This is a genomic window from Caballeronia udeis (genome assembly GCF_001544555.2).
Taxonomy (GTDB): domain Bacteria; phylum Pseudomonadota; class Gammaproteobacteria; order Burkholderiales; family Burkholderiaceae; genus Caballeronia; species Caballeronia udeis.
This window is the reverse complement of record NZ_FCOK02000058.1, coordinates 1-57671: the sequence shown is the minus strand read 5'-3', so window position 1 is coordinate 57671 and position 57671 is coordinate 1. Positions and strand designations below refer to the sequence as shown.

The 57671-nt window shown below is 58.9% G+C and carries 48 protein-coding genes and 5 pseudogenes; 28 read left to right on the top strand and 25 right to left on the bottom strand.

Going from position 1 to position 57671, the window contains the following annotated elements:
- Positions 1-92: 92 nt before the first annotated feature.
- The 3 genes from AWB69_RS31545 to AWB69_RS31535 form a co-directional block, all read right to left on the bottom strand.
- The gene (locus tag AWB69_RS31545) at positions 93-1379 is read right to left on the bottom strand and encodes a sensor histidine kinase (protein WP_062090746.1); all 1287 of its coding nucleotides are present in this window, start codon (positions 1377-1379) and stop codon (positions 93-95) included.
- A 339-nt stretch (positions 1380-1718) separates the two neighbouring features.
- The gene (locus tag AWB69_RS31540) at positions 1719-2054 is read right to left on the bottom strand and encodes a hypothetical protein (RefSeq protein WP_062090745.1); all 336 of its coding nucleotides are present in this window, start codon (positions 2052-2054) and stop codon (positions 1719-1721) included.
- A gap of 72 nt (positions 2055-2126) precedes the next feature.
- The gene (locus AWB69_RS31535) at positions 2127-2321 is read right to left on the bottom strand and encodes a hypothetical protein (protein WP_062090744.1); all 195 of its coding nucleotides are present in this window, start codon (positions 2319-2321) and stop codon (positions 2127-2129) included.
- Between the two features lie 692 nt (positions 2322-3013).
- On the opposite strand from AWB69_RS31535, the gene AWB69_RS49725 reads away from it, so the two are divergent.
- A complete protein-coding gene (locus AWB69_RS49725) occupies positions 3014-3256 on the top strand; it encodes a hypothetical protein (RefSeq protein ID WP_231937298.1) in 243 nt (80 codons plus the stop codon).
- 696 nt (positions 3257-3952) lie between these two features.
- Here the strand turns inward: AWB69_RS49725 and AWB69_RS31525 are convergent.
- The gene (locus AWB69_RS31525; RefSeq protein ID WP_062090742.1) at positions 3953-4216 is read right to left on the bottom strand and encodes a hypothetical protein; all 264 of its coding nucleotides are present in this window, start codon (positions 4214-4216) and stop codon (positions 3953-3955) included.
- A gap of 766 nt (positions 4217-4982) precedes the next feature.
- Here AWB69_RS31525 and AWB69_RS31520 point away from each other — a divergent pair.
- From AWB69_RS31520 to AWB69_RS31510, 3 genes are all read left to right on the top strand, one after another.
- The gene (locus AWB69_RS31520) at positions 4983-6146 is read left to right on the top strand and encodes a cyclic nucleotide-binding domain-containing protein (protein WP_062090741.1); all 1164 of its coding nucleotides are present in this window, start codon (positions 4983-4985) and stop codon (positions 6144-6146) included.
- Between the two features lie 363 nt (positions 6147-6509).
- Entirely contained in the window at positions 6510-8996 is a 2487-nt protein-coding gene (locus AWB69_RS31515) for a putative bifunctional diguanylate cyclase/phosphodiesterase (RefSeq protein WP_062090740.1), read from the top strand.
- 210 nt (positions 8997-9206) lie between these two features.
- A complete protein-coding gene (locus AWB69_RS31510) occupies positions 9207-10016 on the top strand; it encodes a TenA family transcriptional regulator (protein WP_062090739.1) in 810 nt (269 codons plus the stop codon).
- A 380-nt stretch (positions 10017-10396) separates the two neighbouring features.
- On the opposite strand, the gene AWB69_RS31500 is transcribed toward AWB69_RS31510, so the two are convergent.
- Positions 10397-11986, bottom strand: a complete 1590-nt coding sequence (locus AWB69_RS31500) for an alpha-amylase family glycosyl hydrolase (protein WP_062090737.1) — start codon at positions 11984-11986, stop codon at positions 10397-10399.
- Between the two features lie 50 nt (positions 11987-12036).
- Here AWB69_RS31500 and AWB69_RS31495 point away from each other — a divergent pair, with 50 nt between their 5' ends.
- Positions 12037-13701 carry an alpha-amylase family protein gene (locus tag AWB69_RS31495; RefSeq protein ID WP_062090736.1) on the top strand — a complete coding sequence of 555 codons (1665 nt, stop codon included), beginning with the start codon at positions 12037-12039 and terminating at the stop codon, positions 13699-13701.
- 361 nt (positions 13702-14062) lie between these two features.
- Positions 14063-14197: pseudogene (locus AWB69_RS49720) on the top strand (sensor histidine kinase); the annotation flags it as partial.
- Between the two features lie 200 nt (positions 14198-14397).
- Here AWB69_RS49720 and AWB69_RS50905 read toward each other — a convergent pair.
- A complete protein-coding gene (locus AWB69_RS50905; RefSeq protein WP_075644025.1) occupies positions 14398-14472 on the bottom strand; it encodes a DUF2934 domain-containing protein in 75 nt (24 codons plus the stop codon).
- A gap of 944 nt (positions 14473-15416) precedes the next feature.
- On the opposite strand from AWB69_RS50905, the gene AWB69_RS31490 reads away from it, so the two are divergent.
- Positions 15417-15890 carry a PRC-barrel domain-containing protein gene (locus AWB69_RS31490; protein WP_062090735.1) on the top strand — a complete coding sequence of 158 codons (474 nt, stop codon included), beginning with the start codon at positions 15417-15419 and terminating at the stop codon, positions 15888-15890.
- Positions 15891-16619: 729 nt separating this feature from the next.
- On the opposite strand, the pseudogene AWB69_RS31480 reads toward AWB69_RS31490, so the two are convergent.
- Positions 16620-17346 (bottom strand): annotated as a pseudogene (locus AWB69_RS31480) (DNA topoisomerase IB); the annotation flags it as partial.
- A gap of 162 nt (positions 17347-17508) precedes the next feature.
- On the opposite strand from AWB69_RS31480, the pseudogene AWB69_RS48855 reads away from it, so the two are divergent.
- From AWB69_RS48855 to AWB69_RS31455, 5 genes and pseudogenes are all read left to right on the top strand, one after another.
- A pseudogene (locus AWB69_RS48855) lies at positions 17509-17849 on the top strand (chemotaxis protein).
- Between the two features lie 140 nt (positions 17850-17989).
- Complete coding sequence (locus tag AWB69_RS31470) at positions 17990-18541, top strand: type 1 glutamine amidotransferase domain-containing protein (protein ID WP_062090733.1); 552 nt, start codon at positions 17990-17992, stop codon at positions 18539-18541.
- A 421-nt stretch (positions 18542-18962) separates the two neighbouring features.
- Positions 18963-19961 carry a Clp protease/crotonase-like domain-containing protein gene (locus AWB69_RS31465; RefSeq protein WP_197500364.1) on the top strand — a complete coding sequence of 333 codons (999 nt, stop codon included), beginning with the start codon at positions 18963-18965 and terminating at the stop codon, positions 19959-19961.
- Between the two features lie 369 nt (positions 19962-20330).
- Positions 20331-20924, top strand: coding sequence for a ParB-like protein (locus tag AWB69_RS31460; RefSeq protein ID WP_062090732.1), 594 nt, complete (start codon positions 20331-20333; stop codon positions 20922-20924).
- A 52-nt stretch (positions 20925-20976) separates the two neighbouring features.
- Complete coding sequence (locus tag AWB69_RS31455) at positions 20977-21483, top strand: DUF421 domain-containing protein (protein WP_062090731.1); 507 nt, start codon at positions 20977-20979, stop codon at positions 21481-21483.
- Positions 21484-21584: 101 nt separating this feature from the next.
- On the opposite strand, the gene AWB69_RS46165 is transcribed toward AWB69_RS31455, so the two are convergent.
- The 3 genes from AWB69_RS46165 to AWB69_RS31440 all read right to left on the bottom strand — a co-directional run bounded on the left by AWB69_RS46165 (position 21585) and on the right by AWB69_RS31440 (position 23592).
- Positions 21585-21992, bottom strand: coding sequence for a hypothetical protein (locus AWB69_RS46165; protein WP_075644021.1), 408 nt, complete (start codon positions 21990-21992; stop codon positions 21585-21587).
- Positions 21993-22246: 254 nt separating this feature from the next.
- Positions 22247-22693 carry an RcnB family protein gene (locus AWB69_RS46160; protein WP_075644020.1) on the bottom strand — a complete coding sequence of 149 codons (447 nt, stop codon included), beginning with the start codon at positions 22691-22693 and terminating at the stop codon, positions 22247-22249.
- A 410-nt stretch (positions 22694-23103) separates the two neighbouring features.
- Complete coding sequence (locus AWB69_RS31440) at positions 23104-23592, bottom strand: hypothetical protein (protein WP_062090728.1); 489 nt, start codon at positions 23590-23592, stop codon at positions 23104-23106.
- 572 nt (positions 23593-24164) lie between these two features.
- Here AWB69_RS31440 and AWB69_RS31435 point away from each other — a divergent pair.
- A complete protein-coding gene (locus AWB69_RS31435) occupies positions 24165-26336 on the top strand; it encodes an ice-binding family protein (RefSeq protein WP_331712701.1) in 2172 nt (723 codons plus the stop codon).
- Between the two features lie 141 nt (positions 26337-26477).
- Entirely contained in the window at positions 26478-27590 is a 1113-nt protein-coding gene (locus tag AWB69_RS31430) for an OmpA family protein (protein WP_231937296.1), read from the top strand.
- 309 nt (positions 27591-27899) lie between these two features.
- On the opposite strand, the gene AWB69_RS31425 is transcribed toward AWB69_RS31430, so the two are convergent.
- The 3 genes from AWB69_RS31425 to AWB69_RS31415 all read right to left on the bottom strand — a co-directional run bounded on the left by AWB69_RS31425 (position 27900) and on the right by AWB69_RS31415 (position 29619).
- Complete coding sequence (locus AWB69_RS31425; protein ID WP_062090726.1) at positions 27900-28463, bottom strand: Hsp20/alpha crystallin family protein; 564 nt, start codon at positions 28461-28463, stop codon at positions 27900-27902.
- 284 nt (positions 28464-28747) lie between these two features.
- Positions 28748-29155, bottom strand: coding sequence for an Hsp20/alpha crystallin family protein (locus tag AWB69_RS31420; protein WP_062090725.1), 408 nt, complete (start codon positions 29153-29155; stop codon positions 28748-28750).
- Between the two features lie 23 nt (positions 29156-29178).
- On the bottom strand, positions 29179-29619 hold the full coding sequence (locus AWB69_RS31415) for an Hsp20/alpha crystallin family protein (RefSeq protein ID WP_062090724.1): 441 nt from the start codon (positions 29617-29619) through the stop codon (positions 29179-29181).
- A 247-nt stretch (positions 29620-29866) separates the two neighbouring features.
- Here AWB69_RS31415 and AWB69_RS31410 point away from each other — a divergent pair, with 247 nt between their 5' ends.
- Positions 29867-30250, top strand: a complete 384-nt coding sequence (locus AWB69_RS31410) for a hypothetical protein (RefSeq protein ID WP_062090723.1) — start codon at positions 29867-29869, stop codon at positions 30248-30250.
- A gap of 224 nt (positions 30251-30474) precedes the next feature.
- On the opposite strand, the pseudogene AWB69_RS31405 reads toward AWB69_RS31410, so the two are convergent.
- A pseudogene (locus AWB69_RS31405) lies at positions 30475-31210 on the bottom strand (IS6 family transposase).
- A 190-nt stretch (positions 31211-31400) separates the two neighbouring features.
- Here AWB69_RS31405 and AWB69_RS31400 point away from each other — a divergent pair.
- From AWB69_RS31400 to AWB69_RS31370, 7 genes are all read left to right on the top strand, one after another.
- Entirely contained in the window at positions 31401-32174 is a 774-nt protein-coding gene (locus tag AWB69_RS31400) for a GntR family transcriptional regulator (RefSeq protein ID WP_062090722.1), read from the top strand.
- A gap of 127 nt (positions 32175-32301) precedes the next feature.
- Positions 32302-33912, top strand: coding sequence for a gamma-glutamyltransferase family protein (locus AWB69_RS31395; RefSeq protein WP_062090721.1), 1611 nt, complete (start codon positions 32302-32304; stop codon positions 33910-33912).
- Between the two features lie 114 nt (positions 33913-34026).
- The gene (gene oxlT / locus AWB69_RS31390) at positions 34027-35310 is read left to right on the top strand and encodes an oxalate/formate MFS antiporter (protein WP_062090720.1); all 1284 of its coding nucleotides are present in this window, start codon (positions 34027-34029) and stop codon (positions 35308-35310) included.
- Positions 35311-35335: 25 nt separating this feature from the next.
- Positions 35336-36112, top strand: coding sequence for an ABC transporter ATP-binding protein (locus AWB69_RS31385; protein ID WP_062090719.1), 777 nt, complete (start codon positions 35336-35338; stop codon positions 36110-36112).
- Positions 36109-36951 carry an ABC transporter permease gene (locus AWB69_RS31380; protein WP_062090718.1) on the top strand — a complete coding sequence of 281 codons (843 nt, stop codon included), beginning with the start codon at positions 36109-36111 and terminating at the stop codon, positions 36949-36951. The genes AWB69_RS31385 and AWB69_RS31380 overlap by 4 nt, the downstream gene beginning before the upstream one ends.
- A gap of 33 nt (positions 36952-36984) precedes the next feature.
- Entirely contained in the window at positions 36985-37977 is a 993-nt protein-coding gene (locus tag AWB69_RS31375; RefSeq protein WP_179841419.1) for an ABC transporter substrate-binding protein, read from the top strand.
- Between the two features lie 5 nt (positions 37978-37982).
- Positions 37983-39308 carry an amidase gene (locus tag AWB69_RS31370; protein WP_062090716.1) on the top strand — a complete coding sequence of 442 codons (1326 nt, stop codon included), beginning with the start codon at positions 37983-37985 and terminating at the stop codon, positions 39306-39308.
- A 79-nt stretch (positions 39309-39387) separates the two neighbouring features.
- On the opposite strand, the gene AWB69_RS31365 is transcribed toward AWB69_RS31370, so the two are convergent.
- From AWB69_RS31365 to AWB69_RS31355, 3 genes are all read right to left on the bottom strand, one after another.
- Positions 39388-40443 (bottom strand): aldo/keto reductase, encoded by a 1056-nt coding sequence (locus AWB69_RS31365; protein ID WP_062090715.1) that lies wholly within the window; start codon positions 40441-40443, stop codon positions 39388-39390.
- 226 nt (positions 40444-40669) lie between these two features.
- Positions 40670-42034: an MFS transporter gene (locus AWB69_RS31360; RefSeq protein ID WP_063977952.1), complete on the bottom strand. Its 1365-nt coding sequence runs from the start codon at positions 42032-42034 to the stop codon at positions 40670-40672.
- A gap of 128 nt (positions 42035-42162) precedes the next feature.
- Complete coding sequence (locus AWB69_RS31355) at positions 42163-43719, bottom strand: M81 family metallopeptidase (protein WP_062090713.1); 1557 nt, start codon at positions 43717-43719, stop codon at positions 42163-42165.
- Between the two features lie 229 nt (positions 43720-43948).
- Here AWB69_RS31355 and AWB69_RS31350 point away from each other — a divergent pair, with 229 nt between their 5' ends.
- Positions 43949-44929: a LysR substrate-binding domain-containing protein gene (locus tag AWB69_RS31350; protein ID WP_063977950.1), complete on the top strand. Its 981-nt coding sequence runs from the start codon at positions 43949-43951 to the stop codon at positions 44927-44929.
- A gap of 476 nt (positions 44930-45405) precedes the next feature.
- Here the strand turns inward: AWB69_RS31350 and AWB69_RS31345 are convergent, their stop codons facing one another.
- On the bottom strand, positions 45406-46656 hold the full coding sequence (locus AWB69_RS31345; protein WP_062090712.1) for a methylaspartate ammonia-lyase: 1251 nt from the start codon (positions 46654-46656) through the stop codon (positions 45406-45408).
- Here AWB69_RS31345 and AWB69_RS50900 point away from each other — a divergent pair.
- Complete coding sequence (locus AWB69_RS50900; RefSeq protein WP_082913663.1) at positions 46643-46924, top strand: amidase family protein; 282 nt, start codon at positions 46643-46645, stop codon at positions 46922-46924. The genes AWB69_RS31345 and AWB69_RS50900 overlap by 14 nt on opposite strands.
- A 57-nt stretch (positions 46925-46981) precedes the next feature.
- Here the strand turns inward: AWB69_RS50900 and AWB69_RS31335 are convergent, their stop codons facing one another.
- From AWB69_RS31335 to AWB69_RS31310, 6 genes are all read right to left on the bottom strand, one after another.
- The gene (locus AWB69_RS31335; RefSeq protein ID WP_062090710.1) at positions 46982-47944 is read right to left on the bottom strand and encodes an isoaspartyl peptidase/L-asparaginase family protein; all 963 of its coding nucleotides are present in this window, start codon (positions 47942-47944) and stop codon (positions 46982-46984) included.
- 42 nt (positions 47945-47986) lie between these two features.
- On the bottom strand, positions 47987-48985 hold the full coding sequence (locus AWB69_RS31330; RefSeq protein ID WP_062090709.1) for an ABC transporter ATP-binding protein: 999 nt from the start codon (positions 48983-48985) through the stop codon (positions 47987-47989).
- 1 nt (position 48986) lies between these two features.
- Entirely contained in the window at positions 48987-50000 is a 1014-nt protein-coding gene (locus tag AWB69_RS31325) for an ABC transporter ATP-binding protein (protein ID WP_062090708.1), read from the bottom strand.
- Between the two features lie 10 nt (positions 50001-50010).
- Positions 50011-50787, bottom strand: a complete 777-nt coding sequence (locus AWB69_RS31320; RefSeq protein ID WP_197500362.1) for an ABC transporter permease — start codon at positions 50785-50787, stop codon at positions 50011-50013.
- Between the two features lie 71 nt (positions 50788-50858).
- Entirely contained in the window at positions 50859-51797 is a 939-nt protein-coding gene (locus AWB69_RS31315; RefSeq protein ID WP_062090754.1) for an ABC transporter permease, read from the bottom strand.
- 105 nt (positions 51798-51902) lie between these two features.
- Complete coding sequence (locus AWB69_RS31310; RefSeq protein WP_062090706.1) at positions 51903-53498, bottom strand: ABC transporter substrate-binding protein; 1596 nt, start codon at positions 53496-53498, stop codon at positions 51903-51905.
- Between the two features lie 302 nt (positions 53499-53800).
- Here AWB69_RS31310 and AWB69_RS31305 point away from each other — a divergent pair, with 302 nt between their 5' ends.
- The 4 genes from AWB69_RS31305 to AWB69_RS31290 are packed head-to-tail and all read left to right on the top strand — an operon-like array spanning position 53801 to position 57334.
- On the top strand, positions 53801-54796 hold the full coding sequence (locus AWB69_RS31305; RefSeq protein WP_062090705.1) for a GntR family transcriptional regulator: 996 nt from the start codon (positions 53801-53803) through the stop codon (positions 54794-54796).
- Positions 54783-55478, top strand: a complete 696-nt coding sequence (locus AWB69_RS31300) for a creatininase family protein (protein WP_062090704.1) — start codon at positions 54783-54785, stop codon at positions 55476-55478. Before AWB69_RS31305 ends, AWB69_RS31300 begins: the two co-directional genes overlap by 14 nt.
- 25 nt (positions 55479-55503) lie before the next feature.
- Positions 55504-56577: a ketopantoate reductase family protein gene (locus AWB69_RS31295; RefSeq protein WP_062090703.1), complete on the top strand. Its 1074-nt coding sequence runs from the start codon at positions 55504-55506 to the stop codon at positions 56575-56577.
- Entirely contained in the window at positions 56570-57334 is a 765-nt protein-coding gene (locus tag AWB69_RS31290) for an SDR family NAD(P)-dependent oxidoreductase (RefSeq protein ID WP_062090702.1), read from the top strand. Before AWB69_RS31295 ends, AWB69_RS31290 begins: the two co-directional genes overlap by 8 nt.
- Positions 57335-57395: 61 nt before the next feature.
- On the opposite strand, the pseudogene AWB69_RS31285 reads toward AWB69_RS31290, so the two are convergent.
- Positions 57396-57671, bottom strand: a pseudogene (locus AWB69_RS31285) (malate synthase G); the annotation flags it as partial.

Below are 57671 nucleotides of genomic sequence, written 5' to 3'. Positions count from 1 at the left end.
CCTGCTCAGATTTCGCCCGATATATCGTGGCTTCGCTTGAGTAACAGAACGCAAGAGTTCGGCGAGATATTTTCCCCTGCGGCGTCGACCCTTTAGACTGCCCGGTTCAGGCGACTCGCAACAGATTGCGGTTCGTCGCAACCGGACTGCTGAGACAAATGAAGTGGCAACCTTATTTCGAACACACTTCCTTCTCCTTTTTCCGACTGGACCCAAATCTCACCGTCCAAAGACCAGACGAGCTCTTTAACAATCGCCAACCCCAATCCTGTGCCGGGAATCTCGTCTCCGGCCGCACGCTCAAATTCACCGAATACCCGCTCCTGGTCTTCCGAAGAGATACCCTCACCGGTGTCAGACACTCGCAGACACCAGCGGTCAGCGCCGAGTTTCACTAGCGCAAAACCTATCTCTCCGGACTGCGTGTACTTCATGGCGTTCGAGATTAGGTTCACTGCAATTTGTTTGACTCTCAATCGATTCAAGGTTACGAAATCCAGGCTCGAATCAAATTCGGAGCTTAAGTGAAGGCCCTTGGCTTCGGCGCCCACTCGATGTGCTAACACCAGTTCGTCATACAAAGTCCGCAGTTCGAAACGTTCTGCTACGGGGACTTGGTTTTCACTCAAGACGACCGAATACTCGAACAATTGATCGACGAGTAGCTTCATGTCGGCAATTTGTCGGCCAGCAATGGTCAGCGCGGTGTCCACTTTCTCGGGACGCGCCTTGACCAGCTCGAGCGATGTTTCAAAGACATTCAGGAAATTGCGCAGTTCGTGCACAACGCTACTCGCGGCCAGCTGGCGCGACTGATATACGCTGGCGAGCAACTCGCGCTGCGAAGCGAGTTCGCGATTCGCTTCCTCAAGCATGCCGGTGTATTCGTCGACTTTTCTTTCCTGCTCGCCGACGAGTTGGTGGACAGAAGCCAGAATGACAAGGTTTACGGCGTCATCGACCAAATCCCGCGCGTGGGTCTCTTGACTCCGAGTGAAGTCATGATTGTCTTCGGCGAAGCTGGCGATGGCTGCGGACAGAACGCGGCGAAACAAGTCCAATTCGCGAATCAGTTCGTCCAGTCGATAATCTTGCTTCCAGCGCCAATGACCGTGTGTCCTCGCATCGAGCTCGATATCCGCTTCCACATCGTTCAGGTGTTCCGACGCGAGGAAATAGCAGATTTCGTCGAGAATCACCGGAACATGGTCGGCCAGCTGTTCATACGTAAGCGCGTGGCAATGTCCGATATCGGCATCGCGCAGCGAGGATTTTATCCAACGGTCGGTCAGCACTTCCCGCTGGTCGCGCAATGTCGCTGCAAGTCGCTGCAGGGGCCAAAAGATGTGTCGGTCATCGTCTGAGCCTCGGCGGTACATGTTCACGGGAGGTCGCTGCTAACGAAAGCCTGGTCGACGCCCGAATACGTCTAAGCATAGAACCGCGCAATCGGTCTCGAAAGGCGCATTTGATTTATGAGGTCAGCTCTATCTTTTGCGGGCGATTTTTGCCAATGACTCTATGAGCCGCTATCGAAACTCAAATAATCAGCGAGCAGAAGCGATTTTCCGATTTTCTTAAAGTCGCGGGGCACGGAGGCGATTGTTCAATGGCATCGAGGGGGCCTCGGGCTGGATACATGTAAACTTCCCCTTGCCGACGATACGTCAAGGACTGAATCATCCTCCGTTCATGCGCCGATGTAGTCAGGGTGCCGTCTACCGGAAGTAAAGGTCACTACACGGTCCGGCATAGCGGACATCGAGCGATGACCAGTCTTTAAAGACAAGCCGTTTTACCAGTCCCAAGTCTTGCGCGCGGAGCACAGCGCTCCGGTTCACAAATACGCCGGGGCATTCGTCCGGAAGAATCAACTGCATCAGTGGACCGAACTTTTGCATCGCGTCGTAAAAGCTAGGTTCGCGTGAAGGGCTTGTCACACCCAGCCAATAAACCAGGGCAATGACGGGGTCCTTTGAGTCCCGCGCGAGAAAGCGCAGCGTTGGATTTGTTTGAGTGTACAACTCGGGTTCAATGACTGGCACTTCGCGCATGTGGTCTCCGTTCGTTCACGTACTGATATCGAGAGCTGAGGCTCGGCGAGGTTCTTGTCTCCGCGTGCCGACTCAAATGCGTCCCGAGCGGGTCGCGTAGGTCCATGCCGGGGCGCGGTCGAAGAAATAGTCCAACGCAATGAAAGCTTTGAGCGGACCTTCCGGCTGCTCGGTGGCGAGGTCAGCGGTGTGGAGACCGCAGCGCGCGGGGCATGCGCTGGCGATGCGGCGGTATCCTTGATGCGAGGTCGAAACAACCGTTTCCATGTGACGTGTCTCCCAGATTTTTACCCTTCGTCGTTGCGAAGGTGTCTTACATGTTCGGACCAAGGTGAAATCACTTTCACAGGAAGACGTTACCTATGTGTGACAGTCCATCTATCGCGCGGTCGCGTGGGTGTCGATTCTGCGGGAAACAGCCTGTTTTCAGAACCAGTGTTTACGCGATATCGCTAAACATGAGGGCGCAAAGGCGTGTTGGCCAATGACAACGAGGAGGAGCGTGAAGACGAAGCTCGCCGTATTACGGGCCGCACGCAGGGCCGCCTCGCGCTTTCGGTTAATTCATTTAGCCACACGGATTCCACGTCCGAACCGAGGTTCAGCGCATCGGTGACACTCGGCGCGCGGGGCGCCTGGAAGCGTGCAGAGCCAAGGGCCGCCATCTGCGTGACCGAGCGTACGGCTCATCGCTTCCTGCGCAAATATCGATGGGTGCCTCTGGCAGTTTGGAAACCATGACGCAGTTCCTGCCCGCGTCCAAATCAATCAACGCGACTGCGAGTGGGAGATTCGAACAGACAGACGTGGAAATCGCATGTTGCAGGTGCGACAACGTGTGCCTACGATTGGCGAGACAAGTTAAAGGGTCCGTCTGGGCCTCTTGCATCGCTCGGTCGCGGGCTTGAACTAAGGCCAGCTCATTTTGTTTCAGTTCAGAAATCTCCGAGCCAACAACGATGATCCAGCCTGTTTCGAAAAAGGTTTCCGTCACCCAAAACCAGCGGCCGTCCGAGGTCAGTGGCAAAGGTACGTTGTCCGGGTTGCCTACGCCGGCGGGTTTGTGTATCAGCAATGAATTCGAGCGCATTCCCGCGGTCGATGCGTGGACCACACCGGTGAATGACAGCGTGCAAAATGAGCTCAGAGAACGTCATGTTCTGCGTGGCGCCGTCAAGGTGAAACGCATGGTTAAAGGTTGAATTTGAGAATACAAGGCGGTCATCAGCGTCGTAGGCCGCGATGAGCATGTGGCTGCCATCTAGAGCGCTGAGCAGTGCGACTTGCGCAGCGTCACAAACGACATCTCGTATTAGGTTCATGGTCGTCTCGTGTCCTCACTGTGCGGCTATTGACGCTATGCTTTCTTCTTGAGTTGCTCACTTAACTCCAGAACAGGTTTCAGAAAACGATGCCACGTTGACTCGAGCATGTGAGCTTTGTCCTTGCACGTACCGACCGCATCGGTGCGGCCCGGCCGTACTCTAAATTCGCGTCGCGTCCTCATACAGATTAGTATGTCTGACGAATGGCGCATACCCTGATAGGCGGCCCAGGTACTCGCCAGGGAATGCCTCTGCTCACGAAGGCAAAACCCTGGCCGACGATGACACCGCCACTTCTAATCCTGTTACAGGTCCTCAATGTCTAATTTCATTGGCCTATTTACTTCGATACCAGTGGAGCGCGGGTGGCATCGTACCAGCGCGTTAGCCGTATATGTTGAATGGCCGTTATCAGCAAATCCGAAGGACCACTCCGGATGGCGAACGGTCTCTCGAAGGCAACGAGCGCCGCCGGCGAGGAGATGTGGAGCGGTTAATATGGGTGATCAATCTCGATAAGTGATTGAATTAACAGGAATGACGACGACCTGCAAAGTCGCTTTGATCGAAGCGTCACACAGTCAACAAGTCATCGACAACCCGTCGCCCCGCGCTATAACCACTCATGAGCGCATCGATTTCGCTGACAAATGGCTTGCCTTGTGATTCGCCGAAGCGCAGTGGGGAGAAGAGGGCGACAGCGGAACCGGCCTGGCTGATCCTCACGATCGCCACGTACCCTACAGTGGCCGATGTGCCACGCACGCCCTTCCAACGGAAGTCGGTTTCAATGGCGACCGCAATGTCGAATCCTTGATACTGATAAGCGTGAATCATTGGGCTACTCGGTCTAAGCGCATACAACCAGTCGGACTGACGCCAGCATCGAGAATGCCCGTCAATGCCCGCCAATGCCCGATGCGATATCGACAGGGCTGACGCGGCCTGCATTACTTGGCGCACACTTGTGCCCTGTCGCACACGTGTAGGGTTCCACACCGGAATGAACCTGGCAGTTGGGTCGAAGTCGGACCCGTTTGTTCGGCGGTAGGTGAAACCTTCTTCTACCGCATACCGAATCCTGCGTCACCCCCATTCAGACGTGAGATGCACCAGGTGCGTCTGCACTCGCCCTTTGGGCTCCTTCCGACGTGCACGATACTAGCCCACCGGCACCTCCGCAAGCCGTCGAAAAACCCGTTCTGAAGAACAAGTCATTTAGCGTTTCTGATTGACGCCGCCATCGGGTGTCGTTTTCTGACCGCCGTTCACACCTCTCCATTCAGCCTGTCTTCCGAATACGTGGGCGCCGAGCTCTCCTGGCAGCACGCCGAAAATTGCTTGATACAAATGCTCCGTCGCTACAACGCACGGTTGAGCTAATCCTACCTTCTGTGTAGTCAGTTGTATGTTTGCGCCCCTATACAACGGCCAACCCGCCATTCCCGATCGATATATGTCAAAAGAACATCCCTGCTGCAATTAAAGGGTTCGTAAGAGAATGCCGTTATCCCTTGTAGAAGACGATTGTCTCCGACAAAAATCAGCCGACCCGATCGATAACGTTAGGTCAGGCGGCATAAGTGGCATAGCGGGGGATACATTGCACCAAGAAAAGGCACCACAATTTCGGGCCGTCGCAGCGGGCGAAGTCGTTTACTCGGAAGGGTATGCAGGAAACGCCTGCATCTACGTCATCGCCGAAGGCAAGATCGAGATCTCAACCAGATGCGATGAAAGGCGAGTGGTGCTTGCGATCCTGGGGAAAGACGAATGCTTCGGGGAATGTGCGCTGTTGCGGTCCGAGCCGCGCGGATCAACCGCTAGAGCCCTGAGCTTTTGTCGGCTGATCGTCATCGACCCAACGGCGGTCGAAGTTGAACTGGAGCGCGTGTCGCCCCTGCTTCGCCACTTGATGCGTAGCCTGATCCGCAGGAACAAGCGAGTTGACGAATTCCTCCCGGCGCACACGAATGCCGATCTTTTGCATGGCATGGTCTCCTATGCCAATTTGCTGAGTCTGATGGCGCGGGCCGAAAGCCAAGACGCACGGCGTCATCCGAGCTCGGAGAATGTGTCTATCTCATTCACCGATGCCTTCAGGCAATGCCAGGCCATAATCGGCCATCCTCGCATGCACATTATGGCAATGTTCAGACGTATGGAAACGTTGAATCTGATCGCGTTTGAAACGGCGCGTGGGGACTTCGACGACGACGTGGCCTCTCCCACGGCTGACGACACCGCCGAACGGCAGGTCATCGTTTTCAATCCCGGGCGAATCGTCGAATCATCGCAGCGGTCCGCGGACCATAGCCTTGGCATCTCGATCGTGACGGAACTGGAACAGGCCGGCTTGACGAACCTCGACGCGCTTATCGGCATCGAAAAGCAGTTGCTGCTGGACAAGCTGTCTCGCGAGCATAACGGCATCCCCACCAGTTCGAAGAAACCGCCGCGGTCCACCAACGAATACGAATCGCTGGCCGACATTGAATTCATCGACGACCGCACGCTCTTCGACACAGTCAACGCTTTCGACCCCTCCGACCTTGCCAAAATGCTTGTCTCGGCGACCAATCGCGCGGTTTCCGAGCGCCTGTTGTGGGTCATGACCAAAGCCCGGCAACACGAGGTGTCGCGGATCATTCGAAGCAATCCTATGATCGATCCGATCGAGATAGACGATATCAGTCGGAGATTCATCCGGTTGCTTAAGTCCATCAAAACCGGCGCGACAATCCCGCCCGTGCGGCTTTCTATTTAAACCTGGCGCATCACCTGTGATGCACTGTGGCAGGACCTTCTGCGAGACCGAGCGACCACAGCAGGCTCTGTTGGCGCGACCGATCAACCGCCGGGCTAAAGAATTCCTGAAATATGACGTTCTACATGAGGGTTGTGCCGAATCGACGGCCAAATTATCTACGCGTTACCGAGAAAAGGCGGCCGCTCCCAGATTTTTGAACGGCAACTAGCGGGTTGGACGTCGCTGCCGGGTCCTGGATAGATAGCTTGTTCGAAGCTGGGTTGACGTTGATCCCCGTAGCCGCGGATCGACGTCATTCCCGTCGACGCAGTTGCTATCGCCATTTAGGAAAGCGAAGCGAGGTACTAACGGAACACATACATGCGCGTTAAACATGTGCCCCATAGCGATGCCAATCAGGTCATCCGCCTTGTGTGGCCTTTCCTGATGGTAATCCTGATTCTCGTCACCCTGGCCGCCGTCAGTATCGACATCATGTCGTCGCTGCGCGCCTATATCGGCGCCGAAAGCGTTTGGTCAAAGGGCGAGAAGGACGCGACGTTTTTCTTGCACCTGTATGCAGAAAGCGGCGATGAAGTGCTGTATCAGCGGCACACTGAGGCGATGGAGGGTCTCCTGCACTTGAGGCGGGCTCGCGACATTCTTGACCGTACGCAAACCGATATGCACACGGCGGAAGACGAACTGGTCATGGGCGGCTTTGCCCGGTCGGACGTGGTGAGCGCCGCATGGGTGTATCGGATCTTTCGCCATGTCAGTTACCTCCAGGATGCAATGGACCTCTGGAAGCGTAGCGACGTTCACATGGACAAGCTGGGACAGGTCGCCAGTCGGCTTCATCGCCGGTTTTCGGACCGGTCGGGAGCTGATGTCGGACTCGTAGAGCTGCAAAAGGAAATTTTTCAGATCAACGAAGATGTTGCGCCGCTTTCCCGAGGCTTTTCTTACGAGTTGAGTTCGACGTTTCGCAAGGTCGCATTCCTGTTGCTCATGGTCGATCTTGCGGCCGCGACCGTGTTGATGCTGCTCACCGTCTGGCATGTCCGCCGGCTGGTGGTTCAGCGAAAACGCACCGAGAGGGCTTTGCGGCACAGCGAAGCGCGAGCCAAGGCCACGCTGGGCTCGATCGGAGAGGCGGTGATTGCGACAAGTCTGTCGGGAGAGATTGAGTTCATCAACCCCGCAGCTGAACGTATCCTTTGCACGACGAGCGCTTTATGTCTGGGGCGCCCGTTTTCCGATGCCTTTTCCCTGCTGTACGAACGCTCACGCGAACCAGAGAAAATGCTCGCCAAGCTCGCTAGCGACCGCTTGCCAGGGGATCATCTCGACGACCAGTTCGTTGAGATGATCCTTGTCTCTTATAGCGGTATCGAAGTCCATGTAAGGGCCGTGGTGTCGCGCATCACCGGATCGCCTTTTTACCTGAGTGACGTGGACGGTTCAAACGACGGGCATCATGGTTACGTGATCATCCTGCGAAACATGACACGCGAGAAAGAGTACATAAGAAGCCTCGCGTGGCAAGCATCACACGATAGTCTTACCGACCTGGTCAATCGCTCGGAGTTCGAACGACAGCTCGCTGCTTCACTCGCTGACGTGAAGCACCTCAATGTCGCGGTGTACGACGTGTTGCTGGTGTTTGACCTCGACCGCTTCAAGATCGTCAACGACACCTGCGGTCATGCTGCGGGCGATGGCATGCTTCGCGCAATCTCGACTCATCTGTCGAAAATCTTCCGTGCAGGGGACACCTTTGGGCGGCTGGGCGGCGATGAATTCGGTGCATTGCTCAGAGGGTACGATCGGGCGCGGGCCATGACATTGGCCGATGAGCTCCTGCACTCGGCGAATACATTCTGCTATCAATGGGAAGCACAGCAGTTCAAGACGAGCCTGAGCATCGGGCTTCTGGTGCTGGACGAGCCGGGCATCACGGCAGAATCGGCGATGCACCTGACCGATATTGCTTGCTTCGTTGCTAAGGAGCGAGGCAGAGATCGCATTCAAGAGGCTGACCTGAATGATAGCGACCTTGCCACTCATGCTAACGAAGCGTCCTGGGCGCGACGTCTGAAGCATGCACTCGAACATGACCTGTTTTGTCTTTATGCACAGCCGATTCGCAACCTTCATACGGGAGACCAGCAGGTGGGCGGTCTGAACAAGGTCGAATTGCTGCTCCGCATGATCGACACGCAGGGCGGCCCGGCCATCACCCCCGACAAGTTCATACCTGCTGCCGAACGCTACGGCCTGATGACTACTATAGATCGCTGGGTCGTGCGCACGGCGTTGCGTGCTCTCTCACGCACTCCGGCCAAGCAATATAGCGAGTATGCAATCAACCTTTCCGGAGCTTCTGTCGGCGACGCACGTTTCTTGCACTACGTTGTCGAACAGATTAGGGAGAATGGTATTGCCGCACACTTGTTGTGCTTTGAAATCACCGAAACAGCGGCAATCAGCAACCTCCTGTCCGCTGTGCACTTCATGAATGAACTGAGTATTCTAGGTTGCCATTTCGCGTTGGACGATTTTGGCGCTGGCATGTCGTCGTTCGGATATCTAAAACACCTTCCGGTCGACTATCTGAAGATCGACGGTGCATTCGTCAAAAATCTACCTCAAGACACCGTCAGTCAGGATATGGTCATCGCGATCAATGACATTGGGCACTCATTAGGATGTCAAACTATTGCGGAATATGTTGAAAACGCAGATATCGTAGAATTGCTCAAGAAGTATGGTGTCGATTATGCGCAAGGTTATTTTATTGGGCGCCCCGCTCCCTGGACCGAGCCCCAGCGCTTAATTTCCGTTGAGCCGACTGTGGTTCCATAATCGAATATCGGCTCTTCTTCTCGACGAGGCCTCGATTGCATCGGGGTCTTATTGTCTGAACAATAATATTCCGATATTTTATATAAAGTGTGCGCTGCTTAATATTGCTGATACATTATCTCTGCAAAACTTGCATAGTCTATCCACCCGGATATCCGACTTCGCTTGAGCGTTGTCGATAAATGCGAGCCCCTCCTGCGAGATGAACCTATGAGCACTGATTTTATTCGATCCGGCGAATTGAAAGACATCAAAAGTTATCCGGAATGGTTGCAGGGCGTAGTCGCAGACTGCGAAGAACAAAAGTCAGTTGCACTTGGCCATCCATTCTGCAGGGCGATGAAGGACGCAACGCTGGACATTGAAAGCACACATCGTTTCCTGGCTGGTTTTTTTCCGGTGATCGAGCAGTTCCCGCAGTTCATGGCGTCGAACTTGATGAAGGCCCGATTTGGGACGTCGCGGGGCGAGACGATGGCTCGTTCCTATCTCATTCAAAACATTCGCGTAGAGAACATGCACGCGAAGCATTGGCTTCAGTGGGCGTCGGCGTCAGGCCTCACGATGCACGAAGTCTTGAATAAGGAAGTGCCCAGCGAAATGCACGCGCTTGCGCATTGGTGTGGGCACGTCAGCGTGATTGACGACCTCGCGGTAGCCATGGCGGCCACGAACTATGCGGTCGAGGGTGCAACGGGCGAGTTCTCCTGCATGGTTTGCTCGGAAGATACTTACGCACTTACGTTTCCCGAACCGATCCGCAAATCGGCCATGCGGTGGCTTCATGTGCACGCGCATTACGATGATGAGCATCCGTGGATGGCACTTGACATTATCGCAACGCTGCTTGGAACCAATCCGTCGCCGGAGTCGATCACCAGGGTACGCAATGCGATCCGCAAGAGCTATGACTATTTACGCATGACTCTCGACTACGCCCACCGCGAACCCGCGAAAAAAGAGGTGGCAACGAGGGCGAACAGCTGGTTGCAGGTTTCTTCGACCCCTGAAACTGTCTGATGGCCTTTGGGCGTGGCTGCGAATGTGGTCTACGACAAATGCGAGCCATCGCTGATCACAGGTATCGCGCGCGAGGTGATGACGAGCCACGCCGTCGATGCGGATCGCGTCTATGTCGCGGGTTTGTCTGCGGGAGGCACAATGGAGGCGATCATGATTCACACTTACCACGAACTATCCTCGTCGCCTCTGCCCGCGGCACCACCTTTACCGGTATTGATCTCACCGCGCCCGCGTCTTCCGCCCAGTTCAATCGCCGCGAAGCACGTTCTCCGGATCGGCGAAATCAGCTTTTTTCATAGTGACGAACTGCGAGCGAAGGAAAGTACGCTGCTAGCAGGGCAAGCTGACGGTTAATCCAGTACACGTTCAGACGCACGCTAAGTTGGTTTCGAAGCACGAATGACGATGCCTTCGTCGCCGGCGAGTAGCAGGCTGGGTCCTTCGATTCGCTTGCCCTCATGACCTTCCGTGGTCGACAACAGCAGGGTTCCCTCGGGCGCTTCCACCGGCGCATCCGCACCGGCCATGTTCAACGCGATAAAAAGCCGGTCGCCGCCCAGGCGGCGTTCATAGGTGTGTACGTTCCCGCTGGATACAACCCGTTCCATCGCTCCTTCCACCAATGCCCGTTCGCTTCTGCGCAACGCAAGCAAGCATCTGTAAAACGTCAACATCGACGATGCCTTGCCATCCTGATGAACGACGTTGATGCCATCGCCACCGCTTATTGGCAACCACGGCACACCGCTCGAAAAGCCGGCGTTCGGCGACCCGTCCCATTGCATGGGCGTTCGTTCCGGGTCGCGGCCCTGACCGATGCCGGGCTGTCGCAGCTCGGCAGGATCCTGCACGCGATCGGGTGGAATCACTCCATCGGCCATGGCGATCTCATCGCCGTAGTAGAGCGTGGGCGTGCCGCGCAGGGTTAGCAGCAACATTGCGGCGACTCGCGCCTGGCGCGGGCCGATGCGCGACGCGACACGCCGGTTGTCGTGATTACCGAGCACCCAGTTCGGCCATGCATGCAAAGGAAGCGCGTGGTCGTATTCGGAAACGATCCGCGCAATCTCCGTCGCGTTCCAGGGCGCGTTTATAAGTTGAAAGTTGAACGGCATGTTCGTACCGTCGCCGTTCGGTCCGTAGTAGCTGACAAGTTGAGGCACGGGCAAATAAATCTCGCCGATAAGGACGCGCTCGCCGTATTCGTCGAGGGTCGCGCGCATCGACCGGACGATGTCATGGACTTCGGGTTGATCTTCCGTATAGGTCTGCAATTGCCGATGATGATCGGGTTCGCCGGCCTTGAACTGCGGGTTCGGCGGATTGTCGCGGAAAAGAGCGTCCTTGATCAGCAACCAAAGCACATCGACGCGAAAGCCATCGACGCCGCGATCCAGCCAGAACCGCAAGACACGGTCCATCGCCGTGCGTACGTCGGCATTGCGCCAGTTGAGATCGGGCTGCTCGCGCAGGAACGCGTGATAATAATATTGGCCGGTGACGGTGTCCTTTTCCCAAGCCGAACCGCCCATGCGACTTAGCCAGTTGTTCGGTGGTCCGCCATCGGGCGCGGGATCGCGCCACAGATACCAGTCGCGCTTGGGGTTATCGCGTGATGAGCGGCTGTCCATAAACCACGGATGCTTGTCGGAGGAATGATTGGGAACAAAATCAAGCAAGACCTTCAGGCCCAGTTCATGCGCATGTACCACGAGCCGGTCAAAGTCGCCGAGCGTTCCGAACACCGGCGCGATGGCGCAATAGTCGGCGACATCGTAGCCGAAGTCGACCATCGGCGACGGGTAGACCGGCGAGATCCATATGGCGTCCACGCCAAGCGCTCTGAGGTAGTGCAGACGCGCCGTGATGCCCGCAAGATCGCCGACTCCGTCGCCGTTTTCGTCCTGAAAAGATCGCGGATAAACCTGATAGATCACGCCTCGCTGCCACCACGCCAAGTCTGACATTGCCGTTCCTCTATTCGTTTCGAGCAGGTTGCAACCAACGAGGAGACTGAATGCTAAACGATCTCTGGTACAAAAATGCAGTCGTCTATTGTCTCTCGGTCGGCACGTTTATGGACGCGAACGGCGACGGCGTTGGGGACTTCCAGGGCCTTATCCGCCGCCTTGATTATCTGCAAGGCCTCGGAATTACCACTATCTGGCTGATGCCGTTCCAGCCGTCGCCCGGCCTTGATAACGGCTACGACATCTCGGACTACTACAACGTCGATCCCCGCTACGGCACGCTCGGCGATTTCGCCGAATTCGCGCATGCCTGTCATCAACGCGGCCTGCGAGTCATGATCGATCTCGTGGTCAACCACACGTCCGATCAGCACGCATGGTTCCGCGAAGCACGTAGCGATCCTGACTCGAAATATCGCAACTGGTATGTGTGGTCCGACAAGAAGCCGCGTAACGCCAAGGACGGAATCGTGTTCCCCGGCGTCCAGAAGTCGACGTGGACGTACGACAAGCAGGCAGCACTTTGGTACTTTCATCGTTTTTACGATTTTCAGCCCGACTTGAATACGGCAAACCCGCATGTACAAGCGGAAATACTGAAAGTGATGGGCTTCTGGATCCAACTTGGCGTGTCGGGTTTCCGGATGGACGCCGTACCCTTCGTAATATCGACGAAGGGCGCCAAGGTCGGGAAACCGGTCGAGCAGTACAACATGCTGCGAACCTTCCGGGAGTTCTTGCAGTGGCGCAAGGGGGACGCGATCATCCTTGCCGAGGCGAACGTGTTGCCCGATACCGACCTGGAATATTTTGGCGATGACGGCGAGCGCCTTCAGATGATGTTCAATTTTCAGGTCAACCAAAATACGTTCTACACACTCGCAAGCGCGGACACGGCACCGCTGAAGAAGGCGCTGATGGCGACCCGGCCTCGACCACCGACGGCGCAGTGGGGCGTGTTCCTGCGCAACCATGATGAACTCGATCTCGGTCGCCTGACGCCTGACCAACGCGCCACCGTGTTCGCGGCCTTCGGTCCGGATCCGGACATGCAGCTTTACGAAAGAGGCATCCGCAGAAGAATTGCGCCGATGCTCTCGGGCGACCGGCGACGTCTTGAACTCGCTTACAGCCTGATGCTGACGCTGCCGGGGACCCCAGTAGTCCGATACGGCGATGAAATCGGCATGGGTGACGATCTGCGCCTGCCGGAACGTGAATGCGCCCGCACGCCGATGCAGTGGTCCACCGAGCCACACGGAGGCTTCACTCAGCACGCGCGGCCGGTCGCGCGAGTCATTTCGGGTGGTCCGTACGGTTACGAACGGGTCAATGTTGCGGATCAGCGGCGCGATCCCAACTCGTTCCTGAACTGGACGGAGCGCATGATCCGCATGCGTCGAGAGGTCCCGGAGATCAGTTGGGGCGACTTCGCGGTTTTACGCGCTTCCCGCAACGATGTGCTCGCCCTGCGCTACGACTGGCGTAACAATTCGGTCTTGTGCGTGCATAACTTCAGCGCCGAGGCGTGCACGGTAAAGTTCAAGTCGGGCTGTGCGAATCCCGGCGAGGACATCCTTGTCAACCTTCTGTCCGACGACCACAGCCAAGTGGCCGCCGATGGCCGCCATAGCGTCGTTCTCGAGCCTTACGGTTATCGGTGGTATCGCATGGGTGGGCTCGATTACTTGCTCAAGCGCAGCGAAGTCTAATGTGCGCGGTGTCATTGTTCGCTGTCGGGAGCAGGTAGCGAAGAGCTGACACGGGGGCTGCTACCGAACGCATTTGGGAATGCGCTTGGAAAACCACGCATGTATTCCGGCTTACGGATGTTGGAGGCAAAGAACTTCAGAAACTGGATGTCGGCCTGTTCATCTTGGCAACGACCACCGGTAGTGGTTCCTGCAATCGAATTGCCAGTGCGGCGTCATGCATACGCCGCTCCCGGTCTTGTATGTGCGTGGTGGTGTGTTGCGTCAAAGGGCTGTGGAGTTAATGCAGGGTTCGAGAGCCACGACTCACGTCAGCATTTTCGACCTGCTCAAGGATGTTCACGCGGCACTCTGCCTTGATCTGGTTCGCCGCATTCTGCGTGACACGGAAACGATCCTGGGACAATGGGAGGCATTCGCTCTCACCTTATTGCCAGCAGCATCAAACATGAAATCGCTGGCGTTGCGGGACCATGCGCAACAGATATGTGCCGCACGATCAAAGCGACACCGCCCGGCGAATTTAGCTGGCTGGTCGGGCGTATCTTCGCGAACGACAGCTGATTAAAAAATCCCGAAAAGAAAAGCCTGCGCAAGCGCAGGCAAAAAGGTCGCTAGCTCCGAGGGCGCTGTCAGGTTGTTGGGCCGATCACGTAAAATGGCGTGGTGAAGAAATCGCAATCAAGGGACAAAATTCTAGTATTCGTCTGCACAGCCGGCGGGGCATTCGTCTTGTTCCCAAAGAAAGTAGGCCCTCTTGTGAAGACGAATATTCGAATCGCGTTCTTCAGTTCGAGGTACAGTGATTCGTCAAAAAAATCTCTCCCTCCTTGTAAGAGCGGATTGATTCAGACGGCGCGCGTCAGCTTCCAGCATTTGAGCAAACCACCACTGAGTTAGTCAACGCTGGCCCGCAGTTGGCCCCAGCACCGCTGTCAATAGGGTTTCTTTATTCCGCTGGCTGATGAGGCGGGAGCGTCCATCGTCCCCGTATTTATTTTCGGCTGCGCACGGTCTGACGACGTTCCCGTCGTGCTCGAACCCGACGTCCCCGACGTTGAACCGGTAGTGCCGTTTCCATTTGGCGTCGCTATTCCCGTTCCACCTTGTCCAGCGCCGTTGCCTCCCGCGGTGCCGCCGGCGCCGCCCGTACCAGCGGCACCACCAGCGCCTGCACCCTGTGCGAAAGCGGCACCGTAAACCCCCAAAATTAACGCTGATACCAATAATCTCTTTGTGACGACTCGCATAATAGTCTCCTTTACCCATGACCGGAGAGTGGCGCAACAGGCACATCCCGTGGTATATCCGTCGCAATCGCTATGCCACCGCGGCCCAAAGTGTGAGGCTCCCCGCCAAGGTCGGGACGACTCCTATCAACGCTTGGCGCTTCCAAGAAGCCTCCCAACGGAAGCGTTGCTTGCGCCATGACTGGTTGTGACCAGGTCGAGGTTAATAATGCAGATAAAGAGGATTGCGAAATGTGAATGGCCGAGCAGGAGACACAAGGAAGTGTTTAAACACGCTTGGAAAAGAGGAGCGGATACCGATGAGCGTGCTCCTGGAAATCAGAGTCAGACCGGAGGGTAGACATCGAGTCGCCCAACGAGATACGTCTGACGCGAACTCGGCATTCTGTACCGCCGACAGCTCGGGTACGCTGTTTGCGCATTTAAAAGGGCAACTTTTTTCAACTTTTTTTAAGGAGGTGAATCATGGGCTCAATCAACCCGCAAGGTGGCACCCGAGGCGGCGCCGACATCGTTGGCGGTGGCATCGGCGAAGGGCCGGGGCCGGACATCATGGCAGCAGCGACGCTCGACGGGAACAAGGTGATGTCGTCGGACGGCGAGCATGTGGGAAAAATTTCAGACATCATGCTGGACGTCCGTGGTGGGCGCATTGCCTATGCGGTCCTGTCCGAGGGCGGCTTCCTCGGGATGGGGTCTAAACTACATGCCATTCCGTGGAATGCGTTGACTCTGGACACGGCGGAGAAATGCTTCTATGTCGACATTGCAGCGCAACGTCTGAAGGACGACCCAGGTTTCGACAAGGACCACTGGCCGTCTATGGCAGATGAGACCTGGGGAACTTCAACGCACAGCTACTACAATCGGCAACCGTACTGGCAAGCGACCAAGGACGTGGTGGAGCATGACCCTGCCGTTAGGCCGCTCGAGCACTGAAAACCGGCAGAAGTAAGCCGTCCGAGCCACAAGACCAGCCGGTCGATAAAGCGTCTGGGCCACCAAGTTGTCCCGCGGTGGCCCAGACGTACCGGAACGCAGGTGCGACGGCTGGCTTAGTGCAAAGAAATGTCCATCGCTCGACTTGCTGGGGTACAGCGGTTGAGGAAGTTTCGCACTATAGAGCTCTCTTAACATGGTGTACTGAGTATGCTCGTTTAGCACGAGGCCCGTTGCTAAACAATAACGAACAATGATTCGGGCCGCCTATGTGAAAGCGACAATTCTTTCGCACGACGCAGAGCCCAGTGGGGCCGACTCCTCGGAAGTGCATCGGTTCGCTTTCATCCTTGACGACGGTCAAACGCTGCCCCGATGGGGGTCATCTCTTTGCGCACCGCTCGGGTGTTAGTCGCCGAGTTAACAGACGCTGATGCGTTCGTAAGAATGTTGGGCGAGATCGTCCGGACCGAGCCAGCCGATTATGATTCTTTACCCGGACAAGTCTTTGCCGACGGCAACGCGGCGCGCCCGAACGCCGAACCGCTTCAGCCGTGAGATAAGCCGGCCCGAAGGGAACGCTACCGCTCCCGGAGGGGTCGCCCCATGTAGCCTTGCATTTGATGGCCCACCAAGTCGGAAAGAATGCCCGGCCAAGAGGGTCGTGAAGACGAAAGGTGGGCGCTGCGTAAATTACGGTTTTCGCATCGGCCGCCTTGCGCGCCGCTCGCGACTTCCCTTCGCGGTGAAATCCGCTTCGCTCGCGCAGCGCAGGTAGTCGTTGATGTCCGCTGATCCGACGGTGCGGCGTGTGCCGTCTTCGTCGAGATACTGGAAGAGGTCGTGGCCCGGCAATTCGGCACAGCGCCGCACGATGCGCTTGACGCGCGGATTGTCCATCGTGACGTCATGATCGATGCCGCTCTTGCCGCGGAACCTGAAGCGCAATTGGGCCGCTTCGATCTTCAGATGTTTCTTGCGCAAGGTCGTCAGTCCATACGACTGGTTATCGCGTGCGTATTCGACACTGCCGATGCGGATGAGCGTCGTGTCGAGCAACTGCACGGTTGCGGCGACTACCTTGTCGCACGGCATGCCCGGTAACTTCTGGTCGCGTGCGACACGTCTGCGGATCTTCGGCAACGCGCGGCCGAACGCGGCCATGCGCTCGTATTTGTTGACGCCGCGCGTCTCGCGCCAACGCGGGTGATAGCGGTACTGCTTGCGGCCGCGCGCGTCACGGCCGGTGGCCAGCGTTGATGCGAGCAATTTCGCGTGCGTCATCGATGCGTTCGCCGCTCACGTCGAAGTATGCGAAGCCATCTTTTTCACGCCTGCGCGTGTAGCCGGGCCTGGTGTCGTCCGAATGCCGCAGACCGGGCGGCATCACGGCAGGGGCAGCTTGCTGGGAGATGTTGTATATGGGGCGCTGGGTCGGGCCGGTCGTGGCAGCCATCGTTGCAGGTAGAAATTTCAAGCGGGAGGCGCGGATTGTGCCGGTGTCTCGCTTGAAGCAATGGTGGCGCCCGGCGCGCGTACCGTGCGCCGCGGGAATGCGCGGGCGGAACAGTCCTTGCGACGGCTCGCAACGGGTACTGGATAAATGAAGGAGAGCGCCATGAGCAGCACGCTGAATCCGACGAGGAACCGCAACAGCAAGTGAAGCAAACCAGCGGAACGATAGGCGCGCTCGGTCCGAGCGATTCGTCCGATAGCGGCAGCGATGTCGCCGGTGCGAAGCGTCATGAATTTGATGTCGATTCAGAACTGGACAACCACGCGCTCGAAACTGGCGACACGGATCTCGGCAGTGACACGGACCGCTCAGGCACAGGCGAGCGGGCTGCGGCCGACGGCGATTCGACGCTGGTATACGACGCCGACATTGAACCAGATCGAGTCGACGACCCATTGGCCGCCGATGATGACGGCCTCGACGAGGACCCGGCAGGTCGGTAAAGACCCTACCGGCCACGCAAATGGAGCGTCGCTTTTTGCGCGGTTTTGCGTGGGCATATCGTTGCGAACTAAGCAGGGGGCGAAGGGAACATACGGTGTCAGGCGTGCGCTCCCTGCATCTACGTTGAAGGAGAAAACACATGGCTAACACGCTGAATGGTTACAAGGTGGCGGTACTCGCAGTCGACGGCTTCGAACAGGCGGAACTGGTTGAACCGAAACGCGCGCTGGCCGACGCTGGCGCAACGGTGCACGTGATTTCAGCAAAACCCGGCAAGATTCAGGGCTTCAAGCATGTCGATAAGGGTGACGCAGTCGCGGTCGATTCGACTTTCGACAAGGCGAGCGCCGACGACTACGATGCAGTCGTTCTGCCGGGCGGGGTGGTGAACGGCGACGCGATCCGGTTGCTGCTGCAGGCCCAGGCTTTCGTCAAAGCTGCCGACAGCGCGAAAAAGCCGATCGCCGTGATCTGTCATGGCACGTGGTTGCTGGTGTCCGCAGGCATTATCAAGGGCCGCACGGTGACGAGCTGGCCGAGTCTGCAAGACGACATTCGCAACGCGGGCGGCACGTGGGTGGACAAGGAAGTGGTCGAAGACGGCAATCTGATCACGAGCCGCAAGCCTGACGATCTTCCAGCCTTCAACAAAACGCTGATTGCGCAATTGGAGAGGCGCAGGGCTGCATGAGCGCCATGTGGAAAATAAGGCGCACGCATGCACTCTGAAACGCTGCGCCGCATGTATCCGCGGCGTTTCGGTGAATACGTCGGCCAGGGAGGGGCCTGCGCCTCATAGACTGGAACCGAATGCTGTGCGGACGCACAGCTTGGGCCGTTCCGAAGTCGTGCAACCTGCGACTATCCTTATCTCGTCGCGGCCGAGCTAAGCACCGGGGTTAGCCGGTAATAATTCGGAGACCGATAAATTTTATAAGACGCGGGGTTAGCGCAACTGTTGTGCTCGAAAGCGCGTCCAGTGCCACCGCGCGGGTGGCTCATTCGGCCAGCATTTTGGCGGATACGTGCGGCGGATACCTCTCATCCTGACTAAGCATTTGCCGATTCAAATCCGTAACAAGTTCTCGCATAAGAATCTTAAAGACCACCTAATGGAAATTTTTCCTTGTACTCTGGTATTCATAGACATCGCGGCAGCAGCCAGCCCAAACAGCACCAGCACAGATCCGCTCTCTTACGCGCATCAGGCACTTTGCTTAAATAAGACCTTGCTGCATTTTGGCATGCCGCGGCTCCGCATATTTACGAATATGCCAGACGCCGTTATCTCGTGCCTTGCCACCGTCCCGGAAGCGCGACGTCCGCTGATTTATCGTCTGGCCACAAGTATCAATATCCCAAGAGACACGGGCTTCTATGCAGCGCACTTCAAGCTCGACCTGTTGGAACAAGTGAAGGGGATGCTGGCGCCCGAAACCTTGCTGATGCTACTCGACTCCGACATCGTCGCCATGCGGCCGCTGGCCGATGAGCTACTCGAGCGCTGTGCCGACGTCGGAGTGGGCGCATTCGATATCTCGGACCAGGTGTTTCCCGCTTATGGCAGCGCCCGTGTGATTAAGGATCTTGAGATCGTCGCTGGCCGGCATTTGCGTAACCCACGCTGGTATGGCGGTGAGTTCCTCGTGAGCACGCTGCCGTTTCTGAAGAGATTGGTGCCAGTCGCTCGGGCGCATTGTGAACGCTATGTCAACGAAATCGCACACCTGCAACATCACGGTGACGAGTCGTTTGTCTCCGCCGCGCTCAATACGCTTGCTGACGAAGGGCAGCAAATTGTAGAGCTTGGCGCTTATCAGGCGATCGGGCGACATTGGAGCGGCAACACCCATCGCGATTTGCGATGGTTCGAGAACTGTTGCTTTGTTCACTTGCCCGACGGGAAGGCATTGATCGAACGTGAATCGCGTTATTCGGACGTCAACACGAACCGCTTTTGGCGTGCGGTATTGGCTGCACACCTTCGCAACCGCGTACGCTTTGGCATCAAATTGTGGTTTGAGGCAAGCGCGATAGCACCAAAGTTGCGCTGGATTCCCGACGGACACGCCGTCACGTCCAGTGACGAACTGCATAGAACGCCGCGATAAGCGACAGCAGCGGGTTTTGACCATCCGTGCCTTGGATGACAGTATCGAACTCGACTGTCGCCGAGACCGATAAGGAGGATTGCGGTTCATCACCATCGACGTCTGACTGAGCTGAAAAGACTTGCACCCGCCGCAGAGCGACTGCCCCCTGGCTTAGAGATTGTCGTGCTTGACCAGAACGAAACACCGGTCGTGCCCTACAGCGGCAACGTCCAGTGGCGGTTCATCGGCCGTAGCAGGCGACGTCGACCTTGATGCGGCACGCCGCGTGCTTATGGGTGTTATGCGATGCGTATCCGGTTTACGATTCCGAGACCTCTCGAGTCGGTTGCCTCACTTTGCTTTGGTTTTGCGGGATTGGAGTCAATGATGAAGATGCTAAGCATCGACCGATTACGCCCGACCCAAATGACACACGGCATGCGGGAGGTGCGCGAGAAAACCGAGAAGTACAAGGCGCTGTCCGGTCACGAACTGGAAATGGCTATCGCCGAAAGGCCTATACCGGTCGTGTATGGCCCCAACAGTGCTCCGTTTGCGATTGACCACCATCACGTTGCTGCGGCACTTTGGCGTGCAAACGTGAAGTCTGTTCCGTTTGTCCTCGTCAGAGACCTGTCGTTTCTTCCGCAAGCAGATTTCTGGCAGACCATGGAAAACAACCGATGGACTTACCCATACGACGCGGAGGGTCGGCGCCGGCCATTTTCTGAAATGCCAGAGCACGTATGGGAGCTAGCCGACGACGAATTCCGAAGCCTCGCGGCGTCGGTTCGTGACGCTGGCGGCTACGAAAAGACGAGTGTCCCCCTAGAAGAATTTCGATGGGCTGACCTGTTCCGTTGCACCCTGCCCCGACCGAATAGCGATGACGAGTTCGAGTCGCTGGTGAAGAAAGCAATCAAATTGGCAAAAAGCGACATAGCGCTAGGTCTCCCGGGCTACCTCGGACCCGTGGACTGAGTAGTCGTAGAAGATTTAAGCTCTGGCCGCGAAGCCGGGAAGGAACAGAGAAATGGACGTTCTGATAGCGATATTCGGCGAGGGCAAGGACCTTGGCTCGCTACAGATGGCGATGCGTGCAGTCGTGGTCTTCTTCGCGGCGTTGATTTTAATCCGCATATCGGGCCGGCGGTCTTTTGGCCAGCGCTCTCCTTTCGATTATGTGGTCGCGATACTGCTGGGCGCAACGTTGAGTCGGGTGATAGTCGCAGCATCGCCGGCCACCCCGACTTTTATGGCGTCATTGGTGATTGTGCTCCTACATGGAGCGTTCGCGTGGACTTGCGTCCGATCGCGGTGGCTGGAATCGCTCGTGATAGGAGTCGAAAGAGAAGTCTATAAGGATGGCCAGTTCAATAGCAGGCAAATGTCCGCCGCCCTCATCACAAGAACGGATGTTTTCGAGACGGCGCGCCAAGAACTTAACTCACTGGACCTTGAAGACGTGCAGTCGGCCATTCTTGAACGCAATGGGCAAGTGAGTCTGATTCGCAAACGCGAAAGCGCTCATCGCAAATGACGCGCGTCTAGCTCCGGCGGAATCTACCCAGTAACCGGTGAGCTACAAAACAAGCATCCAGGGTTCCGGCAGGTCGACCGCGACAACCCATATCGCGCGTGTTAATGGTCACCGCGCCCATTGTCATTTTCATGGTCGTAGTGCCGGTCACCTCGCTGCTCGCCGCGTTGGTGGTCGTAAGCCCGATCATCTCGAGGTCCGCCGCGATTGTCTCGTGCGTCATGCCATTCCCGGTCGTTCCGGTGGCGTTCTTCCCACTCCCGGCGCTCCCAATAACGACGCCCGTCGTAGTACCTGTTGCCATACCAGCCCGGACCAATGACAACAGCGGCCTGAGGTTGGACATACACCTGTTGGGGCGCGGCGTAGACTGGCTCAGGTGCGTAGACGACACCGGGGACTTCGACGTTTACGCCAACATCGACGTGGGCGAAAGCAACGGACGATAAGCCTACGCCGAGACCGGCAACCAGTGTCATTGCGAACCTGCGGCTGCGTGAGATGCTCATAATTTTCCTTGTCATGCGTAATGTTGAGCAGGTGAATGCGCGAGCGCGTCAGGGACGGTTAATAGCGGTCGTGGTCGTGGTCATGCCCGTGATCGTGGTAGCCGCCTTCGGGCACAAAGATGCAACCGCCCAACGCGCTTCCGAGACAAACGGCCAACAGTATTAAGGCAATGGTTCTTTTCATAATTCACTCTCTCGTGTTGGTCGTCAGCGGACCATATTGAGCTGGCGGATTAAAGATTTTGTTTGCGCAGCTACCGCTGCGGTGAGAGCAGAATGTTTGCGATGACACCGGTCGCCACCGCTGCGAGGACATAGTCTCCATCGACACCAACCCAGTGATACCCGCGTGGAGGCTGATGAAGTCCATGCCCGCGCCAATCATCCACTATGTAATTTCGATCCCGGTATTCGTTGGGCAACCGATCTCCCTTGTGCCAATCCAGATGCGGGATGGGGCCGCCGCGGCGATTATCAGCCTGTTCGCCACCGTGCCAACCGTTCTCGTCAGGGCGACGTTGATCACCAGACTTGCCCCGATCGCCAGAATGCGCCTGGTCGCCATACCCGTTTTGATCATAGGGGCGGCCGTGATTCTCGGGACCACCTGCCGAGGACGGATGCCATTCTTGCGCGAATACGGTCAGCGGTGCAGCAGTTAAGGCTGCGGCCAAGAGCAGCACAACAGTTTTCGTTTTCATGCTTTAACTCTCTGAAAGAAGGTGTCTAGCCGCCGGGTGCCGGTTGGTGTGCCACGTGTGCGTCTCTTCTCGCCTCAGCATCTTCCTTGGCTTTCTTGTTGGCCATGTGTCGACCGACCAGGCACCCGCCGGCAGCGCCCAATACCGCGTGACCACTGCCGACAAAGTGCCCACCAACGCCACCAACTGCCGCGCCTTTTAGACATCCAGCTGCGTGCGATTGACCTGTCGCCAACGTTAGTGCTAAAGCTGCAAAACCCAGGGTAAATTTTATTTTCATTGTGGTCTCCGAAAGCGTGCGAACGAATCTTTGAAACCGCATCAAAGGACGAGATCGAAACGTGAACCATCCGAGTTCTTGAGTGCGAGGCAGGGGGCATCCACATTGAACGCTCCCTGCCATTGGTCAATTACTTCTTGGCTGCGTCAACCTTCGCGTCGGCGGCTGTGTTGTTTGCATCACCTTGTGCCTCAACCTTTGCCTTGTCGGCCTTGGCTTGTGCGACAGAAGCGTCCTTGTTTGCGTCCTGCTTCTTCGCATTTGCTTTAGCCTGGGCTTCGCTCTTTTTCTTGTTCGCTTTCTTCTGCGATTTCATTGCCTCGACTCGCGCGGCCGAGGCTTCCTTGGGGGTGTCTGCCTTTGCGACCTTCGCGGCGTCCTTGTCGGCATCGGCTTGCGCTGAAGTCTTGTCTTCATTAGCAGACGCTTGGGCCTTCGCAGCATCCTGAGACGCGTCTGCTTTCTTTTCGTTGGCCGTTTTTTGCGCGTCGGCCTTTTTATGGTTTGCCTCCAATTGGGCTTTGCCCGTCTCCGTTGTTGCACTCGCCGGCGCCGCCGTTTGTGCGAAAGCGGTCGACACGAGAAGGGCGGAGGCGAGAGCAGCGATAATCTTTTTCATGGTTTAGATCCTTTAGTGTGCGACGGCCGATTAACGCGGTGCTGTCTCTGATAACGCGTCCTTAGTGACAAGCGTTGACCGTTTGCTCCAAGAACAAATGTAACCATTTGCGCCTCGCAGCCATTCCTATAGCACTAGTTCGTTTTCGCAAAAATTACCGACACACGAACACTTTTAAGGTAACCGTGGAACCAATTACCGAACGGATCACGGCACTACGAACTAATATGCACAAGGAGGTTCCGTCGGGCTAAAGAACTTGGCTCGATCCGATGCGGAGTTGAGAGGAATACTAATTTCTAAAGTGGTATAGCTGTTTGTTAGGGGACCGCGTGCGTGTGTTTTTGCTAACGCAGTCTGCGAGGAACTCCAAGTGCATATGTGCGGCACTCAGTCGGCTGGGCAGGAAAGTCCACCCCCGCCTTGTCCCGTGATAAAGCAGCATTCGGTCAAATAGCTCTGTTGGTTCGAGAGTGCTCCAGCTATCGGCAATATCCACCGTTTTTCGCGCGATTGATGAGTTGGTGAGTCGATAGTTGAGTTGATGATCCGCATGGAAACAACAGTTTTGAATGTTGTCAGGGATGCAAAGAAATAAGCATGTACAGCGCAGAGCCAGAAGACGATACTCCGGCCATCTAAAAGATATTACAAATTGTTCCCTGCCGCTGGGTGTCAAACACTGTGTCCGGAAAAGCCGTGCTCATCCTGTGGATGCAATGGCCAAACGGGCGAAAAGGATTGGAATGGTAAGTTCGAAACGCGCTTTCTACCTCAGGCCCTGGCTCGGCGCCTTGGTACTCAGCGTCTTGGTGGCGGGTTGTGGCGGCGGCAATAGCGGCCGGGACGGCATTTTAGGTACGGGCGGCGTCGGCAGTAATACGCCGCTGTCACCACCCACGATAACTGCCGTCGCGCCGGCGAACGGTGCCACCGGGATACCAATCAACGTGCGTTCGATCACCGCCGCCTTCAGTGAGCCGGTTAGCCCGCTTACCGGCGCTGCGACATTTACGGTGACGTGCGCCGCACCTTGCTCCAATCCGGCAGGTACGTTAGCGCTTGACGCGACCGGCAGCAATGCCACGTTTTCGGTTGGCTCCGGGACCACGCTTGCGCCATTGACACGCTATACAGCGACGATCACCGGCGCGAAAAGCGTGGCAACCGGGCTCGCATTGCTCAACCCGTTCGTCTGGAATTTTACAACCGGCGCGACTGCTGATTTGACGCGACCGAGGGTCACTTTGACTATGCCGGCGACGGCGAATACCGGTTCCACCATGGGTGTGCCAGTGAACACGGCGATCAGCGCGGTGTTCAGCAAGGAGATGTCCTCCAACACGCTCAACGCGGCTAGCGTTACGGTGACTTGCGCGGCGCCCTGCTCGTCGCCCGCTGGTGTCGTAAGCTATGCGGTCGGCAGCGAGACTGTCGTGTTCACACCAGTCGGGGCGCTTGCTACAGGTGCTACCTATACCGTAAGGGTGAGTGCCGCGGCGACGGACCTTGCTGGCAACGCGCTCGCCGGAAACCAAGCGGCACTGCCAGCGTCAAGTGATTATGTGTGGACTTTTACAACCTCCACAGTAGCCCCGCCGACGACGCCTTCATCGCCCTCAACGCCGGCGAATATATCGGTACTGTCCGTCAGCCCGTCGCCTGGCGCCGCGGTCTGCGGAAACTCGAGCGTCAACGCGACGTTTAGCCTGCCTGCTGGTGTTCGGATGGACCCCACGAAGGTCAATGCGGCTAACTTCCTGGTGACCGGGCCTGGCTCAGCGCCTGTCATTGCAGGCTCGGTGACGCTCGATGCTGCCACCGGAACCATCGCCACGTTCACGCCGCTTACCCCGCTAAGCAGTGGCGCGAGCTACACGGCGACGATTAAGGGCGGAGTTAGCGGCGTGGCTACATTGGCGGTGCCCGCGAACGTATTGGCCGGTGACTTTGCCTGGACGTTTACAACCGCCCCTGCAAGCTCCGCTTGCTTGGCGCCTGTCTCGCTCGGCGCAGTGACTCCATTTGGAACCTATGGCGGATCCGCCGGGATGACCAACTCGGGCACGCTGACAACAATCAATGGTGACATCGGCACTACTGCCGTTTCCACCGCAGTTACAGGCTTCCATGACTCGGGGCTGGGATGCACCTACACGGAAACGACGCTGAATCAGGGATTAGTGAACGGCCTGATCTACACGGCAGCGCCCCCACCGACAATTCAGTGCCCGTCGGAAGGAACCGCAGCAACCTTTGCTATCGCGACGCAGGCGAGTGTCGACGCGCGTGCCGCGTATAACGCGCTCGTAGCAATGCCCGGTGGGCCCAATCCCGGCGCCGGCAATTTGGCCAACCTCGTGCTAACTCCGGGTGTGTACACCGCGGCCGCGGGCTCATTCGGAATCACGGGCGGTCCGCTAACACTCGATGGCCAAGGCAATGCCAACGCAGTCTGGGTCTTTCAGATGGCAACCACGCTGACTGTGGGTGGCCCGGGTAGTCCCCAAAGCGTCATCCTCACCAATGGCGCGCAAGCCAAGAACGTGTTCTGGCAAGTCGGTACCGCTGCCACGATCAACGGAGCCGGAGGCGGGACGTTCGCCGGTACGGTTATTAGCCAGTCAGGCGTGACGGTCTCGACCGCGGGCAACGCAGCGGTCGTGACTGTCAACGGCCGATTGATCTCCTTGGGAGCGTCAGTGACGTTAGTGAACACCGTCATCAACGTCCCAGGTCAATAAGCACGAACAAACAACCCTGTCATTTTTGGGCTGTCTCTACACCCGTTCGGAATAGTGATCGGGTGCTATAGGGCTCACAACATGTCCAGACGCGGCCTTGATGCGGCATCTGGCAGCGCGTCAATTCTCCTGGAGAGAATCTTGAAGACAATAGCGGTTTCGGTGAAAGTGGTTCTGATTGCGCTCACCGTCATCGGTAGCCGGATCGCCACGGCGCAGGACTCAGGCTGGTATGGTGGCGCGAATGTTGGTCAGTCGCATGCAACGATCGACGATGGCAGAATCCGCGGCGGACTGCAGGCTAGCGGTTTCGCTACGAGCTCGATCAACAATGACGAACGCGACCTGGGCTACAAGATTTTTGGCGGTTACCAGTTCAACAGGTATTTCGCCCTCGAAGCCGGATACTTCGATTTGGGAAAATTTAGCTTTCATGCAACTACAGTACCCGCCGGCAATTTGGACGGCAGCCTGAAGCTGAAAGGCGGAAATCTCGACGCGGTTGGCCTTTTGCCAATCACTGGAAACTTCTCTGTCTTCGGCCGGGTGGGCGCAACTTACGCTAACGCTAGCGACTCGTTCAGCGGAAGCGGAGCCGTTCGAGCGCTCGATCCGAGCCCGAGCAAGCGAGGCTTTAACTATAAGCTCGGCGTGGGCCTTCAGTACCAGATCACACAAGCGCTGGCAATGCGCGGAGAAGTGGAACGCTACCGCATTAACGACGCCGTGGGCAACAAAGGCGACATCGACCTTGTCTCGGTCGGCTTGCTCTATAGGTTCGGGCAAAAATCGCAACCGGTTTCACCAACGGCTCCGGAACCGATCGGTCCTGCGCCGGAACCGGTGGCAGTTGTGCCGGCTCCCCCGCCTGCAAAGAAGGTGACGCTCTCGGCAGATTCTTTATTTGACTTCGACAAGGCGACGCTGAGCTCTTCAGGTCGACAGGCCCTGGATAAGCTGGCCGCAGAGCTTCGAGGCGGCAACTTCGGCGCTATCGAAGTGACTGGACACACTGATCGACTTGGTCCCAGTGCGTATAACCTGGACCTTTCGACTCGTCGTGCTGAAGCGGTTAAGACCGCTCTGATGCAGTCCTCAGGGATTTCCACCAGCAAGGTATCGGCCCGCGGAGTCGACGGCTCGGATCCGGTTACGAAGCCCGGTGAGTGCCGCGGCACTAAAGCAACCAAGCGATTAATCGCTTGTCTCGCGCCGGATCGCCGCGTCGAAGTCGAAGCGACTGGCATTCGGTAGCTTCACATGCGCCTCCCGGACGTCCGGGGGGCATCATGCAAATCGATATTCTCGCCGCTGCCCGGCGAACTTGAATGGGGGCGCCATGCGACGCGGGGCGAACGACCCCGGCTAGGCCTCTACTGGCATTGCTCAAAGTCTTCTAGCAGATGCATCATTTTCCGCCGCTGACAGCAAGCCGGCCGCGGTCGTAGAGCACGTGCGGGTGCGTTGCTCTACCAACTGAGCTACCAACTGAGCTACCAACTGAGCTAACGACCGAGCTACTCCCATTCATTCACCTCGCAAGCGCAACGTCGCCGCCCAACGCTAGCCAATATCGATCGTGTGGCTCGCGGATCGAAGCGCCTCCTGTTTCGGCACAGTCAACGTCAGCACGCCCTTGTCAAACTTTGCGAGAGCGTGGTCGGGATCGGCGTTTTCCGGCATTGGGATCGTACGCGTGAAAGCCCCATATGCGCGCTCAAGCCGATAGCAGCCGTCTTCCTCGCTGTGCACATCCTGCTTTTTCTCGCCGCGCAACACCAGCGCTCCGTCCTCGACGCTGACGGTCAGATCCTCCCGCTCCATGCCTGGCAGCTCTACGCTTACATGCAGTATCTTCCCCTCGTCGACCACGTCGATGCGCGGCTGGAAACGCGATGAGCTGAAGTCGCCAAACCATCGTTCGAGCGAGCCGCGGGCTGCAAACGGATCGTGAAAGAAATCCTCCATCGCACGCCACGGATCGCGGGAGAAAAGTCGCGCAATGTCAGGCCACCCAGCACGCCACGGATCGCTCGCCGACGGATTTTGGGGACTGTCGGCATCGGGCTTGCGCCCTGAACCGCGGAGAAATTTGAAGGGGTTCCACTTTTTCAGGTCGGCGTTCATCTTATGCTCCTCGATGGTCTAGCAGAAAAATCCGGATATCCGTCATTGCGCTTCGACCGCAACGGTTCTGTGGACGTGCCTGGCGCTCCCCGAGTGGCCACCGTCCGCCTGGCGTCACCGTTCGCGCTGCGCGTCAGCAACTGCCAGTTACCGTCGGGCGTAACGCGGCAGATACCAGGGCGGCAGATGCCAGGCAGCCAGCATCCGCGCCTCCACGAACCGAAGGGTGGCGACCTCGCGGCCGCCACCGCTTTTTCTCCTGTCCTCGTTACTGGTCTTCCAGCTCAGTTCGTCTGCACCTCGATCTGTCGCGGCCGTGCTTCGTCGCGCCGCGGAATCGTCAGCTTCAGCACGCCGTTCTGCAGGTTTGCAAAGATCTTCGATGTATCAAAGTCCGGGCTCAGCGAGAACGCCCGCGCGAAACGCGGTTCACGAATCTCGGCGTGCTGCAGCCGCAAACCAGCGGGTGTCGGCACAACCGCTTCAGCTTCGATATAAAGATTGCCGTCGTGCACCTTCACGTCGAGCTTCTCTTTCGTGACGCCTGGTAGATCCGCCCACAGCGTGATGCCCTGGCTGTCCTCGAACACGTCCACGGCCGGCATGAGCGTCATCCGCCGTACCGGCTGGTTGCCCTCGCGTCGTGCTATCGCTTCCTGGTCGCGCTCAGCAATTTGGGTTTTGTCGTTCATGGCTTGCTCCTTAGATGGCTGCGTTACTGGACGGTAATGGCCTTGGGCTTCGACGATTCGCGCTTGCCGACGCTGATCGACAGGCAGCCATTGGTATAGCGCGCCTGTATCTTGTCTGGGTCGGCGTTCTGCGGCAGTTCGATCGCGCGGCGGAAAGCGCCGATGAAGCGCTCCTGCGCATAGGTGCGGGTGTCATCGCCAGCATCGGACTGCGCAGGCTTGCGCTCGCCGCTAATCGTAAGTAGTCCCTTGTCGATCGCTACATCGAGCCCGGCAACATCGACGCCTGGGGCGAACGCGACGATCTCGATCGAGTCGTCCGTCGTACCGATGTTGATCTGCGGGAAGGCGCCGAAGCGGCTGGAACGGATGCTGGACGGCAAGCCGCCGAACAGACTCTCCATCTGGCGTTGCAGACGGTCGAATTCGCTGAATAGATCGGTTCCGGAATAGAGATCACTCATGGTCGTATCCTCCTTGAATGCAGCATGGAGGCGAACGGGCCTACGCGCTCCAGTCCGCCTGCCAGGCCGCTGGCAAACAAATCGAAACACGCAGCGCGCCTGATGTCACTAGCGCGTCTGCCTGAGCGAAATCTAAGATAGGCCCTACAGCGAAAATTTCAATGCGTGGTGGTGAAATTCCGGTCTTGAAAATCGCCCGCCGGCCCCTATTGTCGCGGTGCATCGCAACGACCAGGCGGAGGACACCATGGAATTCAATTCGGACTGGCACACGCTGGGCAGACACCGCGTCAGGCTGCGCGCGACGAGAGGCTTTCCGACTGAAACAATGCGAAGCGTGGCGGAGGTCGTGAGGCTGGCGATCGACAACAACATGAGTGCTAGCGCGCGGCTGGTCGAGATCGTCTTCCAGCAGGAACAGACCTACGATATCGCCGTCGGCACGACCCTGATGGAAGACAGCGTGTGTGCGCCGCAACTGGAAGCGGCGATTGCGGTGGTGCACGGTCTGCTGCCGGAGCAGGTGAACATCACGGTGACGACGGTCAGCCAGGAGGAAGTCGACCTGCATTTCGGCGTGTATGAACGCATGCTCGCGGAGAAGCTGGGCGTTGTGCCGCCAATCCAGTGATCGTCGGGTAATTGCATTGAGCCGCAACGGCAGTTTCGAAGGAGTACACCGGCCACGACCTGGATCAAAACCGTCCAGCCAGATGGGAGCAGCATCATAGAAAAACGCTCACAGGTGGCGTCGGTCGTCCTGGCCGCCGGCTCAGCGGCTACGGCGGTGGCCGCTGAGCGGCATTGTCACGTTGAAGGAGGTGCGACGCACTAACGCAAGACCGCGACAGCTTTTCAGAAAGCAGACGGACCCTGGGTGAATTCGGTGAAACGATGCCAGGCGGCAAAGCGTTCGCCGAGTTGCTTACGATAGAGCGAAGCGCGAAGCAAATGTCGCTTGAGCGCAAAGTGCTGCCTGATCGGGCCGAAGCTAGACAGGAACACTTGGGTGCGTTCCGGATCGCGAAAGCCACGCATGCGGCGCTCGCGTTCACGGGTAGGTTGATGACAGTTTTCGGCCCGGTTGTTCAGCCGAGCACTGGCCCTGATGAAGACATGCTTGACGTGTTCGAGTTCGGGAATCTCGGCCTTTGCCGCCGGATAGCTACGCTAGTTGATCAGTCACGATTTTGTGCGGCGCCTCAGGGCAGGAGGCCAGCACGCGCTTGAAAAACCGCTTGGCTGCAGCCTTATCGCGACGCTTCTGAAGCAGAATATCAAGCTCGGCGCCGTGCTGATCGACCGCTCGCCACAGCAGATACGGCTCGCCGCGCAGCGTCACAAAGACCTCGTCCAGATGCCATGTTGTGCCGGGCTTGCGACGCGCAGCCTTGACGCGATGCGCGAAGCCCGCGCCAAATTTATCGCACCAACGCCGGACCGTCTCATAGCTGACGATCACCCCACGCTCGAACAGCAACTCTTCAATGTCGCGCAGACTCAACTGAAACCGGAAGTACTACCGAACAGCGCAGCTGATGACCGGCGCGGGAAACCGATGACCGTGATAAAGCGATTTAGGATTCTTCATCGGACGATCTTACGCGACCATCCCAGCAACGTGACAAAGCCGTTCGAAGCGGTCAGGCAGAAAACCGACTGACCTGCTGACCATGCAGATTGCAGCGGGAAGATGCGCGACGGCCGCTTGTTTCTGATGTTGCGGCGCGCGGGAAACGCCCGTTCTCGTGGCGAGTTTTTATTGCTAAGCTTCGGGCATCATGTCCGACATTCTCATTGACCCGTTCTCGCTACCAGCGACCAGTCGCTCGGCCTCGCGCGCCGAGCATGTCTATTTCAGCTTGCGCGATGACATCTTCGAGATGCGCTTGCTTCCCGGCGACCGCTTAACCGAAGGCGGCATCGCCGAGCGTTTCAACGTCTCGCGCACACCGGCGCGGGAAGCCCTGCAACGCCTCCAAACCGATGGTTTGATGCAAGGCTATGTCCGGGGCGGATGGGAGGTCGTACCGATCGATTTCAAACGTTTCGACGATCTCTATGAGATGCGCAAGCTGATCGAAACCTTCGCCATCCGCAAGCTTTTGAGCCAAGCAGCGCCGCTATCCGACGTCGTCCTGCACATGCTCGACGAGCTCGAGCCAGTGTGGGAGGTGCCATTGCCGCGGCGTTTGCGCGAGGGCCGTCAGGTCGCCGCGCTCGACGAAGCGTTCCATCACGCGCTCGTCGTCGCAGCCGGCAACGAAGAACTGACCAGCGCGATGCAGCGCGTTACCGACCGTATCCGCGTCGTGCGGCGGCTCGATTTCGTCTACGGCGACTGCGTCGACGACACCTATGACGAACACGTTGCCATCCTCCGCGCTATCCGAAACGGCGAAGCCGAGCAAAGCGCTACGCTTATCGCGCTGCACATCGAGGGCAGCCAGGCCGAAGTGCGCAGCCTGACGGTCCATCGGCTGCAAAGCGCGCGCACCGCGATGAAGCCGGCGAGCGGCCCTTATGCACCACCACGGATACGGCGCACCAGTTAGCGACGTGACGCGCGTGAACGCCTGCCGTTCGAGCCCCGTGTAGCCGACAGTCGCGGGCGTAGCCCTGCCTGGCATGGTTTTCGCAGGTCGACAAGTATGTATACAAGCACATTCCTGTCGATCCAGCATGTCGCCTGACTTCCCTAATTCCGCAAGTGCCGCGCGGGGCATGGCGGTCGCGCCCCATGCTCTGGCTTCACAAAGCGCGCTCGCCGTGTTGCGCGAGGGCGGCAACGCCGTTGAGGCGATGATCGCCGCCGCCGCGACCATCGCGGTCGTCTATCCGCACATGAACAGCATCGGCGGCGATGGTTTCTGGCTGATCTCGCGCCCGGGAGACGAGCCAGTCGGCATCGAGGCGTGCGGCGCGGCGGCGCTGGCGGCGACTATCGACGAATATCGCTCGCGCGCGCTCACGGCCATTCCGACGCGCGGTCCGCTGGCCGCGAATACCGTTGCGGGAACGGTGTCCGGCTGGCAACTTGCGCAGCGCTGGTCGAACGAGACGCTCGGCGGCACGCTGCCGGCCGCGCGCCTGCTCGAAGACGCCATCCATTACGCGAAGCATGGCGTTCCGGTCACGCGCAGCCAGGCGCAATGTGTTGCGGGCACACGCGCGGAACTGCAGTCGATCCCCGGATTCGCTGATACGTTCCTGCCCGATGCACGCACGCCGGCGGCAGGCGAGCGCTTCGCGATGCCGCGCCTCGCCGCCGCGCTGCAACAACTCGCCGATGCCGGTTTTGAGGATTTCTATCGCGGTGATCTGGCGCGCAGTATGGCGGGCGATCTTCGGTCGGTGGGGTCGCTGCTGACACTTGCGGATCTCGAACGGCATCGAGCCTCCCTGCGCACGCCGCTTGCGCTCGTGCACTCGCTCGGCACGGTCTACAACATGCCACCGCCGACGCAGGGCCTGGTTTCGCTGCTGATCCTCGGCATCCTCGACCGGGTGCTGGCGAAAGACATGGACCCGCTCGGCCCCGAGTTCGTGCACGCGTGCGTGGAGGCGACCAAGCTCGCATTCGGCATTCGCGATCAACACATCACCGATCCCGATCACATGCTGATCGACCCGCTCACGCTCCTCGATCCCGCTGCACTCGACGCGATGGCCGCGCGCGTTTCGATGACGCAAGCCGCGCCGTGGGGACGCGGTCTCGGACCGGGAGACACCGTCTGGCTCGGTGTGATGGACGCAAACGGGGTGGCGGTGAGCTTCATCCAGAGCATTTATCACGAGTTCGGCAGTGGTGTCGTGCTGGCAAGGTCGGGGATCAACTGGCAGAACCGCGGCTGCAGCTTTTCGCTCGATGCGCAAGCGCTCAATCCGCTCATGCCCGGCCGTCGCCCGTTCCACACGCTCAACCCGGCGCTTGCGCGCTTTTCCGACGGACGCACGATGGTCTACGGGAACATGGGCGGCGACGGGCAGCCGCAATCGCAGAGCGCGGTGTTCTCGCGGATAGCTCATTTCGGCTGGAATCCGCAGGCGGCCATCGATGCGCCACGCTGGCTGCTCGGCCGCACCTGGGGACAGACGACTGACACGCTCAAGCTCGAAGCTCGGTTCGCGCCCGCTACGGCGGCGGCGCTCGAAGCGCTTGGCCACGAAGTAGAAACGATGCAGGCCTATGACGAGGCGATGGGACATGCCGGTGCAATCATTCGGTATCCTGACGGATTGCTCGAGGCGGGCTACGACCCACGTAGCGACGGTGGGGCGGCCGGCTGGTAGAGGCACTCATTTTCCCGACAACGTGAATAACGCAAACGAGTCCGGCCCTCGCGACCGGACGGCGCGGCCCGTCCGCGCATCGAATGACGGCTGTCTTAGATACGGAGAAGTACCATGACCACTCGCTCGCAAGCTATCGATACCCCGGGTATCGAGAACCTGTCGACCGCCACGACGCGCAACCGCTGGCTTCAGCTCGGCCTCGGCCTGATCTGCATGATGGCGATTTCGAGTCCGCAATACGTCTGGACGCTGATGACCAAGCCGCTGGCCGCTAAATTAGGCATCGCGTTGCCTGAACTGCAAGTGACGTTCTCGCTTCTGATCATCCTGCAAACGTTCTTTTCGCCGTTCCAGGGCAAGCTGATCGACCGCTTCGGGCCGCGGCTTTTGATCTCGATCGGAACCGTCATGTCAGGGCTAAGTTGGGTGCTGGCATCGCAGGTACAGAGCGCGCTCATGCTCTACCTGACCTACGGCGTGGTCGGTGGTTTGGGGACGGGCATTGTCTACGTCGGCGTGGTGGGGTTGATGGTGCGCTGGTTTCCTGATCGGCGAGGCTTCGCCGCGGGCGCGGTCGCAGCCGGTTACGGCATGGGTGCGATCGTCACGACGTTTCCGATCGCTTCGTCGCTGGCGGCGCGAGGAGTGGATGCCACCATGTTGAGCTTCGGCATCGCCTTTGCGGTGGTCGGGCTGCTTGCGTCGCAAGGCTTGCGCGTGCCGCCTTCGCACGATTCGGTTGCGGCTAGCGCCACGCAAACCGCGGTTCCGAACCTGCGTCCGTCCCAGGCGCTGAAGAACCCGATCTTCTGGCTGATGTTTTTGATGATGACCATGATGTCGACCTCGGGCCTGATGGTGACATCGCAGATGGCGACGTTCGCTGCCGATTTTGGCGTGACCAAGGTCCTCGTGCTCGGCATGGCGGCGCTCCCGCTGGCCCTGACCATCGACCGGTTCACGAACGGGTTGACGCGGCCATTGTTCGGCTGGGTATCGGACCGGATCGGCCGTGAAAACACCATGTGCTTCGCCTTCGGACTGGAAGGCATCGCGATGGCGTTATGGCTGATCACGCGCGATAACGCAGTCCTGTTCGTCTTGCTATCCGGCGTAGTGTTCTTCGGCTGGGGAGAAATTTTCTCCCTGTTTCCATCTACGCTCACCGATACCTTCGGCACGCGCCACGCCACGGAAAACTACGGCTGGCTTTACATCTCGCAAGGCATCGGCTCGATCTTTGGTGGACCGCTTGCTGCGCTGATGCACCAGCATGCGGGCAGTTGGGTGCCGGTGTTCGGCACGGCCATTACGCTCGACATAGTGACCGCCGTGCTCGCGATTGCCGTTCTCAAACCGATGCGCGGCCGCTTCCTGGCCGCGCAGCGCGCATGATCTGAATCTACACTCAGGAATTCGCATGTCAGTCCAGCTTGCATTGCGTAACATCCGCAAATCGTTTTCGAATAAACAGGGTACGGTAGATGTATTAGGAGGCCTTACGTTCGATATCAACGAACGCGATTTCGTGAGCATCATCGGTCCGTCGGGCTGCGGAAAAACGACGGTCTTCAACGTGATCGCCGGCTTGCTGGAAGCAGACAGCGGCGACATCGTATATCGCGGGCAGGCGGTCGAGGGCTTGCGAGGCAAGGTCGGCTACATGATGCAGCGCGACCTGTTGCTGCCGTGGCGGACGGTTTTGCAGAACGTGCTGATTGGTCCCGAACTATCCCGCATGCCGATTGCACAGGCACGGGAAACGGCGATGGAATACCTCAACACTTATGGCCTCGCCGGTTTCGAGAACGCCTATCCGCGCATGCTCTCGGGCGGCATGCGCCAGCGGGTGGCGTTGATCCGCACGCTCATTAACGATCCGGACATCATTCTGCTCGACGAGCCGTTCTCCGCGCTCGACTACCAGACGCGGCTCTATCTGGAAGGCGTATTGATGGAAGCTGTGGAGACCTTCCACAAAACCGTGGTGCTCGTTACACACGATATAGACGAAGCCGTGGCGTTGTCCAAACGCGTGGTCGTGCTCGGTGGCCGGCCGTCGCAGGTGAAGAAGATCTACGACATCGAGATTGCCGCGCGTTCGCCGATCGGTGCCCGCAGTGATCCGAATTTCTCGGGTTACTTCCACGCCCTGTGCGGCGAACTCGACATCCAGACCGAGGTGGGCTCAGCATGACGCAATCCGCTTCCATTACGCAGCCGGCGCAAAAGGCACCTGCCCAGAAATGGGCGCTCGACAGCGGCTGGGGCCGCTCTCTGTTGCAACTCGCCGCCGTGGTCGTGTTCTTCGCGATCTGGGAGGGTGCCGCGCGGCTCGGCTGGGTGTCGAATTTCCTGGTGGGCTCGCCGGCGAAGATCCTCGATGCGCTCGTGCGCGACCTCCGTTCCGGCCAGCTATTGGTCGATACCGGCTACACCCTGTTCGAAGCCATTCTCGGTTTTGTGTTCGGCACGGCGGTGGGCTCCCTATGCGGTCTCGCGCTCTGGTATTCGCCGTTCGTCGCGCGGTTGATCGAGCCGTTCATCGTCGCGATCAACAGCGTGCCGAAAATCGCGTTCGCGCCGATTGTGATCCTGTGGTTCGGCACCGGGCTGATATCGAAAGTCGCGCTGGCGATCTCACTGACTGCCATCGTCGCGCTGATCGCGGCATACGAAGCGGCGAAGGACGCCGATCCCGACCTCCAGGCACTGCTGGTCACGCTCGGCGCGAACAAGAACGATGTGTTCACGAAAGTGGTCGTGCCGTCCACGCTGCCGTATGTAATCTCGACGTTTCGCATCAACGTCGGCTTCGGTCTGGTTGGAGCGGTGGTCGGCGAGTTCATCTCGTCCGAACACGGACTCGGGCACATGATCTTCACGGCCTCCAGCCTGTACGACCTCAACACGGTATGGGAGGGGCTCTTCGTGCTGATGGCGATCGGCTTCGTCCTCTATTTCCTGATCGACCTCATCGAGCACCGGCTGCTGCCGTGGCGCCAGGCATCGAATGCGAACACGCTGAAAGTTTGAACGACTAGTCAATCACTTGACCGGAATATAACGATGGCACCCATCTCAAGATTCACCGCAAGAAAAATGTTGACCGCGTTGACGACGGCGCTCGCGCTTTCCGTAACGTCGGTCTCGACCACGGCGCTCGCCGCCGACAAGAAAGTCACCATCTCGCAAGCGTTTCAGTCGATGCTGTATTTGCCCCTCTATGTCGCCATCGACGGTGGGTTCTTCACGAAGGAAGGGCTCGACGTGACCAAGCAAACGGCGGGCAGTCCCAGCGCGGCGTTATCGGCAGTATTGTCGGGTAGCGCGGAATTTTCGCTGCATGGTCCCGAATGGACGGCGGTGGCGGCCGAGAAGGGCGCCGACGTCGATGTGATCGCGAACGTAGTGAACGGTGCGGCTGTGTGGATCGCGGTGGCTCCCGACGTGAAGTTTGCCGGTATCAAGGACGTCAAGGGCGAGGTGGTCGTGTCGGGGCAGATGCCGACTACCAGCACGTCGCTCTTCTTCAGGGCGCTGAAGGAGAATGGCATGTCGCCGAGCGACGTCAAGCTGATGCAGGTGCCGCTCGGCTCCGAAATTGGGCCACTGGTCGCGGGGCAATCGAAGATCGCAGTGATGTACGAGCCGGGTCTCGATCAAGCTGTCGCCAAGGGCATGAAAGTGGTGCTGAGCTTTCCCAAGCTTTATGGCGAGTACGCGTTCTCGTCGATTACGGCGAAGCGCAGCATCGATCCTGACGTCGCCGCGCGCTTCGTGAAAGGTCTGCAAAACGCACTTGTCTACATGCAGACGAATCCGACAGAAACCGCCGCGATCGCCCGCAAGGAATTTCCAACGCTCGATGCGCCGGTGGTCGATGCTGCCGTCAAGCGTATGCTCGCCGATGGCGTCTACCCCAAGAATGTCGATATCACGCCGAAGGCTCTCACGGTCGCGATGGACACGCAGATCGCGCTCGGTAACCTGAAGCAACAGCCGAAGTACGACACGTTCGTTGCGCGCAGCTACATCCAACCCGCACTTGCCGCCAAGTAAAGTACATGATCCAGACTTACGTTTGCCCGACCATTGCCGAGATTCGTGCCGGTATTGCATCAGGTAAGACCAGCGTTGAACATTTCGTCTTGCAAAGTTTCGATGCGGCTAAGGCTTCGCAAGCGGAGCTGCATGCATTCCAATATTTGCCCGACGCGCCGCCGGTCAACCGCACCGAAGCGGCCTTGCCGCTGGCGGGGGTATCGGTAGCGGTGAAGGACATCATTGATACCGCTGACATGCCTACCGAGTTCAATTCGCGGGCTTATACCGGGCGGCGACCCGAGCATGATGCCTCGGTGGTAGCACGCCTGCGCGCAGCGGGTGCGACGATACTCGGCAAGTCGGTGACGACCGAGTTTGCTTTTCGTCATCCGGGGCCGACCGTCAACCCGTGGAACAGCGCGTACACGCCGGGTGGATCGTCGAGCGGCTCGGCGGCAGCGGTCAGCGCGGGTATTGTTCCGCTTGCGCTCGGCACCCAGACCCAGGGCTCGGTGATTCGTCCTGCGGCGTATTGCGGTGTCGTCGGCTTCAAGCCGACCTACGGCGCCATCGCGAGAACCGGGGTTTTGCCGCTCGCATGGTCGCTGGACCATGTCGGCTTGTTCACGACCAACGTTGCGGATGCCGCCTATGTTCTGAAGCTCGTCGCTGGCACTGATGCCGGCGATCCGTATGCGTCGCATGTTCCGGCCGCGGTCGCAAAGGTGGCGGGGCACCGTATCGGCATGCTGGCGAGCCAGGTAGGCGGCGCGGTCGAGCCGGCACAGCAAGCCGCGCTCGACGCGCTTGCCGAGCGCCTGTCGTGCGATGGCGCCGACATTGTCATAGTCGATCTTCCGGCAGGGATCTTCGATACACCGCGCCACGCGCTGACGCTAATGGGCGTGGAGGCAGCCATCACGCATGGCGAACTTGTCGATCGCTCACCGGAGCTTGTAAGCGCGCCAATGCGCGAACTCGTCGAGCAAGGGCGCATGCTGCCCGCCATCGAATATGCGAGGACCAAGGTTCTGCAGGCGCGGATGGCGTATCGGTTCGAGCGGTGGATCAGGGAGACGATGGCGCTCGACGCGTTGCTGGTTGCGCCAGCGAGCGGCGAGCCGCCGCGCGGGCTCGACTCCACAGGCGATGCGTCGTTCTGCGCCCCGTGGACGTTTCTGGGCGTGCCGGCCATTACGGTGCCGGTCGGTTTCGGGCCGGCGGGGTTGCCGCTGGGCGCGCAGTTGGTCGGAGCCGCGAACGGCGATGTGGCGTTGCTGGGGCTGGCGGAGTGGGCTGAGGAAAGGACGGGATGGAAGGCAGCGGTTGCGGCGCGGCCGCGCTGACCCGGGGGCTTGGGCGCTCTCCATAGCAGAGCGCCCGATTGCGACAGAACCGCTTTTCAGTGTGACCGGCCGGATCGACCTATGCCTTCAGATGCGGTCGCAGTAACGACAGGTCAGGGCCTCCAAGACGGTCGTGTGCGGATTGCACCTGGTGCCAGTACGGGTAGAGCAGGGGCGGCGCGCTTACCTTGTCGAGCCGCGCGCGCTGTTCGGCGGTCAACGTGAGATTCGCCGCGCCGAGGTTGTCACGCAGTTGCACGTCATTGCGTCCGCCGATGATCACCGAGGCGACGGCGGGCCGCCCAAGCGTCCACGCAAGCGCAACCTGTGCGGCCGAGACTTTGTGCTCGCCGGCGATCTCGATGAGTACGTCGATGATCGACCACAGTCGTTGCTCGTCGCGGATTGGCGGCTCGGTCCATCCGGCGAGCTGTCGCGTGCCTTCGGGCGTCGCGTCGCGGCGGTGCTTACCTGACAGCAAGCCGCCTGCCAGTGGACTCCAGACCAGAATGCCAAGTCCCTGATCGAGCGCGATTGGCGCGAGCTCATACTCCGCTTCGCGTGCTTCGAGCGTGTAGTGGATCTGCTGGCTCACGAAGCGCGGCAGACGATCGCGTTCGCTCACGTGCAATGCTTTCATCAGGTGCCAGCCCGAGTAGTTCGAGCAACCAACGTACCGGATCTTGCCGTGCTGGACCAGCAGGTCGAGCGCTTCGAGCGTTTCTTCCAGCGGCGTAAGCCCGTCCCATTGATGAACCTGGTAGAGGTCAATCACATCGGTCTTGAGGCGGCGCAGACTCGCCTCGCAAGCCTGGATCAAATGATGCCGCGACAGGCCCCGGTCATTCGGGCCGTCGCCCATCGGAAAGCGTGCCTTGGTGGCGATCAGCACGCCGCCCTTGCGTTTTCCGCCGAGCGCCTCGCCGACGATTTCCTCCGACGCGCCATTCGAATAGACGTCCGCGGTATCGATCAGGTTCACGCCCGCGTCGATGCACATGTCAATCTGCCGGCGCGCTTCGTCGAGGCCGACTTCGCCGACGCTGGCAAATTTGCCCTTGCCGCCCATCGTCATTGTGCCGAGTGTGATGGTCGACACCTTGAGGCCGGAACGACCAAGTTGACGATATTCCATGATGAAGCAATCTCCTATGAAGGTTGCAGAGGATTCGGGACCGGCGCGCGGTCATTTCTCATCCGCCTGCGCGGGAAAATCGTGCCTGTTCTCTCCGTTGACGCGCCCAACCGTCCGACGATATCGGAGATTCACTTACCATTCCAATGGGAATATCTGCTTTGATTAAGCGGTTTTTGTGATTAACGGTGTTTCGAGGGATGACGGGCGCGGGCCACTCCTGTAATCAGATCGCCGATCCGGAGGCATGCCGCTCCGGAAGCTCACTGGGTCTCACCGATGGTGGCGCAGTGCGGCTCGTGCGCTCAATGAGCACTACCATGGTTGCGGACATGCACATTAGCGCGGCAACGCCGAGCATCGGGACGCGATAGGAGCCGGTGACATCGTGTAGCCAGCCGGTCGCATAAGGTCCGAGGAAACCGGCGAGCGTGCCAATCGTATTGATGAGCCCGATCCCCGCCGCGGCAGCTGCATTGCTGAGATAGCGCGGAGGCAACTGCCAGAACGAAGCATGCGGTGTATAGACGCCGACCGCGCCGAGCGTAAAGGCGGCCATCACCTCATACGGCGAGGACAGGAAGAGCGCCGCGGCGAACGACAAACCACCTATCGCGGTAGGAACCGCGACGTGCCACGCGCTGACAGTGGTACGGCGTGCATAGTGTCCCCACGACAAAATGGTCAGCGCCGAAACAGCGAACGGAATCGCGGTGATCAGTCCGATCTGGAGGACCGAATAGTTCACCGCGAACGTCCGTGAGAACTCGGCGACAATCTGTGGCATGAAGAACGACAACGCGACGACGCCGATATTGATGCCGAAGTAGATCAGCCCGAACGCAAGAACTCGACGGTCCACCAACGCACTCCACGCGCTTTTAGGCGACACGCGCTGCGCCTCCTGCTGCTCCATCGCAAGCGCATCATTTAGTTCGGCGCGCTCGTCCGCAGTCAACCACGAGGCCTCGTCTGGCCGGTTTTTCATCAGGATGAAGGTGGCGACGCCCAATGCGATCGCCGGCAGTCCTTCAATGAAGAACATCGATCGCCAGCCGGGCCACCCAAAAATATGCACGTGCTCCATAACGAAGGTCGAAATTGGCGCACCGAGCATGTTCGACAGCGGGATCGCGATAAAAAGCAGCGACATCAGCCACACCCGTTCCTGCCGCGGCAGCCAGAACGTGACGTACAGCACCATCCCTGGAAAGAATCCCGATTCGGTGATACCGAGTAGAAAGCGCAGCACGTACAGCATGTGCGCGCTGTCGACGAATGCGGTCAACGACGCAATGATTCCCCAGGTGACGAGAATGCGCGTCATCCAGAGCCGCGCGCCGAACCGGGCCAGCAGAAGGTTGCTCGGGACGGCAACGAGAATGTAGCCCGCATAGAAGAGGCCGGCCGCGAACCCGAACTGCGAGACCGACATGCCGAGTTCGTGATTCATTGTCAGTGCCGCGTAACCGACATTCGCCCGGTCCATCTGGTTCACGACATAGAGCAGGATCAGCAGCGGCGCCAGGTGCCAAATGACTTTCCGGGCGGTCTGCGGCCTGATTCGTGCCGCATTCAAAGTATCGTTCATCAGTGTCCTCTCCTGTTCCGGTGCGCAGCCCTCGAATGCCATGCAGAGACGGCGTGGCAGCGCTTCGTTGTGGGTCATCCGCTCTTCGTCCGGCAGCCGCCGCCCGGCGCTTTAGATGGCTGGTTCGCTCATCGCGCGTCGCTGTTGGGCTGAACAGCACGGACTGTCGGGCTCCACGTTGCAATGTCGTCCAGCGGTACAACCGGCCTCGGTAATTTCTTAAAGTCGAAACGCGCGAGGATCGGCGAGGTCAGGCCCGGCGCATCGACGCTCACGATTTGTTCGTCAGCAAAGAATTCGTCGAATGCAGCCCTGAAATGTCCGCGCGACTTCAGCACCACGACGCGCGCGCTGGCGATATCAATGCCGAACATCTCGAAGAACATCGGCTCGTGGCACTGGTGTCGCTTGCTGATGACGATGACCGTCACGCCTCCTACTTGCAACGCGACCGACGGGCCGAGGTCGAAGCTGCACCCGGCCAGTTGTCCGCGGCGGCCGACACCTTTACCTGTATGCAGTCGCAACACCCGGGCGGGCACGTCGAACAGTTCCGAATAAATGGTGGTTTCAGCCCGGTTGAAACGCGCTTGGAACGTTTGGCCGGTACCGGCCACATAGGCGTCCGCCACCAGTTCCGGATCTGTGACGACACCGAGGATCGCACCGCGCACGTCCTGTTCCTGGAGCGCTTTAAGAATAAACGGCGTGTTGCCGCGGCCGCCGCCGCCAGGGTTGTCGGCTACGTCAGCAAGCAGCACCGGAGCGCGCGACGCATCGTCGCCTGTTGCTTTCGCGAGGTTGACCGCATCGTTGAGTGGCGTCAGCCGCGGCGTGAATGCGGCACGCTCCTGCCATGCGTACGACGCAAGCTCGTGCGCAACCCGGGCTGCGAGCGGCGCATCTCCGCGTGTGGTGACCAGTACCGTCAGCCCGTTCTTTGGCGTGTCCGCAAACGCGAATCCACCGGCAATCGAGATGTTCACGATGCGCGGATCATCGAGCGCCTCAGCGCGTCGGATCATTTCCGCATACGGCCCTGTGCCCGGTGCTGTCAGCAACTGCGTCGGCGGTGCACAGACAGGCATTCGCATATGGGCGACGGACGTGCGCATACCGTCCAGCAGTTCGATGGCGATCCACGCCGCCTCTGCACCGCGTTCGGCCATATCGGTGTGCGGATTGCGGCGGTACGACACGAGGGCGTCGACTGCGTCGACCATTCGGTCCGACACATTCGCATGCAAGTCGACGGTGGCGACGATCGGTACTGCCGGCCCGACGATACGGCGCACGAGCGTGAACACCACGCCGTCGGGATCGTCTTCTTCTGTCGTGATGGCGGCGCCGTGCTCACAGATGTAGACGGCGTCAAGCGGCAACGCCGCGCGTAACCGCTTCTCGAACTCGCGCAGCGTGTCGACGAAGAAAGCGTGTTCGACCGGTCCGCCAGACTCCGCGTTCGCGAACAAAATCGGTACCGGCGTCCAGGGTCGGATCGCATCCATCGTACGAACGAACGCCGGGATTTCCGGCGTCATCACAGGTGCCGCGCTTCTCGCGTCCAGCAGAAGCGCGGCGTCTTGCAGATATGCACGCGACAGGAAATCGGCGCGCGTCGAAACCGGTGCAAACCGGTTCGACTCGATCGCAAAGCCAAGAATGGCAACGCGCGGGTTTTTCATCAATCGCTCCTCATCGGCCGGCGTCATCGGCCGGCATTGGGCGCTGACATTCCCGGCGGGTCATCAAAGGCAACCGCATTTCCATCCACGTCACGACGGCGTGCTGTGGATGGACGCGAACATCGGCACCTGAGTTCGCACGCGGTGAAAAGAGTATTGGCCGTCAAATAGCCGTGGGGGTTAACATCTTCTTATTGCTTCGTTAACATGCAACTTAACGCGCAGCTTAATGATCTCGACCGAAGACCTGCACTTTTTCATTACGCTGACGGCCGCCGCCTCGCTCGCCGACGCCGCGCGCAAGCTCGATGTCACGCCGCCCGCTGTCACGCAGCGCTTGCGTCTCCTGGAAAAGCGGCTGGGAATGCGCTTGATCGACCGGTCGGGCCGGCGCTTGGTGCTGACCGACGAGGGCGAACTGCTCGCGGTCCACGCGCGCAGGATCTGCGACGACATCGACAATCTGTCGGACACGCTGGCGTCGCGACGCGGGACTGTGGCGGGGCATCTTCGGGTGATCGCGCCGCTCGGCTTCGGGCAGCGGTACGTCGCACCCGTCATCGCGAAATTTCGCAGCCTCTATCCGGAAGTGACCGCAAGCCTGATGCTATCCGATCGCCCCACGCACGTTTCGGACAACACCTGGGACCTGATGGTCCATATTGGCGAGCTACGCGATTCGACGCTGGTCAGCCGGCGGCTTGCGCCTAACCGGCGCATCCTGTGCGCGGCGCCGCGCTATCTAGCGTTGCGCGGCGAACCACGGCACCCGGATGAACTGCGTGCGCACGACTGCATCGCGCTACGCGAAAACGATGAAGACGTGACGATGTGGCGCTTTATGCCGAAGCACCACGGCGCGCCGGCGAATGTCAGGATCGAGCCGTGCCTGACGAGCAACGACGGCGGCACCGTGCGCGATTGGGCACTTGCCGGACTCGGGATCATTGCGCGTTCCGAGTGGGACGTCGCCGAACATCTGCACGCGGGCCGGTTGGTCCCGCTGCTCGACGAGTGGCAATTGCCGGATGCCGATGTCGTTGCGCTGATCAGTTCACGACATGGACGCTCATTGCGGGCTACGCGCTTTCTCGACCATCTGCACTCGTCGCTATCGCAACTGCTCTGGCTGCCGTCCATCGCTGGCGAACCGGTAGGGCAAGGCCGCGACGGCCGCAACAGACGTAAGCCAGGGCCAGATGCCGGCTGATCGAATGGAGGTGCGGCGTTCTCCGGTGCGAGCTCGCCGATCGGCCGCTCAAACTGGCAAAGCTCGACGATGTCCGTTTCGGCCCAATCGGCGATGGTCTCGATGCGGATGATGACTTTCATCGCTCACCTCGGCAGGCAGGGAACGCTTCAATACTAGACACGCAATCCGCTTACCCAAGGTTCTTAACGCTCCCCCGCGCGCCAGACTGGTAGCGATGGTCCGGCGGGTTGATCGGTCAGCGGTACGCCGGGCGGGAGGCGCCGCGGGAACTTGCAAGGGTGCCGTCAAGATTCCGACTTGTGCGTACGTTAGCAGCGAGATTGTCAAGTTTGGGTCTGAACCATCGCGGAACGCCTGTCAGGTAGTCAACTGGTTGCGGGTTTTTCGATGGGGCTTAAATTGTCTGCGAGCCTCGTTGGGACTGGGTTTGACGCTTTGCGTAATCGAACCGGGTAAAGTCCAGATTTGTGGATTTAACGAATAATCGGTTGCGCGTTTTTTGCCCGTAATATCGCAAGCAAGCGGGCTTGCTCATTCCCGACGATGGTCAAGGCTTCGTCCACGCCCATGCCGGGTTTGGCGAGCTGCATGTCGGCGCGCGAGGCGAGTGCGGCATGCACCGAGACGCGCGCGGACAAGTCGGTCTCCACGCAACTGCCGCCCAGATAAGCGCCTACGCCGTGTGCCTTGCACAACAGCACGGCTTCGAACGAATGCGTCACACTGCCCACGTCAGGCATCTTGATCTGGACTATGTCGGCCGCGCCGCTCTTGGAGAAACGTTCGACGTCGGCCAGCGTGTCGCACCATTCGTCGGCGACGATCTTCGCGTTGCATCCCAATGCATCGAGGTGATGCCGGATCTGCAGGAAACCATCAATCTGGTTGTCCGTGCTACCGTAGTCGGCGGGCGATTCAATATGGAGTTGATAAGGCGCCACCGACTCCGCGACACGAGCGATGTACTCGGCGATCTTCAACGGATCACCATGGAATTCGATACCCGCGTTACCGTACAGATCGAAGTGCAAGGTCGGCTGATAGGCGGGGTCCGCTGCACCGTTGACTTGAGCCGCGACCCACTTGGCGTAGTCGGCGAAGAGGCGGCCGTCCTGGCCGAATTTCGCGGGCGTGTTGATGAGACCATGCGGTAGGATATCGACGCGTTTCATGACCATTTTCTGCACGTTCACCTTGCGTTCGTCGCCGCTCTGCGCATAGATGGGCACGGGTTCGGCAATGAGGGGCACGTCGTAGGCATCGGCGAGCACCTCCGCAATTGTCAAGCGGCGGCGATGTGCATACGCGCCAAGCAACGCCTGGCTGAGTCCGTATTGCACCGATGACGGCACGCTCGAGCCATCGGGCAACGGAGCGAATACGCGCGCGATATCCTCACGCAGATTGCTGAAATCGAGCGCGAGCAAACGCGGCCTCAAGGGTCCGTCGAGCAGCGCCTGCGCATGATCGCGATTGAACACCGGTTCGCGCCCGCCGGCCGCCGCGTACTGCACCGTCATCATGTCGCCCCACGCGACGAAGCTGTCGTCGAGCACGAGGCCGACGCCAAGCGCGTGACCCTGCACGCGGATGCGCGCGAAACCCGGCGTGACGGGTTCACCGGTGTAGTCGAAACCGTCCTGCTGCGCGCCTGCGCGGATGGCGCGCTGGTCGTCGTAGAAAAACGCGCCTAAGGTCGGTGCGGTGAGGATGTCAGCAATCATGTGTTCCTTTGTCTACGGTCTACTGAGGTCAGGGTCGAGTCGCCAGACGGAAATGGACGCCCTCATGGCGCAACCGACCCGTGTCACGCTGCCCTTCAATTTCATTGGATTACCTGCGTTGTCGGTGCCTTGCGGGTTCTCTCCGCGCGGGACGCCGGTCGGCATGCAACTCGCAGCGAAGCCTTTCGCAGAAGATATTTTGCTTAGGCTGGGGTATGCGTATCAAAAGGCGACGGAGTGGCATGCGGCGGCTCCGCCCCTTCTATGAGACCATGCTGACCGTTCGCGGCCAGCCTGTCCCTCTGCAAGCGTTCAGTGCGGCAACTCAAAGATCGAAATAGTAGAGGTCGCGATGACTGCCGACACAAGCGCGTCCGTCAGGCAGGATCCATCCGCGGAACATGCCGATAGTATTGAACGGCGCGGCGACTTCACCATCAGCACTGATGGCGATAACGCCGGCACCCACGCCCAGATCCTTGAACACTCCCATTATCTTGTGTGCGGCGGCCTGTTGAACGCTTTCACCGGCGTAGGTCACGCGGCTGGCAATGTCGTGAGCCAGTACATGACGGATGAAATATTCTCCCTGGCCAGTGCCGGACACCGCGCAGGCGCCATCGCGGGCGTAAGTGCCGGAGCCAATCAGTGGGCTGTCGCCGATGCGGCCAACCGGCTTGTTGGTGTACCCCCCTGTGGAGGTTGCCGCCGCCAGATGGCCGTGCTGGTCGAGCGCCACGGCACCGACCGTGCCATGTTTTTCCGCTTCTTTTGCGGCTTTGTACGTGCCTGCCAGTTGGTGGCGGCGCATGGCCTCGAGCGCTTCTACACGGCGTGGCGTGGTGAAATAGTCACCGTCAACGCAGGCGAGGCCTTGTTGAAGGGCGTATCGGTCAGCACCGCTGCCGCCGAGCAACACGCTTTCGCCGGCATCCAGCAGACTTCGGGCCGCTAAAACCGGATTGCGGATCTGCCGTGCACCGCAAACTGCACCGGCTGCCAAAGTTCTGCCGCACATAATGGCGGCGTCAAGTTCGTGCTGTGCGTCGGCGTTGAGAGCCGCACCGAAACCGGCGTTGAACCACGGCGAGTCTTCCATCACCAGCACCGCAGCCTGAACAGCATCCAGCGCGGAGCCGGCGCGTTGCAACACGACCGCACCTGCCCGCAACGCTTGCTTCAGCGCATCGCGGGCAGCGTCCCATTCTTGTTCGGTCATCTCATGTTCGGCCATCACACCGCAACCACCATGGATCGCCAGTGCCGGTGCGGACGAGTCTTTAGTCATCTTGTTCTCTTGCAGTCTGGTTAATGTTTCGGGCAAATCGTTTCAGGCCCAATGACAGGCGACCTTTTGCCCGGTTGCTTTTAATGTCAGCACCGGCCGTTCAATGCGGCAGCGGTCTGTGACGTGAGGGCAGCGGGTATGAAAACGACAGCCGGCCGGGGGCGAAAGGGGGCTTGGCAATTCACCGGTCAGGCTGACGTTCTTGCCGCGTTCGGCAGGGTCGAGGGTCGGCGCGGCGCGCAATAGTGCCTGGGTATAAGGGTGCAGCGGAGTGCGATACAGCGTTTCTGTGTCGCCAACCTCGACGACTTCCCCAAGATACATTACCGCGACGCGGTGCGAAATATGGCGTACCAGCCGTAGGTCGTGCGCGACGAACAGCACCGTCAGAGACAGTTTCTTCTGCAGATCCAGCAACAGATTGACCACCTGCGCCTGCACTGAGACATCTAGCGCCGACACCAACTCATCGGCTACCAGCACTTCCGGTTCAACCGCCAGCGCACGGCTGATGCCAATACGCTGGCGCTGCCCGCCGGAAAACTCATGCGGCAGTTTGTCTATGGCATCCGCAGGTAAGCGCACCAGGTCCATCAGCTCGAGGATCCTTGCAGGAATGGCATGCTTCGGACGCATGTCGTGCACCGACAGCGCCTCACTCAGCATCTGGCCGACGGTCATGCGCGGGTTCAGCGAACCGTAGGGATCCTGAAATATCATCTGCACCTGGCGGTTGAAGCTGCGCCGGGCCCGACCAAGCAGCGTGGCAATGTCCTGCCCCTTGAAGCGTACCCGCCCTTCAGTGACGTTTAGCAGGCCCACCAGCGTGCGCGCAAGCGTGGACTTTCCACAGCCGGATTCGCCGACAATCCCCAGGGTTTCGCCACGGCTAAGTTCCAGGCGCACGCCATTCAGTGCCTGTACAAACTGCTTCGGTTTGCCTTGAAGGCGCTGTATCTGCGATTGCTTCACCGGGAAATGCACCATCGCGTCTTCGACGCTAATGATCGGTATCTCGCGCGGCGTGATGATCTCGCTCATCTCATACCTCTTCCGGCTGTCGTTGTTGCTGAATGTGCAGATGATGATGACAGGCAACCTGTTGATGCGCTGACAACTTCACCAGGTCCGGCAGCCGTTGCCGGCACACCTCGGTGCTGTGGATGCAGCGGGGGCTAAAGCTGCACCCTTGCGGTAAATCCAGCAGCGACGGCGGCGTACCTTCTATCGACAGCAGTGGCGTACCTTCGTCACCTGCCTGCGGCACCGAGGCGATCAGCCCCTGGGTATAAGGGTGATGTGGCTGGCGGAAAATCGAGTTAACCGGCCCGGTTTCGACAATGCGCCCGGCGTACATGACCGCTACGCGATCGCAAAGCTGCGCAACCACGCCCAGATCGTGCGTAACGAAAATGATGCCCATGCCCAGTTCGTCGCGCAGGTTGAGCAGCAGCTTCAGGATCTGTTCCTGGATGGTGACGTCAAGCGCGGTGGTGGGTTCGTCCGCCAGCAGCAGGCGAGGATCGCCGGCCAGCGCAATGGCTATCATCACGCGCTGGCGCATGCCGCCAGAAAATTGATGCGGATAATCATCCAGTCGGCTTTCCGGCGCCGGAATCCCCACTTGGGTCAGCAGTTCTATTGCGCGCCGACGCCGCTGTTTGCGGTTCAGATCGGTGTGCGCATGCAGGCTTTCCTCGATCTGCCGCCACACGGTCAGCACCGGGTTCAGGGCGATCATCGGTTCCTGGAAAATCATGGCGATCTCGCCGCCGCGCACCGAGCGCATCGCGGAGGAGCTTAACGTAGAGAGTTCGCGTCCCTGCCATTTGACCGAGCCGGAGATCTCCGCAGACGGGGGCATCAGCTTGAGCAGCGAACGCAATGTCACGCTCTTACCCGAGCCGGATTCGCCGACGAGTCCGAGGATCTCACCCTTTTCCAGCGTCAGGCTGACGTCCTGAATCGCACGCAACTCGCCGCGCGATGTCTTGATGCGGGTATTCAGGCCGGTCACTTGCAACAGCGCGCCGTCACTGTTTGATTGAGTGTTCATCGATTCAATTCTAGTGGTTGCCAGGACGCAGCCATTCGACCAGCGCATCGCCGATCAGGCTGAAGCCAAGGCCCGTCAGCACAATAGCTACTCCGGGGAAAATGGTGATCCACCAGGCGGTGTCCATAAAGTTTTTGCCCGATGAAATCAGCACGCCCCATTCCGCCGTCGGCGGCTGCGCGCCCAGACCGAGATAGCCCAGGCTGGACCCGAGCAGGATCGCCAGCGCCATGTCGGTCATCCAGTACACCAGGGTGGCTGTGACCACGTTCGGCAGCAGATGACGAAAGATGATCCGCAGGTGGCTGTAGCCCATCACCTGTCCGGCGGCAACATAATCCAGCCGCTTTTGTACGCTGACTTCACCGGCAATCAGCCGGGCGTAAAACACCCAGTAAATGATCCCGACGGCGATGTACATACTCTTCAGTCCAGGCCCGAGGATCGCGACGATAGCGATCACCAGCACCAGCAGCGGGAAAGTAATCACTGCGTCAACCACGCGCTGGAACAAGGTTTCGGCAATGCCGCCGTAAAAACCGACCAGCAAGCCGGCGAGCGTACCGAACAGCATCGGGAACAGCGTGGTGAACAAGGCGATCTGCAAATCGATCCGGTACGCATAGATCACGCGGGCAAAAATATCGCGGCCGAAATTATCGGTACCGAACAGATGCTGGGCGGTGGGGCCCTTGAGGATCGCGCTGTAGTCGAACTGCAGCGGATCATGAGGCGCGATCCATGCGGGGAAAAATGCCGCGGTCAGGCTGAACAGCAAAATCAACACGCCTAGCAGCGTGGGCCACGGCAGACGCTTGCGCCACGAACGAGTCAACGAACGAGAGAGGAGAAGTGTTGTCATCTTGCCCTCCGCGGGTCGAGCGCGACCTGAACGATATCGGTGACAAGGAAGATCAAGGAAACCAGCACCGACAGCACGATCACCAGACCCTGCACCATGGGGTAGTCGCGGCTGAAAATGCTGTCGACCATCAACCGGCAAATTCCCGGCACGGCGAAGACGGTCTCGGTGATCACTGCACCGCCGATAATAGTGCCGATGTTGAGGGCAAACAGCGTCAGCGTCGGGATAAGCGCGTTACGCATGACGTGCCGCAGCAGGATAGTGCGGTTGCTCAGGCCTTTGGCGCGGGCGAAGGTAACGTATTCGGCATCAAGTACCGCGATGATCGAGGCCCGGAGGCTGTTCATGAGTACGGCCGTCAGGCTCAGTGCCAGCGTCATCGACGGCAAAAAAAGGTGATAGACCCGATCGCCGAATGTGTCGCCGTAACCGCCGACGGGAAACCAATGGAGACGAGCCGAGAAGATGGTCAGTAGTACGAGGCCAATATAAAAAGGCGGCATGGAGAGCGTGACCTGAAAGGAGCCTCGGATGGCCATGTCAGTGGCACTGTTGCGCCGCAGGGCTGAGACAAACGCCAGCGGGATAGCCATTGCCAGTGCGAAAAATCCGGCCATTGCCGTGAGCATCAAGGTCACCGGCAGACGCTCGGCGATCACTGAGGTAACCGGTTCGTGCAGGGCAAAAGAGTCACCCAGATTGCGCGTTGCCACTTGACGGACAAAATAGAAAAACTGCACCGGCAGCGGTTTGTCGAGGCCTAGTTCTGCGTTAATGCGCGTCACGTCGGAATCGGTGCTGCGATCGCCGATCATGGCGCTGGCAGGATCGCCCGGCAACAGGCGCACGATGGTGAACGTCACCACCAGGATCACCAGCAGCGTTGGAACAATCAGCAATATTCGTTTAAGGATGTAGGCAAATTCGGGCACCTGGCCCTCCGGTCTTGCAGTAATAAACCGCGGGTTCAGCAAACTGGCGTCCATGCCCGGTGGGCATCGAGGCGCTTTGACGCGCCTCGTCTCCAGTGCTGGCCGTTATTTCTTCTGTAGCCAGGTGGTAGTGAAGATGTTGTTGCCCAGCGGGATCTGCACAAAATCGCGCACGTCTTTTTTCAGCGCGACCGGATACGAACTCTCATACAGCGGGATGGTCGGGCCCGTGCTGTTGTAGGTATCCTGAATTGTCTTGTAGTCTGCCGCACGTTTGACGGGATCCATCTCTTTCTGAGAGCGTTCAAACACCTGATCGACTACGTCATTCTTCCAGCCGGAATGCAACGCCTGAATATTCTTGGAATAAGCAAAGTAGGCGGTGATTTCGTTCGGATCGGCGATGTCATCGGTCCACGGAGACAGACGCATGCTGAAGTCGCCTTTGCGATAACGGTCGGTGCGCGTGGCGTTGTCGACCTGATTGATTGTGAGTTTGACACCAATTTGCGACCACATCTGTTGCAGCGCGGTGGCGATGCTGATGTCGTCTTCGTTACCCGCGAGGATCATCATGCTGGTGCTGAAACCGGAGCCGAACCCGGCCTCCTTCATCAGCGCGTTGGCTTTTGCCACATCGACCGGATACAGCGGTTTGGTGCCGGAGTTCAGCGGAGTAGAGGTCGACATGAACGAGGTCATCGGTTTGCCGATGCCATACGTGACCAGTTGCACCACGCCGTCTTTGTCGGTGGCGTAATTCAGTGCTTCACGCACTTTCGGGTTAGCCAGGGGATTTGGCTTGCCGTCGATTTCCGGACGCACGTTCATGCTGGAATATTCAACACGCGTTGAGGGGAACAACACCATATTCAGCGCCGGATTGCCTTTCAGCTCCTTGACGCGGGAATAGGGAATGAACTCGGCGCCGTCGAGTTCGCCGGATTGCAGTTTCAGGATGCGGGTGGCGTCGTCGGGCACAATTTCGAATTTGATGCTGTCGAGGTACGGCAACGCCTTGCCATCGGCTCCTTTGCGCCAGTAATACGGGTTGCGCACCAGCGTCATGGTGGAATTATGTTGCCAGGACTGGAGCATGAACGGCCCGGAGCCAACCGGATGTTCGGCAAATGCCGTGGCTTTCTCGTTATCGGTCACGCCCGGTGCGGCCTCAAAGGCCTTTTTAGGCATGATGGCCGTGTTAAAGACAGTCAGCGCGCTGAGGATCGCCGGGTCGGGGTGCGAGAGTTGGAGCACGACAGTTTGTGGGTCTTTTACCTCGACGCTACTGATTGCGCTGACCATGAACTGCCAGACTCCGTTGCCCGGCTTGCTGGCGCGTTCCAATGACCATTTCACGTCCTCCGCGGTAATGGGCGAACCGTCGGAAAACCTGATGCCCGGCCGCAGAGTGAGGGTCACGCTTTTGCCGTCATCGGCCACTTTCCATGCGGTCGCGAGCCCAGGCTCAATGCCTTTGCCGTTTCGGGAAGGCAGCAGCAGGGTGTCGTACAGGTTGGAAAGGATCCAGATGTCGTTGTTGCTGTCATTGAACACCGGTTCCAGGAAAATGCTGTCGGCATATCGCCCGTAGACCAGCGTTCCCCCGCGTTGCACAGCGTCGGCAGCGTGTGCACATGCCGCGCTCAACGCGCCGGCCGTCAGTAAAGCCAGCAGGGTTGCTTTATGTGGTGCCTTCATTGCAATGCCTCTCTAATCATCGGAAAAAAGTGCGCGCCAGGAAAGTTTTTGGTGGTCTCGCAGTGGGTCGAAAGCGCTCGGGTATTTCTTGTCGGCGCCGTGATCCGTTCTAGTGTAACGGTACAATATCTAGATAGAAGATCACAAACTGTCAATATTCCGTGCTCGAAAATTCGTTGTAAGCTTTGTACGGAAAGGATGACGGGCAATTTCAGCCGTTTTGAGTAGCACACTCTTGCGTTACCATAAAAACAACAGTATCGTACTAGTAAGATAGTACGGATGCAAAGGCATACTAAGTTATGGAATTTCATCTGGACCGCAGTTCTGCGCTGCCGCTCGGAATGCAGCTTCGCGGGCTCATTGAATATGCGATCACATTCGAGGCGCTGAAGCCGGGCGAGAAACTGCCGTCAGTGAGGGAAATGGCTGAATTGGTCGGCGTTGCGCCAATGACCGTCGCGCAGGTTTACCGGGAGTTAAAAGAAGCCGAACTGATCTACAGCAAGCCTGGTTCAGGAACCTTTATTGCCGATGCGAAAGACACGTTGGCCATTCGCTCACAGGACTACGGTCTGTTGCATCAGCGGGTGGACGAGCTTATCGACTGCGGTATTGTGATGGCCCTCACCGCGCAGGAGTTGGGCGCGCTGGTCAGCAGCCGCTTCAACGACCGTCAGCGGCAGCGACGCAAAAAGCGCGTGTTTCTGATCGGGAATTTCATCGATTCCGCGCGTGACTACGCCGAAAGCGTGGCCGAAACCCTTGGAGAAACCGCCAGCGTCGAAGCCACGACAATCGTTGATCTGCGGGACGATCAGGCACTCCGCCAGAGGATGGCGGACGCGGACTTGCTGCTGACCTTTGCTCACCGCCGTCGTGAGGTCAGCCAGTTGTTGCCCGGCCAGCGCGTGCTGAATATCAGTTTTATTCCATCGGAAAACACGCGGCGTGCACTCGCGTCGCTTGATCCGTTGGCCCGAGTACTCGTTGTTTCGATATTTCCGGAATTTACTGCGCTGATGAAAAACGGCGTGCACCGTTTTGCGCCGCACGTGGACCAGATCACGGTCATGCAGCGCGACGATCCGGCGCTCGAGGCGCAACTGAAAAATACCGACACGCTGGTGTATGCCACTGGCGCCGAGGCGCTGGCCGCGCATCTTCAACCGGGCCAGCAGGCTTTTGAATACCGTCACATTCCTGATGCGGGCGATATACAGCGGGTGGTGTTACCGCTACTGCAGCAGGGCATCCATAACGCGTCTGACACTAAGGAATCCCATGAAAGTAAGTGAAATGAACTGGCAGCAGCTGGAACACTACCTGTCGGCCGATGACCGTGCCATCGTGCCTTTGGGCAGTACCGAACAGCACGCGTTCTTGAGCTTGTCGGTCGACTCGATTCTGGCCGAGAAGGTCGCTGTCGACGCGGCCGAACTCTGCAACGTTCCGGTGTTCCCCGTCATGCCCTTTGGCATGACGCCAACTTTCTGTGATTATCCCGGCACCATCAGCCTAAGCATGCAGACGTATGTCGGTTTGCTTTACGACATTCTCAACAGCCTGAAACGCCAGGGGTTTCGCCGTATTTTGCTGGTGAACGGTCACGGCGGAAATTCGCCGGCGCAGAACATCATCAGCGAATGGATGGTGAATAACCGCGAAGTCAGCGTGCAGCTGTACAACTGGTGGAACGCGCCGTTGACGTGGGAAAAAGTTTTGGCGACCGATGCCGTGGCCTCACACGCTTCGTGGATGGAAAACTTTGCGTGGACGCGGCTCGATAACGTGACGCAGCCGGATGTCCGAAAGCCGATGATCAGTCTGGCGGAGCTGCGCAAGATGAACCCGGCGCAGGCGCGCCAGTATCTCGGCGACGGCAACTATGGCGGTAGCTATCAGCGCCCGGATGACGACATGCAGGCCATTTGGGACACTGCCGTGAACGAACTCCGCGACACGATCGAATCACTTTAAGCAATCTGCACTTTGAGTCCAAGCCATGTCAGAAGAATTCTCTGCGTTAGCATCAGATGAAAATAACCGTGCGCCATGGATCATCTGGGGTGCGGGGGCGATTGGCGGTGCGATTGGCGCGGCCTTCATCAAGGCAGGCGAAGAAGTCATTTTCGTCGATAACGTCGCGGCACATGTCGAGGCGATAAACCGCGAAGGACTCCGCATCACCGGCCCGATGGGAGATCACCGAGTCAGGGCGCGGGCATTCTTGCCTGAAGAGATGGCGCAGGCATTTCGCGGGAAACTCGGCGCCGTATTACTGGCGGTGAAATCTCATCACACACCGGCCGCGATGCGGGATATAACGCCTCTGCTTGCGCCGCAGGGTTATGTGGTGTCGATGCAAAACGGCCTCAACGAAAGCACCATCGCCGAATTTATTGGCGACGAATGCACCGTCGGTGCTTTTCTCAACTTCGGTGCAGACTTTCTTGAGCCGGGGGTTATTCATCTTGGTGGCCGTGGCGCGGTGGTGATAGGGGAACTGGATGGCGTGACCCGTCCCCGTACAGAGGCGCTTTTCCACCTGCTGCAACAGTTCGACGCCGATGCGATCCTGACGCCGAATATCTGGGGATACCTGTGGGCCAAGATGATTTATGGCGCATTGCTGTTCGCCACCGCGCTGAGTAACGACAGCATTGCCGATGTCCTGGACAGGCCAGAATTCCGTCCGGTGCTGACACGACTGGCGCAGGAAATTGGTTCGGTCGCTGCCGCTAGGGGGATCGCTTTGCAGGGCTTTGACGGGTTTGATCCACGGGCCTTCCTGCCTGACGCGACGGCGAACCAAACCACGATATCCTTTGATGACATGGTGGCGCATAACCGCCGCTCTGCAAAGTCCCACTCGGGTATCTGGCGCGACCTGGCAATACGAAAACGGCAAACGGAAGTGGACGCGCAAATTGCCCCGGCCATTGCTATCGGCGCAGCTTGCGGTATTGCCATGCCGCTGACCACGCAGCTGGTTTCGCTCATTCACCAAATCGAACAGGGCCTGTTGCCGCAAACACTCGGCACACTGGCATTGCTTGGAGGAACGGCCAATGCTTGATGCCTTTGATTTCTCACGTCGCCGGGTATTGGTGACCGGTGCCGCGCAGGGCTTTGGCCGCGCGATTTGCCTTGCTTTCGCCCAACGGGGCGCTCAGGTGGTCGCCTGCGATATCCAACTCGCGGGGGTGCAGGAAACAGCAGCACTATGCGGCGCGGGTTGCCGTGCATTTCATCTGGACGTCGGTGACGGCAAAGCAGTTGCCGCACTTTTTGCACAGCTCGGCGCCGAAAACTGCGCGATCGACACGCTCGTGAATAACGCGGGTGGGGTAGTGGGCCAGCAAGGTCAGCCGCTGGAGCATGTGACATTCGAGCAGTGGCACGCAATTGTGGACGTCAATCTGACCGGCGCATTCCTGATGTCGCAAGCTGCCGTTAGTTCGATGAAGGAGCAGAATTTTGGCCGCATTATCAACATCTCCAGCCGGGCGGGCCTGGACGTCAGCCTGACCGGCATTCAGGCCTATGCGAGCGCCAAAGCCGGACAAATTGGGCTGACCCGGCAACTGGCGCATGAACTTGGCCCATGGAACATTACCGTCAATAACGTTGCCCCCGGCTTCATCCGCAGCAATCCCTCAACTGAACGGCAATGGGACGCAATGGGCGCAGAAGGGCAGCAACAATTGATCCAGCGCATTGCATTAAAACGGCTCGGTGCACCAGATGATATCGCCCATGCGGTTCTCTTTTTTGCGTCCGATTGGGCGAACTGGGTGAGTGGCCAGATATTGAGCGTTGACGGGGGGAAATAGCGCTGTTTTTGGTTTTGGAAATTTCGGCGACTGTCAGGCTCGCCCCCAGGTACCGCCGCGGCTATGCCTTCGCGCCGAGGCGAAACTTATGCAACAACGGCTCGGTGTATCCGCTCGGTTGCTTACGCCCCTCAAACACCAGCGCCTTCGCCGCCTTGAAAGCCAGCGACGTCTCAAAGTGACCGGCCATCGGCTGGTAAAGCGGGTCGCCGGCGTTCTGCTTGTCGACGACCTTCGCCATGCGCTCGAACGTCTCGCTCACCAGCGCCTCCGACACCACCCCGTGATGCAGCCAGTTGGCAATATGCTGGCTCGAGATTCGCAGCGTTGCGCGGTC

Bases quoted from the DNA above. Each gene is read 5' to 3' on its own strand.
- AWB69_RS31500 (WP_062090737.1), bottom strand. From the start codon at position 11,986: ATGTCAGACTTGGCGTGGTGGCAGCGAGGCGTGATCTATCAGGTTTAT.
- AWB69_RS31545 (WP_062090746.1), bottom strand. From the start codon at position 1,379: ATGTACCGCCGAGGCTCAGACGATGACCGACACATCTTTTGGCCCCTG.
- AWB69_RS31490 (WP_062090735.1), top strand. From the start codon at position 15,417: ATGGGCTCAATCAACCCGCAAGGTGGCACCCGAGGCGGCGCCGACATC.
- AWB69_RS31435 (WP_331712701.1), top strand. From the start codon at position 24,165: ATGTTGTCAGGGATGCAAAGAAATAAGCATGTACAGCGCAGAGCCAGA.
- AWB69_RS31540 (WP_062090745.1), bottom strand. From the start codon at position 2,054: ATGCGCGAAGTGCCAGTCATTGAACCCGAGTTGTACACTCAAACAAAT.
- AWB69_RS31295 (WP_062090703.1), top strand. From the start codon at position 55,504: ATGTCAGAAGAATTCTCTGCGTTAGCATCAGATGAAAATAACCGTGCG.
- AWB69_RS31350 (WP_063977950.1), top strand. From the start codon at position 43,949: ATGATCTCGACCGAAGACCTGCACTTTTTCATTACGCTGACGGCCGCC.
- AWB69_RS31375 (WP_179841419.1), top strand. From the start codon at position 36,985: ATGGCACCCATCTCAAGATTCACCGCAAGAAAAATGTTGACCGCGTTG.
- AWB69_RS31355 (WP_062090713.1), bottom strand. From the start codon at position 43,719: ATGAAAAACCCGCGCGTTGCCATTCTTGGCTTTGCGATCGAGTCGAAC.
- AWB69_RS49725 (WP_231937298.1), top strand. From the start codon at position 3,014: ATGATCCAGCCTGTTTCGAAAAAGGTTTCCGTCACCCAAAACCAGCGG.
- AWB69_RS31455 (WP_062090731.1), top strand. From the start codon at position 20,977: ATGGACGTTCTGATAGCGATATTCGGCGAGGGCAAGGACCTTGGCTCG.
- AWB69_RS31385 (WP_062090719.1), top strand. From the start codon at position 35,336: ATGTCAGTCCAGCTTGCATTGCGTAACATCCGCAAATCGTTTTCGAAT.
- AWB69_RS31290 (WP_062090702.1), top strand. From the start codon at position 56,570: ATGCTTGATGCCTTTGATTTCTCACGTCGCCGGGTATTGGTGACCGGT.
- AWB69_RS31495 (WP_062090736.1), top strand. From the start codon at position 12,037: ATGCTAAACGATCTCTGGTACAAAAATGCAGTCGTCTATTGTCTCTCG.
- AWB69_RS31470 (WP_062090733.1), top strand. From the start codon at position 17,990: ATGGCTAACACGCTGAATGGTTACAAGGTGGCGGTACTCGCAGTCGAC.
- AWB69_RS31330 (WP_062090709.1), bottom strand. From the start codon at position 48,985: ATGAGCGAGATCATCACGCCGCGCGAGATACCGATCATTAGCGTCGAA.
- AWB69_RS31300 (WP_062090704.1), top strand. From the start codon at position 54,783: ATGAAAGTAAGTGAAATGAACTGGCAGCAGCTGGAACACTACCTGTCG.
- AWB69_RS31325 (WP_062090708.1), bottom strand. From the start codon at position 50,000: ATGAACACTCAATCAAACAGTGACGGCGCGCTGTTGCAAGTGACCGGC.
- AWB69_RS50900 (WP_082913663.1), top strand. From the start codon at position 46,643: ATGTCAGCAATCATGTGTTCCTTTGTCTACGGTCTACTGAGGTCAGGG.
- AWB69_RS31535 (WP_062090744.1), bottom strand. From the start codon at position 2,321: ATGGAAACGGTTGTTTCGACCTCGCATCAAGGATACCGCCGCATCGCC.
- AWB69_RS31420 (WP_062090725.1), bottom strand. From the start codon at position 29,155: ATGAACGACAAAACCCAAATTGCTGAGCGCGACCAGGAAGCGATAGCA.
- AWB69_RS31510 (WP_062090739.1), top strand. From the start codon at position 9,207: ATGAGCACTGATTTTATTCGATCCGGCGAATTGAAAGACATCAAAAGT.
- AWB69_RS31310 (WP_062090706.1), bottom strand. From the start codon at position 53,498: ATGAAGGCACCACATAAAGCAACCCTGCTGGCTTTACTGACGGCCGGC.
- AWB69_RS31360 (WP_063977952.1), bottom strand. From the start codon at position 42,034: ATGAACGATACTTTGAATGCGGCACGAATCAGGCCGCAGACCGCCCGG.
- AWB69_RS31365 (WP_062090715.1), bottom strand. From the start codon at position 40,443: ATGGAATATCGTCAACTTGGTCGTTCCGGCCTCAAGGTGTCGACCATC.
- AWB69_RS46165 (WP_075644021.1), bottom strand. From the start codon at position 21,992: ATGAGCATCTCACGCAGCCGCAGGTTCGCAATGACACTGGTTGCCGGT.
- AWB69_RS31305 (WP_062090705.1), top strand. From the start codon at position 53,801: ATGGAATTTCATCTGGACCGCAGTTCTGCGCTGCCGCTCGGAATGCAG.
- AWB69_RS31425 (WP_062090726.1), bottom strand. From the start codon at position 28,463: ATGAACGCCGACCTGAAAAAGTGGAACCCCTTCAAATTTCTCCGCGGT.
- AWB69_RS31400 (WP_062090722.1), top strand. From the start codon at position 31,401: ATGTCCGACATTCTCATTGACCCGTTCTCGCTACCAGCGACCAGTCGC.
- AWB69_RS31380 (WP_062090718.1), top strand. From the start codon at position 36,109: ATGACGCAATCCGCTTCCATTACGCAGCCGGCGCAAAAGGCACCTGCC.
- AWB69_RS31465 (WP_197500364.1), top strand. From the start codon at position 18,963: ATGGAAATTTTTCCTTGTACTCTGGTATTCATAGACATCGCGGCAGCA.
- AWB69_RS46160 (WP_075644020.1), bottom strand. From the start codon at position 22,693: ATGAAAACGAAAACTGTTGTGCTGCTCTTGGCCGCAGCCTTAACTGCT.
- AWB69_RS31415 (WP_062090724.1), bottom strand. From the start codon at position 29,619: ATGAGTGATCTCTATTCCGGAACCGATCTATTCAGCGAATTCGACCGT.
- AWB69_RS31410 (WP_062090723.1), top strand. From the start codon at position 29,867: ATGGAATTCAATTCGGACTGGCACACGCTGGGCAGACACCGCGTCAGG.
- AWB69_RS31525 (WP_062090742.1), bottom strand. From the start codon at position 4,216: ATGATTCACGCTTATCAGTATCAAGGATTCGACATTGCGGTCGCCATT.
- AWB69_RS31440 (WP_062090728.1), bottom strand. From the start codon at position 23,592: ATGAAAAAGATTATCGCTGCTCTCGCCTCCGCCCTTCTCGTGTCGACC.
- AWB69_RS31335 (WP_062090710.1), bottom strand. From the start codon at position 47,944: ATGACTAAAGACTCGTCCGCACCGGCACTGGCGATCCATGGTGGTTGC.
- AWB69_RS31395 (WP_062090721.1), top strand. From the start codon at position 32,302: ATGTCGCCTGACTTCCCTAATTCCGCAAGTGCCGCGCGGGGCATGGCG.
- AWB69_RS31370 (WP_062090716.1), top strand. From the start codon at position 37,983: ATGATCCAGACTTACGTTTGCCCGACCATTGCCGAGATTCGTGCCGGT.
- oxlT (WP_062090720.1), top strand. From the start codon at position 34,027: ATGACCACTCGCTCGCAAGCTATCGATACCCCGGGTATCGAGAACCTG.
- AWB69_RS31460 (WP_062090732.1), top strand. From the start codon at position 20,331: ATGAAGATGCTAAGCATCGACCGATTACGCCCGACCCAAATGACACAC.
- AWB69_RS31515 (WP_062090740.1), top strand. From the start codon at position 6,510: ATGCGCGTTAAACATGTGCCCCATAGCGATGCCAATCAGGTCATCCGC.
- AWB69_RS31345 (WP_062090712.1), bottom strand. From the start codon at position 46,656: ATGATTGCTGACATCCTCACCGCACCGACCTTAGGCGCGTTTTTCTAC.